General features: G+C 56.9%; 59 protein-coding genes (1 of these 59 only partly in view). 33 read left to right on the top strand and 26 right to left on the bottom strand.

All coding sequences use genetic code 11. The annotated features are described in order from the left end of the window. Together ACOVRA_RS07805 and ACOVRA_RS07800 are read left to right on the top strand one after the other, a co-directional pair. A protein-coding gene (locus ACOVRA_RS07805) for a ComF family protein (protein WP_421719791.1) crosses the window boundary here: on the top strand, window positions 1-352 show its 3' portion. The gene continues 233 nt to the left of window position 1, outside the view; 352 of the gene's 585 nt are visible here — the last part of the coding sequence; its start codon lies off the left edge, out of view; the stop codon is at window positions 350-352. After that, the gene (locus ACOVRA_RS07800; RefSeq protein ID WP_421719790.1) at window positions 345-1,244 is read left to right on the top strand and encodes a CPBP family intramembrane glutamic endopeptidase; all 900 of its coding nucleotides are present in this window, start codon (window positions 345-347) and stop codon (window positions 1,242-1,244) included. The genes ACOVRA_RS07805 and ACOVRA_RS07800 overlap by 8 nt, the downstream gene beginning before the upstream one ends. Here the strand turns inward: ACOVRA_RS07800 and ACOVRA_RS07795 are convergent. Next, complete coding sequence (locus tag ACOVRA_RS07795; protein WP_421719789.1) at window positions 1,166-2,377, bottom strand: pseudouridine synthase; 1,212 nt, start codon at window positions 2,375-2,377, stop codon at window positions 1,166-1,168. The two genes, ACOVRA_RS07800 and ACOVRA_RS07795, sit on opposite strands and share 79 nt — an antisense overlap. 195 nt (window positions 2,378-2,572) lie before the next feature. Between ACOVRA_RS07795 and ACOVRA_RS07790 the strand changes: the two genes are divergently transcribed. Then, a complete protein-coding gene (locus ACOVRA_RS07790; protein ID WP_421719788.1) occupies window positions 2,573-3,664 on the top strand; it encodes an acyltransferase family protein in 1,092 nt (363 codons plus the stop codon). A 17-nt stretch (window positions 3,665-3,681) separates the two neighbouring features. Here ACOVRA_RS07790 and ACOVRA_RS07785 read toward each other — a convergent pair whose 3' ends face one another. Next, window positions 3,682-4,824, bottom strand: a complete 1,143-nt coding sequence (locus tag ACOVRA_RS07785; RefSeq protein ID WP_421719787.1) for an RNA methyltransferase — start codon at window positions 4,822-4,824, stop codon at window positions 3,682-3,684. Between the two features lie 125 nt (window positions 4,825-4,949). On the opposite strand from ACOVRA_RS07785, the gene ACOVRA_RS07780 reads away from it, so the two are divergent. Continuing rightward, complete coding sequence (locus ACOVRA_RS07780; protein ID WP_421719786.1) at window positions 4,950-6,164, top strand: NADP-dependent isocitrate dehydrogenase; 1,215 nt, start codon at window positions 4,950-4,952, stop codon at window positions 6,162-6,164. 89 nt (window positions 6,165-6,253) lie between these two features. Here the strand turns inward: ACOVRA_RS07780 and ACOVRA_RS07775 are convergent, their stop codons facing one another. Continuing rightward, on the bottom strand, window positions 6,254-6,937 hold the full coding sequence (locus ACOVRA_RS07775; RefSeq protein WP_421719785.1) for a hypothetical protein: 684 nt from the start codon (window positions 6,935-6,937) through the stop codon (window positions 6,254-6,256). 191 nt (window positions 6,938-7,128) lie between these two features. Then, a complete protein-coding gene (locus tag ACOVRA_RS07770) occupies window positions 7,129-7,482 on the bottom strand; it encodes a DUF4345 family protein (RefSeq protein WP_421719784.1) in 354 nt (117 codons plus the stop codon). 102 nt (window positions 7,483-7,584) lie between these two features. Here ACOVRA_RS07770 and ACOVRA_RS07765 point away from each other — a divergent pair, with 102 nt between their 5' ends. Beyond that, on the top strand, window positions 7,585-7,938 hold the full coding sequence (locus ACOVRA_RS07765; protein WP_421719783.1) for a winged helix-turn-helix transcriptional regulator: 354 nt from the start codon (window positions 7,585-7,587) through the stop codon (window positions 7,936-7,938). A gap of 26 nt (window positions 7,939-7,964) precedes the next feature. Here ACOVRA_RS07765 and ACOVRA_RS07760 read toward each other — a convergent pair whose 3' ends face one another. The 4 genes from ACOVRA_RS07760 to lgt all read right to left on the bottom strand — a co-directional run bounded on the left by ACOVRA_RS07760 (window position 7,965) and on the right by lgt (window position 11,783). Then, a complete protein-coding gene (locus ACOVRA_RS07760; protein WP_085340785.1) occupies window positions 7,965-8,897 on the bottom strand; it encodes a ribose-phosphate pyrophosphokinase in 933 nt (310 codons plus the stop codon). Between the two features lie 103 nt (window positions 8,898-9,000). Further along, a complete protein-coding gene (pgeF, locus tag ACOVRA_RS07755; protein ID WP_421719782.1) occupies window positions 9,001-9,828 on the bottom strand; it encodes a peptidoglycan editing factor PgeF in 828 nt (275 codons plus the stop codon). A 6-nt stretch (window positions 9,829-9,834) separates the two neighbouring features. Then, a complete protein-coding gene (locus ACOVRA_RS07750; protein ID WP_421719781.1) occupies window positions 9,835-10,932 on the bottom strand; it encodes a class I SAM-dependent methyltransferase in 1,098 nt (365 codons plus the stop codon). 5 nt (window positions 10,933-10,937) lie between these two features. Then, window positions 10,938-11,783, bottom strand: coding sequence for a prolipoprotein diacylglyceryl transferase (gene lgt, locus ACOVRA_RS07745; RefSeq protein ID WP_421719802.1), 846 nt, complete (start codon window positions 11,781-11,783; stop codon window positions 10,938-10,940). A 236-nt stretch (window positions 11,784-12,019) separates the two neighbouring features. On the opposite strand from lgt, the gene ACOVRA_RS07740 reads away from it, so the two are divergent. From ACOVRA_RS07740 to ACOVRA_RS07725, 4 genes are all read left to right on the top strand, one after another. After that, window positions 12,020-12,322, top strand: a complete 303-nt coding sequence (locus tag ACOVRA_RS07740; protein ID WP_298229115.1) for an accessory factor UbiK family protein — start codon at window positions 12,020-12,022, stop codon at window positions 12,320-12,322. Between the two features lie 105 nt (window positions 12,323-12,427). After that, the gene (locus ACOVRA_RS07735; RefSeq protein ID WP_290806421.1) at window positions 12,428-12,937 is read left to right on the top strand and encodes a YbjN domain-containing protein; all 510 of its coding nucleotides are present in this window, start codon (window positions 12,428-12,430) and stop codon (window positions 12,935-12,937) included. 5 nt (window positions 12,938-12,942) lie between these two features. Then, window positions 12,943-13,749 carry a pyrroline-5-carboxylate reductase gene (proC, locus tag ACOVRA_RS07730; RefSeq protein WP_421719780.1) on the top strand — a complete coding sequence of 269 codons (807 nt, stop codon included), beginning with the start codon at window positions 12,943-12,945 and terminating at the stop codon, window positions 13,747-13,749. Window positions 13,750-13,781: 32 nt separating this feature from the next. Beyond that, complete coding sequence (locus ACOVRA_RS07725; RefSeq protein ID WP_421719779.1) at window positions 13,782-14,462, top strand: hypothetical protein; 681 nt, start codon at window positions 13,782-13,784, stop codon at window positions 14,460-14,462. On the opposite strand, the gene ACOVRA_RS07720 is transcribed toward ACOVRA_RS07725, so the two are convergent. From ACOVRA_RS07720 to ACOVRA_RS07710, 3 genes are read right to left on the bottom strand one after another with little or no spacing between them, the layout of a single operon-like run. After that, a complete protein-coding gene (locus ACOVRA_RS07720; RefSeq protein WP_421719778.1) occupies window positions 14,419-15,729 on the bottom strand; it encodes an ATP-binding protein in 1,311 nt (436 codons plus the stop codon). The two genes, ACOVRA_RS07725 and ACOVRA_RS07720, sit on opposite strands and share 44 nt — an antisense overlap. Before the next feature lie 27 nt (window positions 15,730-15,756). Next, window positions 15,757-16,452, bottom strand: a complete 696-nt coding sequence (locus ACOVRA_RS07715) for a response regulator (protein ID WP_421719777.1) — start codon at window positions 16,450-16,452, stop codon at window positions 15,757-15,759. After that, window positions 16,452-17,006, bottom strand: coding sequence for a MarR family winged helix-turn-helix transcriptional regulator (locus ACOVRA_RS07710; protein WP_421719776.1), 555 nt, complete (start codon window positions 17,004-17,006; stop codon window positions 16,452-16,454). Before ACOVRA_RS07710 ends, ACOVRA_RS07715 begins: the two co-directional genes overlap by 1 nt. A gap of 96 nt (window positions 17,007-17,102) precedes the next feature. Here ACOVRA_RS07710 and ACOVRA_RS07705 point away from each other — a divergent pair, with 96 nt between their 5' ends. Then, the gene (locus ACOVRA_RS07705; protein ID WP_290807511.1) at window positions 17,103-17,978 is read left to right on the top strand and encodes a branched-chain amino acid aminotransferase; all 876 of its coding nucleotides are present in this window, start codon (window positions 17,103-17,105) and stop codon (window positions 17,976-17,978) included. An 8-nt stretch (window positions 17,979-17,986) separates the two neighbouring features. Next, window positions 17,987-19,222 (top strand): serine hydrolase domain-containing protein, encoded by a 1,236-nt coding sequence (locus tag ACOVRA_RS07700; RefSeq protein ID WP_421719775.1) that lies wholly within the window; start codon window positions 17,987-17,989, stop codon window positions 19,220-19,222. Here the strand turns inward: ACOVRA_RS07700 and ACOVRA_RS07695 are convergent. Next, window positions 19,203-19,658: an NUDIX domain-containing protein gene (locus ACOVRA_RS07695; protein ID WP_421719774.1), complete on the bottom strand. Its 456-nt coding sequence runs from the start codon at window positions 19,656-19,658 to the stop codon at window positions 19,203-19,205. The two genes, ACOVRA_RS07700 and ACOVRA_RS07695, sit on opposite strands and share 20 nt — an antisense overlap. A 178-nt stretch (window positions 19,659-19,836) precedes the next feature. After that, on the bottom strand, window positions 19,837-21,738 hold the full coding sequence (locus tag ACOVRA_RS07690) for a response regulator (protein ID WP_421719773.1): 1,902 nt from the start codon (window positions 21,736-21,738) through the stop codon (window positions 19,837-19,839). Between the two features lie 177 nt (window positions 21,739-21,915). Between ACOVRA_RS07690 and ACOVRA_RS07685 the strand changes: the two genes are divergently transcribed. The 3 genes from ACOVRA_RS07685 to ACOVRA_RS07675 are packed head-to-tail and all read left to right on the top strand — an operon-like array spanning window position 21,916 to window position 24,056. Beyond that, on the top strand, window positions 21,916-22,677 hold the full coding sequence (locus tag ACOVRA_RS07685; RefSeq protein WP_421719772.1) for an SDR family oxidoreductase: 762 nt from the start codon (window positions 21,916-21,918) through the stop codon (window positions 22,675-22,677). Continuing rightward, window positions 22,674-23,159: a dihydroneopterin aldolase gene (folB, locus tag ACOVRA_RS07680; protein WP_421719771.1), complete on the top strand. Its 486-nt coding sequence runs from the start codon at window positions 22,674-22,676 to the stop codon at window positions 23,157-23,159. Before ACOVRA_RS07685 ends, folB begins: the two co-directional genes overlap by 4 nt. A gap of 39 nt (window positions 23,160-23,198) precedes the next feature. Further along, window positions 23,199-24,056, top strand: a complete 858-nt coding sequence (locus tag ACOVRA_RS07675; RefSeq protein ID WP_421719770.1) for an NAD(P)H-hydrate dehydratase — start codon at window positions 23,199-23,201, stop codon at window positions 24,054-24,056. Window positions 24,057-24,973: 917 nt separating this feature from the next. On the opposite strand, the gene ppk2 is transcribed toward ACOVRA_RS07675, so the two are convergent. After that, complete coding sequence (ppk2, locus tag ACOVRA_RS07670) at window positions 24,974-25,732, bottom strand: polyphosphate kinase 2 (RefSeq protein ID WP_298230730.1); 759 nt, start codon at window positions 25,730-25,732, stop codon at window positions 24,974-24,976. 130 nt (window positions 25,733-25,862) lie between these two features. On the opposite strand from ppk2, the gene ACOVRA_RS07665 reads away from it, so the two are divergent. From ACOVRA_RS07665 to ACOVRA_RS07655, 3 genes are all read left to right on the top strand, one after another. Then, complete coding sequence (locus ACOVRA_RS07665) at window positions 25,863-26,591, top strand: 16S rRNA (uracil(1498)-N(3))-methyltransferase (protein WP_421719769.1); 729 nt, start codon at window positions 25,863-25,865, stop codon at window positions 26,589-26,591. Between the two features lie 117 nt (window positions 26,592-26,708). Then, window positions 26,709-27,350 carry an alternative oxidase gene (locus ACOVRA_RS07660; protein WP_298230702.1) on the top strand — a complete coding sequence of 214 codons (642 nt, stop codon included), beginning with the start codon at window positions 26,709-26,711 and terminating at the stop codon, window positions 27,348-27,350. Between the two features lie 91 nt (window positions 27,351-27,441). Next, window positions 27,442-28,806 (top strand): glutamate--cysteine ligase, encoded by a 1,365-nt coding sequence (locus tag ACOVRA_RS07655; protein ID WP_421719768.1) that lies wholly within the window; start codon window positions 27,442-27,444, stop codon window positions 28,804-28,806. An 11-nt stretch (window positions 28,807-28,817) separates the two neighbouring features. On the opposite strand, the gene ACOVRA_RS07650 is transcribed toward ACOVRA_RS07655, so the two are convergent. The 3 genes from ACOVRA_RS07650 to ACOVRA_RS07640 form a co-directional block, all read right to left on the bottom strand. Then, complete coding sequence (locus ACOVRA_RS07650) at window positions 28,818-30,080, bottom strand: hypothetical protein (protein WP_421719767.1); 1,263 nt, start codon at window positions 30,078-30,080, stop codon at window positions 28,818-28,820. 83 nt (window positions 30,081-30,163) lie between these two features. Beyond that, entirely contained in the window at window positions 30,164-31,033 is an 870-nt protein-coding gene (hemF, locus tag ACOVRA_RS07645) for an oxygen-dependent coproporphyrinogen oxidase (protein ID WP_421719766.1), read from the bottom strand. A 60-nt stretch (window positions 31,034-31,093) separates the two neighbouring features. Next, entirely contained in the window at window positions 31,094-31,558 is a 465-nt protein-coding gene (locus ACOVRA_RS07640; RefSeq protein ID WP_290807491.1) for a tRNA (cytidine(34)-2'-O)-methyltransferase, read from the bottom strand. A gap of 128 nt (window positions 31,559-31,686) precedes the next feature. Here ACOVRA_RS07640 and petA point away from each other — a divergent pair, with 128 nt between their 5' ends. The 3 genes from petA to ACOVRA_RS07625 are packed head-to-tail and all read left to right on the top strand — an operon-like array spanning window position 31,687 to window position 34,398. Beyond that, on the top strand, window positions 31,687-32,259 hold the full coding sequence (gene petA / locus ACOVRA_RS07635) for a ubiquinol-cytochrome c reductase iron-sulfur subunit (protein ID WP_290807490.1): 573 nt from the start codon (window positions 31,687-31,689) through the stop codon (window positions 32,257-32,259). A 7-nt stretch (window positions 32,260-32,266) separates the two neighbouring features. Next, window positions 32,267-33,556, top strand: a complete 1,290-nt coding sequence (locus ACOVRA_RS07630; RefSeq protein WP_290807489.1) for a cytochrome b — start codon at window positions 32,267-32,269, stop codon at window positions 33,554-33,556. An 11-nt stretch (window positions 33,557-33,567) separates the two neighbouring features. Further along, window positions 33,568-34,398, top strand: coding sequence for a cytochrome c1 (locus ACOVRA_RS07625; protein WP_421719764.1), 831 nt, complete (start codon window positions 33,568-33,570; stop codon window positions 34,396-34,398). Between the two features lie 278 nt (window positions 34,399-34,676). Here the strand turns inward: ACOVRA_RS07625 and ACOVRA_RS07620 are convergent, their stop codons facing one another. Genes ACOVRA_RS07620 through ACOVRA_RS07610 form a run of 3 tightly spaced genes read right to left on the bottom strand, consistent with a single transcriptional unit; the run spans window position 34,677 to window position 36,613 of the window. Continuing rightward, window positions 34,677-35,114, bottom strand: coding sequence for a flagellar basal body protein (locus ACOVRA_RS07620; RefSeq protein WP_290807487.1), 438 nt, complete (start codon window positions 35,112-35,114; stop codon window positions 34,677-34,679). Between the two features lie 3 nt (window positions 35,115-35,117). Further along, window positions 35,118-35,459: a rod-binding protein gene (locus ACOVRA_RS07615; RefSeq protein WP_298230711.1), complete on the bottom strand. Its 342-nt coding sequence runs from the start codon at window positions 35,457-35,459 to the stop codon at window positions 35,118-35,120. 14 nt (window positions 35,460-35,473) lie between these two features. Next, a complete protein-coding gene (locus ACOVRA_RS07610; RefSeq protein WP_421719762.1) occupies window positions 35,474-36,613 on the bottom strand; it encodes a flagellar basal body P-ring protein FlgI in 1,140 nt (379 codons plus the stop codon). 202 nt (window positions 36,614-36,815) lie between these two features. Between ACOVRA_RS07610 and ACOVRA_RS07605 the strand changes: the two genes are divergently transcribed. After that, entirely contained in the window at window positions 36,816-37,235 is a 420-nt protein-coding gene (locus tag ACOVRA_RS07605; RefSeq protein ID WP_290807484.1) for a flagellar assembly protein FliX, read from the top strand. Window positions 37,236-37,430: 195 nt separating this feature from the next. Next, window positions 37,431-37,850 carry an RNA polymerase-binding protein DksA gene (gene dksA / locus ACOVRA_RS07600; RefSeq protein WP_290807523.1) on the top strand — a complete coding sequence of 140 codons (420 nt, stop codon included), beginning with the start codon at window positions 37,431-37,433 and terminating at the stop codon, window positions 37,848-37,850. A 20-nt stretch (window positions 37,851-37,870) separates the two neighbouring features. Here dksA and flgH read toward each other — a convergent pair whose 3' ends face one another. From flgH to flgF, 4 genes are read right to left on the bottom strand one after another with little or no spacing between them, the layout of a single operon-like run. Further along, a complete protein-coding gene (flgH, locus tag ACOVRA_RS07595) occupies window positions 37,871-38,614 on the bottom strand; it encodes a flagellar basal body L-ring protein FlgH (protein ID WP_421719761.1) in 744 nt (247 codons plus the stop codon). Further along, window positions 38,614-39,477 (bottom strand): flagellar basal body P-ring formation chaperone FlgA, encoded by an 864-nt coding sequence (gene flgA, locus ACOVRA_RS07590; RefSeq protein WP_421719760.1) that lies wholly within the window; start codon window positions 39,475-39,477, stop codon window positions 38,614-38,616. The genes flgH and flgA overlap by 1 nt, the downstream gene beginning before the upstream one ends. A gap of 7 nt (window positions 39,478-39,484) precedes the next feature. Then, the gene (gene flgG, locus ACOVRA_RS07585; protein WP_421719759.1) at window positions 39,485-40,273 is read right to left on the bottom strand and encodes a flagellar basal-body rod protein FlgG; all 789 of its coding nucleotides are present in this window, start codon (window positions 40,271-40,273) and stop codon (window positions 39,485-39,487) included. Between the two features lie 21 nt (window positions 40,274-40,294). Beyond that, on the bottom strand, window positions 40,295-41,032 hold the full coding sequence (gene flgF, locus ACOVRA_RS07580; RefSeq protein ID WP_421719758.1) for a flagellar basal-body rod protein FlgF: 738 nt from the start codon (window positions 41,030-41,032) through the stop codon (window positions 40,295-40,297). A gap of 321 nt (window positions 41,033-41,353) precedes the next feature. Between flgF and ACOVRA_RS07575 the strand changes: the two genes are divergently transcribed. The 5 genes from ACOVRA_RS07575 to ACOVRA_RS07555 all read left to right on the top strand — a co-directional run bounded on the left by ACOVRA_RS07575 (window position 41,354) and on the right by ACOVRA_RS07555 (window position 48,462). After that, window positions 41,354-41,998: a flagellar basal body-associated FliL family protein gene (locus ACOVRA_RS07575; protein ID WP_421719757.1), complete on the top strand. Its 645-nt coding sequence runs from the start codon at window positions 41,354-41,356 to the stop codon at window positions 41,996-41,998. Next, a complete protein-coding gene (gene fliM / locus ACOVRA_RS07570) occupies window positions 41,998-43,140 on the top strand; it encodes a flagellar motor switch protein FliM (RefSeq protein WP_421719756.1) in 1,143 nt (380 codons plus the stop codon). The genes ACOVRA_RS07575 and fliM overlap by 1 nt, the downstream gene beginning before the upstream one ends. Continuing rightward, window positions 43,137-43,571, top strand: coding sequence for a DUF6468 domain-containing protein (locus tag ACOVRA_RS07565; RefSeq protein WP_421719755.1), 435 nt, complete (start codon window positions 43,137-43,139; stop codon window positions 43,569-43,571). The genes fliM and ACOVRA_RS07565 overlap by 4 nt, the downstream gene beginning before the upstream one ends. Continuing rightward, window positions 43,568-44,554, top strand: a complete 987-nt coding sequence (locus ACOVRA_RS07560; protein ID WP_421719754.1) for a hypothetical protein — start codon at window positions 43,568-43,570, stop codon at window positions 44,552-44,554. The genes ACOVRA_RS07565 and ACOVRA_RS07560 overlap by 4 nt, the downstream gene beginning before the upstream one ends. Before the next feature lie 140 nt (window positions 44,555-44,694). Beyond that, a complete protein-coding gene (locus ACOVRA_RS07555) occupies window positions 44,695-48,462 on the top strand; it encodes a tetratricopeptide repeat protein (protein WP_421719753.1) in 3,768 nt (1,255 codons plus the stop codon). Here ACOVRA_RS07555 and fliP read toward each other — a convergent pair. Then, window positions 48,459-49,175 (bottom strand): flagellar type III secretion system pore protein FliP, encoded by a 717-nt coding sequence (fliP, locus tag ACOVRA_RS07550; RefSeq protein WP_298230722.1) that lies wholly within the window; start codon window positions 49,173-49,175, stop codon window positions 48,459-48,461. The genes ACOVRA_RS07555 and fliP overlap by 4 nt on opposite strands. Window positions 49,176-49,273: 98 nt before the next feature. Continuing rightward, the gene (locus ACOVRA_RS07545; protein WP_421719752.1) at window positions 49,274-49,600 is read right to left on the bottom strand and encodes a hypothetical protein; all 327 of its coding nucleotides are present in this window, start codon (window positions 49,598-49,600) and stop codon (window positions 49,274-49,276) included. Window positions 49,601-49,779: 179 nt separating this feature from the next. Between ACOVRA_RS07545 and ACOVRA_RS07540 the strand changes: the two genes are divergently transcribed. Genes ACOVRA_RS07540 through ACOVRA_RS07515 form a run of 6 tightly spaced genes read left to right on the top strand, consistent with a single transcriptional unit; the run spans window position 49,780 to window position 54,070 of the window. Beyond that, complete coding sequence (locus ACOVRA_RS07540; RefSeq protein ID WP_290807465.1) at window positions 49,780-50,223, top strand: flagellar biosynthesis protein FlgB; 444 nt, start codon at window positions 49,780-49,782, stop codon at window positions 50,221-50,223. A gap of 11 nt (window positions 50,224-50,234) precedes the next feature. Beyond that, window positions 50,235-50,648 (top strand): flagellar basal body rod protein FlgC, encoded by a 414-nt coding sequence (gene flgC / locus ACOVRA_RS07535; protein ID WP_298230725.1) that lies wholly within the window; start codon window positions 50,235-50,237, stop codon window positions 50,646-50,648. Window positions 50,649-50,677: 29 nt separating this feature from the next. Then, entirely contained in the window at window positions 50,678-50,986 is a 309-nt protein-coding gene (gene fliE, locus ACOVRA_RS07530) for a flagellar hook-basal body complex protein FliE (RefSeq protein ID WP_421719751.1), read from the top strand. Between the two features lie 59 nt (window positions 50,987-51,045). After that, on the top strand, window positions 51,046-51,954 hold the full coding sequence (locus ACOVRA_RS07525; RefSeq protein ID WP_421719750.1) for a class I SAM-dependent methyltransferase: 909 nt from the start codon (window positions 51,046-51,048) through the stop codon (window positions 51,952-51,954). Further along, window positions 51,951-52,700, top strand: a complete 750-nt coding sequence (locus ACOVRA_RS07520; protein ID WP_421719749.1) for a pseudouridine synthase — start codon at window positions 51,951-51,953, stop codon at window positions 52,698-52,700. Before ACOVRA_RS07525 ends, ACOVRA_RS07520 begins: the two co-directional genes overlap by 4 nt. Window positions 52,701-52,756: 56 nt before the next feature. Beyond that, entirely contained in the window at window positions 52,757-54,070 is a 1,314-nt protein-coding gene (locus tag ACOVRA_RS07515) for a serine hydrolase domain-containing protein (protein WP_421719748.1), read from the top strand. Window positions 54,071-54,495: the final 425 nt, after the last annotated feature.

Genomic DNA, 54,495 nt, shown 5'->3' with positions numbered 1-54,495 from the left:
TCAGGCTGGATGGCTGGCGGAAGCTTTAGCGCGAAGGACGGGGCGACCCTATAATCCGCTGCTTTTACGGCGAAAACGGGCGACGCCCAGCCAGAATGGCCTGTCGGCTAGCGGGCGTAAGCGCAATGTCACGGGGGCATTCCACATTGCCCAGCCCGTGGCTGGACAATCCTTTGTGTTGGTCGATGATGTGATGACGACGGGGGCAACACTTCAGGCATGTACCGCAGCTTTACTGCGCGCGGGGGCAGTGCGGGTGGATTGTGTAGCCTTGGCACGGGTGGTGCGACCTACTAAGCTTGACGTGCCGAGTGAGCCCATTGGCTCGTCGCAGGAGTCGCTTGATGTCTGATAATTCCCCGGCCAATCCCCCACAGGCTGATCCTTTTTTGCAGGTGATGCGCGGGAACAGGTCGAAGACATGGCGGACCATCGCGGGGGGGATGGGCATCTTTTTGGTTTGGCAGATCAGCCTCGCTATTTTGGTTTTGTTTTTTGAACCGCTGCGGATCATGGTTATGCTCAAGCCCAACGACCTCGGTGCTACCGAAGAAGCGGTGGGCGCATTTGCATTAATGGTCGGCGGATTTGGGCCTGCCTTCCTGACGTTGGTGCTGTGGCGCAAATATGTAGAACATATGCCAATCAGAACCTTGTTCACCGGTGCACCGCAATTTCGCTGGACCTTAGCGTTTGCCGCAGCTCTCGCCGTCGTGGCGCTCAGCTATGCCACCTCAGCAGCCTTCGGTCAGGAAAGCATGGGGCCGTTTGAGGCGCGCATGGCGCGGTTTTCAGCACAAGACTGGCTGCTGCTCGCGGGTGTCTATATCGTTGGTACCTTGGTGCAATCGACCTTTGAAGAGGTTTATGTTCGTGGCTGGCTCTTGCAACATGTGCAGCGTTTCATCGCCCATGGTTTGCTTGCTGTACTGGTGACTGCCGTCATTTTCTCCATCCTGCACATCGGTCATGCTGGTTGGGCGACTTTTGTGATCACGTTCGTTATGGGCTTATTGTTTGGCTATTCAGCTTGGCGATTGAACGGCTTGGAGGCCGCTATTGGTGGCCATATCGCCAATAACTTCATGAGTGCCCTGCTGCTCGGGACAATGGTTGGTGGCAATCCGGCGGAAATTGACCTGATGGAAGGCGTCGCCTATGGGCTTTACCTGCTGGGCTTCCTTGGCTTTGTCGAAGCGTGGGCGCGCTTTGGCCCATCGCCCGCCCGCCAAGGCGCTGTTTGAGGCTTGCCTTTACCAGCAGGCGCAGCGTCAGAAGCCTTTTTGAAGCCTACTTTGGGCTTGCCTGTCCAATCAGACTTTCCCTTCGCGGCAGGCGAACCTGCACCCGTGTGAGCTGCACGACTTTTGGCTTTGCCGGCCTCGCGACGCATTGTTTCTTCTTCAAGCAGGCTGACGCGTGTCTTTGCGGACTTCGGCGGCGGCTTCGGGCCACGGCGGCCCGTTTTGACGAGGGCAGGGGCCTCTAAATCTGGACGCGGTACACGTGCAGGCCGACTGGAAAAACGTTGCGGCAAGTCCGGCATCAAAGCGCCCAACATTTCCTTCAAAGCCGACGGGGCCACTTCTTCGACGCTGCCCGGTGGCATTTTGCCCAATTGGAACGGACCGTAGGAGACGCGGATCAGGCGGTTCACCTTCAAGCCAATGGCTTCCAGCACCCGACGGACTTCACGGTTTTTGCCTTCTCGGATTGAAACGGTGATCCAGGCATTGGCCGTCTCTGCCCGATCTAGGATTGCTTCCATTGGGCCATAGGTGATGCCATCAACCGTGATCCCATCGGCTAGTTGTGCCAGCTCTTCTTGGCTAACCCGACCAAAGGCGCGAACGCGGTAGCGTCTAAGCCAACCTGTCGAGGGCAATTCTAACGACCGTGCCAATCCGCCATCATTGGTCAGCAATAACAGGCCTTCAGAGCTTAAATCCAAGCGTCCAACCGAAATGACGCGCGGCAAATCTTCGGGCAAATGGTCAAACACGGTTTCCCGGCCTTGCGGGTCCTTGTGGGTGGTCACCAAGCCATCGGGCTTGTGATAGCGCCACAGACGTGTGGGTTCAGGGCTGTCGACGGGGCGACCATCTACGGCGATGCGGTCTTGGGCGGTGACGTTAAAGGCAGGACTTTCCAGCACCACACCATTGACGGTGATGCGACCTTCCTCGATCCAACGCTCAGCTTCACGACGCGAGCAAAGGCCTGCACGCGCTAAGGCTTTGGCGATCCGTTCGCCGGGGCGCTCAACATGTGTTTCGGTAGACGTCGATGCGGACTCGGGGTCCGCCTTGCGCAGCCAAGGTTTGGCATCTTGCGCACTTTTTTTGCGCGGGGAATCGTCGCTTGGATCAAATGTCATCGGTCATGCGCCTCGCAGCCCTCACGGGCGGCCTCGTGTTTGACGCTGTGATTGCAGGAATTGCGCCCAAAGTCGAGCGGGACGCGCAATGGCAGATGAAAACTCCGCTACGCCTTGTAAGCTGCAGTGCCCTTATCAAAGTTACAAGGTTAGTAGGTTAAGGTTCAAACTATAGATTTGTAAGTTAGGTCCAGCATGCTTTATCCAGCCGATATACGTCCACTGACCGGTTTGCGCTTTGTTGCTGCATTCTGGCTTTTGATCTATTTTTTCTGGGAACGTTTTGATCTCGGACCCCGCGACACAATCGGGATCGTCCACGCCGGCAATTATGGGGTCGACCTCTTCTTCATCCTGTCCGGTTTTGTTTTGGCCCATGTCTATGGCCCGCAAGTGGAAGCGAAGACTTTTTCGTGGCGTAGCTTTGTGTGGGCGCGCCTCGCACGGATTTATCCGCTGCATCTGATCTGCTTGGCTGCGATGATCGCCATTTGGGCGGCCGGCTCGCTGATGGGTGCGACTTTTAAGGCCTCCGCCTTTGTGGTGGAGCAGATTCCCTATCATTTGGCTTTGGTGCATGCGTGGGGCCTTGTCGCCTCTGATGGTTGGAACTTCCCGTCTTGGTCGATCTCGGCAGAGTGGTTTGCCTATCTGACCTTCCCAATCAGCTTTGGCATCGCGGCCCTTTTTGCCAAGCGGCCTTTGATCGGCATTGTCTTCATGGTGGCGGTATTTGCGGCCTTTGTCGCTTGGATGCGCCTCTACAATATCGAGCTGATGAACATGACCTGGCAGGGCGGCATTGTTCGCATTGTGCCGTCCTTTGGCATGGGGATCGCTTTATGGTTCTTGGGCCGTCAATTGACCTTGCCTAAAGGCGTTGCAGGTTTGGGCGTGGCTATCAGTACCGTGTGGGTTGTGATGGCGGCTGCTTGGGGTTGGCCTTCCTATTGGATCTGGCCGGGCCTTGCAGGACTAGTCTTCTTTTTGGCAGAGACTTCTAAAACCAACCAAACCCCGCTGTTGGCGTCCAAGACGTGGGTCTATTTGGGCGAAATTTCCTTTGCGGCCTATATGGTCCATCTGCCCGTCGATATTGCGCTTTATCAGATTGTTGAGCGCGTGATGGGCGAGCCGAAGGGCACGATTGCTTTGGTCATTGGTATTGGCGGCGTTTTGGCCAGCATCATTGCTGCGGCCATCGCCCATGCCTTGGTTGAAAAGCCTGCGCGAAACTGGCTGCGCGCCAATATCCCCAGCTTTATGGCTGGCAAACCGAAAGCCTAAGACCTCCTGACTGCATCTTAAGCTGCGAACGCCTGATAGGTCGCCGCTTTGATGCGGCCTTGGTACAGCTTCACCATCCAAGCGCCAAGTTGGCCTTCGGCGTCGCGAACGATGACGACACCATCGTCGGCATCAAACACGCTGCGCACATAGCTTGCTTGCAATGGACCTTGGCCAATTTTCGCGGTCTCTGTTTGCAGCGCAAGGCACGATGACTGATCATCCTCACGACGTGCCTTGACCCAGGCTTCCAGCTTGGCGCGCTGCGCCGCGGCATCGGTTTCAAGCGCCCGTCGACGTGGTCCGCCAGCCAGAGAGCGCAACGCGCCGCGGATCAGGCTGATTTCGTTCATCGTAAAGCGGCCGCGCACAAAGGCGTTACGCATGGTTTCCACCATCGTGCCCTTGCGGTCCTCTGGCCAGAAGAAACGCGTCTCGTCTAAGTCGGCCACCCAATGCTCGAAGAAGCTTTCAAAGGCTTCGCGCGGCGCTGTGGGCTTTTCTTCGATAGTCCAGCCGGGGGGCGGGCCGTTTGCCTCCGACCCACTCGCCCACTCATAGCAGAAGCAGGCAACCGATTGGGCAAGGTTCAAGCTGGGGAAGCGGCCATCGACGGGGAAAGTCACCAACAGGTCCGCCCCAATGATCAAATCATTGTCGAGGCCCGAACGTTCGGACCCGAACAAGATCACAGGCTTTTCGCCAGCGGCCATCGCTTCGCGCATGCGGGCAACCGCTTCACGCGGCCCAATCAGTGGCTTGTCGAGCTGGCGGGGGGTGCCCGTCGTCGCGATAACAAAGGTCTTCTCCGCCAAGGCCTCTTCGGCGGTTTCAACCACCTGTGCGCTTTCCAGCGGCCATTCTGCGCCACTGGCCAAAGCCCACGCCTTAGGGTTCGGCCAGACATCGCGCGGTTTGACAAGAATCAGCTCTGAAAAACCAAAATTGGCCATAGCGCGTGCCGTCGCGCCAATATTCTCGCCCATTTGCGGGTGGACGAGGCAAATGGCGGGTGCCGCACCCCAACCGGGCAGGGCAGCTTGTTCGGCTTTCGACAGCGGCCCGTTTGGGCCTACACCCACGGGGCGGGAGCCGTCAAAAACGGGCTTTGGCGGGGCCCACGCGGTCGGCGCGGGGGCTGGTTCTGCATCTTTGCGCATCTTGTCGCTGTCACTCTTGTTGAAGACGTCTTTTCCACGTCGCTGGAGGTGCTATAGCCCACCCAACCGATTTGCGGACATATCACTTACAGGCCGCGACGTTCGTGGACCAATAGGGGAAAAACATGGCGAAGATTAAAGTTGCTAATCCAGTTGTCGATCTTGATGGCGACGAAATGACCCGCATCATCTGGCAGATGATCAAAGACTTCCTGATCACGCCCTATCTCGACCTCGAGATTGAATATTATGACTTGTCGATCGAGAACCGCGATGCGACCGACGACCAAGTCACCATCGACGCGGCGAAGGCGATTCAGAAGCACGGCGTTGGCATCAAATGCGCCACCATCACCCCGGATGAAGCCCGCGTCGAAGAGTTCAAGCTGAAGAAGATGTGGAAATCGCCCAACGGCACCATCCGCAACATTCTGGGCGGTGTGGTCTTCCGTGAGCCCATCATCTGCACCAATGTGCCGCGTCTGGTTCCGGGCTGGACCAAGCCCATCATCATCGGCCGTCATGCTTTTGCAGACCAGTACAAGGCCACTGACTTCAAAGTTCCAGGCCCAGGCAAACTCACGATCAAATTTGTTGGCGAAGATGGCCAAGTGATTGAGCATGAAGTGTTTGATTATCCAGGCTCTGGCGTTGCTATGGCCATGTATAACCTCGACGACTCGATCCGCGACTTTGCCCACGCCAGCTTCGCCTTTGGCTTGGCGCGCAAGTATCCCGTCTATCTGTCGACCAAGAACACCATTTTGAAGGCCTATGACGGCCGCTTCAAGGACATCTTCCAAGAAGTGTTCGATGCCGATTATGCCGCCCAGTTCAAGGAATTGGGTTTGCTCTATGAGCACCGCTTGATCGACGACATGGTGGCTTCGGCTATGAAATGGTCTGGCGGCTTTGTGTGGGCCTGTAAGAATTATGACGGCGACGTTCAGTCCGATACCGTCGCTCAAGGCTTTGGCTCGCTGGGCCTCATGACGTCGGTTCTGATGACGCCAGATGGCAAAGTGCTGGAATCCGAAGCTGCCCACGGCACGGTGACCCGCCACTATCGCCAGCATCAGCGCGGCGAGCAAACCTCCACCAACTCCATCGCGTCGATCTTTGCTTGGACCCGTGGCCTCGCCCACCGTGCCAAGCTCGATGACAATGCCGAACTGATGAAGTTCGCGACCAAGATGGAAGAAGTCGTCATCGCCACGGTTGAAGACGGCTATATGACCAAGGACTTGGCGCTGTTGGTCGGTGATGAGCAATCCTGGCTCTCGACCGAAGGCTTCTTGAAGAAAGTTGCCGCGAACCTCGAAGCCGCGATGGCTGAATAAGACTCTTTAGGCTCTGCCGGCAGGCCCTTGGTCTGCCGGTGGGGGCTCCTACGATCTCAATGCAAAAGGAGAATCTGAAACACCTCATCCTATTGGACTTGGTGATCAATTTCTTCGTTCCAAAGTGATTTAAAGGTGCATGCGTCGTCGACATATTGGTTCGTCGCTGCGCATATTCCGGCGAGAATTGTTCTCAGAGAGGCTCGTATATGGCCCAAGGGTAAATGCAGGATTGGCTCATGATGTGCGACACGATTTCTCAAGTTGAGCAGATTGGAACAATGTTGGTGTGCCATCTCACTTGTTATTTTGGCATCGTTTAGAAACACCCTAAATTTTAAATTGCTGGTCCAATTGTATTGAGCCTTATAGCGACTGCTGAACTGAGATACCCAAAATCCAGCGGACAGTCCCGCAACAATCTGATCAGTGGTTATCACAGCCGGGGCCAGCTTGTCAGTTAGCCGCATCACAACTTTGTCTAGGCGTTGCCTATCTTGGCCAGCTAAGTTTCTTCGTAAGTTAGCATTAAATGGCCAAGTTGGCCCATATTTGAAAATAAGAAATTCATTCAATCTGTTTCTCAGGGCAATTTCCCAGTGTTGAAGTGAAAAATATAATGACGGTGATAACATCGAATTCCAATGATAAACTTGCAGCGCTTTTGGGATGTCTCCTCCAGTTTTTTGCAAGTACTTGTTCAGCCGTGGTCTACTAGCTGAACGAACAATTGCGGTCACATCCAAATCACCTTTGCAAAAATATTCTTGCATTTTTAGGCATCCTGTAGTGATAATTCAGCGTGCGCCTCGGGAAACGGTCACTGGGCTTAGACCCACACCCCTTGGGGACAAGAGAAAGGCGGCTCCTTGCGGGCCGCCTTTGACTTTTGGGTAGCTTTGATTTTTTTTACAACCTAAAAATGATTTTCTATGCGTGCTTTTGTTCGAACTCCGCCTTGAATTTATGGCCAGACCGACAGCCCCACTAAAAGCAGCGCTGCGATGGCGCATTCAAACCCGACAGCGATCCAGTTTTTGGCTTCATTGCCTTGGTCCAAATAGATCGAAATAACCCGGCCGATGGCTGCGCCAAGCCAACATAGGCCGACGGTCAGGAACGCGATGTCGTTCTGTGTGACGACCGGAACCAATCCCAAAAGAAAAAACGTAACGCCAAGGGTTCCGCGAAACTCTGCCCGTCCGGCTGGCGTGACGGCGGTAAGACCCGTCAGTTGTGACGCTTTTTGTGGCAAGAAGAGGCCTAAGCAGCCCATCAACATCGTGATGATCGCCCCTAAATTATTGAGTAAATCCATAGTCGTCCCCGCGTTTGAAACTCGTCCGCAAAGCTAGCCATGCCATAACCCAAATGATAGTACGCACCTTTTCGTGCCTATCGAATTTATGCAGGAGTCCGCATGGGATTGCCGCCAAACGTGCTTTCGCAACGCTGTGCCTCGCGCCGATATCTGGCGTTGGTCGCGAGTAAATGGTCGCTGCTGGTGATCAATGCCTTGGATGATGGCCCCGCGCGCAATGGTTTCCTGATGCGCATGGTCGAAGGCATTTCGCAAAAGATGCTGACCCAGACGTTACGTGACCTTGAGGCGACAGGCATTGTCAGACGCGAGGATCATCGCACCGTGCCACCACATGTCACCTATGAATTGACACCACTTGGCAAGTCTCTGCGTCAAGAGGTGCGGTCGCTGATCGCTTGGGTGGAAAGCCATATGCCCGCTTTGGGTGGGTCAGAACCAAACCAACCCTAGACGAAGGCCGTGGGGCCAACGCTGCCTCAATCAAATAGTTTGGAGACGCTTTCTTCATTGGCAATCCGGCGAATGGCTTCCCCGATGAGCGGTGCCACCGAGACGCAGCGCACTTTGCTGGACTTGGAGAATTTGTCGCCATGATCGATGGAGTTCGATACCACCAATTCCTTCAGGGCTGAGGCATCGACGCGGTCAAACGCGCCGCCCGACATCACGCCGTGGGCCACATAGGCCGAAACCGAGGCCGCGCCCTTGTCCATCATGGCGGCGGCGGCATTACACAAGGTGCCAGCCGAATCGACAATGTCGTCAAACAGAATGCAGGCGCGGCCAGAGACGTCGCCAATGATATTCATGACTTCGCTTTCACCGGCACGCTCACGGCGCTTGTCGACGATGGCAAGGTCAGCGCCGAGGCGATTGGCCAAAGCGCGAGCCCGCACCACACCGCCAACGTCAGGGGACACGATCATCAGATCATCGGTTTTGTAGTTGCGGCGAATATCTTGCTCCATCGTATTGGTGATGAAGAGATTGTCGGTCGGGATATCGAAGAAGCCTTGGATTTGGCCAGCGTGCAATTCCATGGTCAGCACGCGGTCAGCACCTGCAGTGGTCACCAGATTAGCAACCAGCTTGGCCGAAATAGGCGTGCGGCCACCTGTTTTGCGGTCCTGCCGGGCATAGCCGAAATAGGGCAGGACGGCGGTGATGCGACGGGCAGAGGCGCGGCGCAAAGCGTCCATACAGATCAGCAATTCCATCAAGTGGTCATTGGCTGGTGCGCTGGTCGACTGAATGATGAAGACGTCTTCCCCGCGCACATTTTCATCAATGGTCGCGAAAATCTCATTATCCGCAAAGCGGCGCACTTGGGCGCGCGTCAATGGAACGTCGAGATAATCGGCAATGGAGGATGCCAAGGGTTGATTGGCGTTGCCTGCAAGCAATTTCATGATGATCGATCCCCGTCCAAACGCCAATCCGCGTCAAATTTCCACGCGATTGCCTGAGCGGTCGATTAAGCAGAGAGCGCCCCGCGTGCAACCCTTTGTGATGCTATCGGACGATACGAATGGCAGACAAATTTCGTCCGTAGTCGGCTTCGCCCGCCAGATTGCGGCGGCGGTTCGAAAAGAAATGCGATTCTTCAGCGCATGTGTCCTGCGGCAGCACATCAACTGCGCCTAAACCAGCAGCCCTTAAGCGGGCCGCGCAATAGCGTTTCAGGTCAAAAAGCGAGCGATCGTCTTTGCCGGGGATAAAGAATCGCTCGTTCGCCGGATCGGCTTGGATGAAGGTCGCTACGAATTCAGGGCCAACTTCATAGCTGGCTTGGGCGATACACGGGCCGACAGCGGCCACGATGCGGGCAGGGGAGCCGCCAAGCTTTACCATCTTGGCAATGGTGGCTTCCAAGATGCCGCCAATGGCACCCTTCCACCCTGCGTGGGCGGCAGCGACGATGCGTGCGGCCGGATCAGCAAACAGGATCGGCGCGCAGTCAGCGGTCAAAACCGATGGCGCAACCGATGGACAGCGCGTCACCAAAGCGTCGACTTGCGGGCGATCGCCTTGGAATGGGCCGTCCACCATCAGTGCATCGGCACCATGGACTTGATAGGCTGACAATAGGCGGTCTGGCGAGACGCCAATATGGCTTGCAATACGGCGACGGTTCTCTGCCACATTGGCAGGATCATCGTTCGAGCCGGGTCCCGAATTCAAACTCTCATAAATGCCAGAGGATACCCCACCTACGCGGCCATAAAAGCCATGCTCAAACCCTGCCAATTGCGACAGCATGGCTGAGCGCACGGGCGCGAGCTCAAAGATCAAATCTTCCGATGGTGATGTAGGGGTAAGTGCTGAAGCGACGTCTGGCATGGTCGGTTAAAGTCCAATGGGCGGACCATGAGCGGCGTTGAGGGGAGACTCAAGGGCCACCACATGGAACAGCCCGCCCATATGCGCTTCTCCGATCAGTCTTTCCACACTGCGAGTCAGGTCAGATTCGCAGTGGGGGTTTGCGCGAATGAGGGCATCGCGGCGCGCCTCGATGCCCAGGCTTTGCAGAAACTCCCGTTGCGAGACGGGGCCAGAGGTGCCGAGGCCGCAGGTTTTGGCTAAGGAAATCAGGGCAGCGAAGTCGACATGGGCGGTAAGGTCTGCTTCGCCAACATGGTCGAGTGGATGGGTCTTTTGATGGCGGAATAGCGCTTGGAAACTGTCACCCGCTTGGCCACTCACATCGCCATAGTCGATGATCAGGGCGCGGCCACAGCCCGTGCGCAGGCGCTGGGCTAAGATTTCAACAAGGGTGGGCAGGCCCGGGGCGTGCTCGCGAACGGCACCCACGCCGTCATTTGGCATGGCACAAGCGGGCGCTTCGGCCAAAGCTGGTCCAAGGCCAAAGGTTAGTCTCCCTTCGGCGTCCACACCGACCAGCTTCTCATGCCAGCCTTGTTCGCCCCGCACAAATTGCCGGACCGGCAGGCAGTCCAGAAATTCATTGGCGACGATGAAGCCGTCGCCCTGAGGCACGGCGTCGAGATTGTCATGCCAGCGAGCAGGAATGGCACCGAGCGCGGCACGCTGCGCGTCTCGCAAGGGCGGGTTGGTTTCTACCAGATGCAGCTCAACACCATCCATGAAGCCCGGCACCTTGCGGCAGACGCGCAGCATGTCCGCCATCAGCGTACCGCGACCGGGTCCGAGTTCAATCAGGTGGAAGGGGGCGGGGCTGCCAAGGTCGAGCCAGCTTTGCGCGACCCACAGACCGATCAGTTCGCCGAAAATCTGGCTGATTTCCGGGCTGGTGGTAAAATCCCCACGTGCGCCCAAGGGCAGGCGCGTGGCATAATAGCCCGCTTGGGGGTCATAGAGGGCGTGCGCCATGAAGGCATCGATGCTGATCGGACCACAAGCTTCAATCATCTTGGCCAAGCGGGTTTCAAGCCCGGTTGGGTGTGGCCGCTCTGGCGGGGTCACAGCCTTCAGCCTACCTGTTCGGACTTGGCTTTACCGGCGCGCACGCTGGCCCAAAGGAAGAGGGCGACACCAAACGCGACCATGGGCAGGGAATAGAATTCACCGTGGGTGAAGCCCAAGATCAGCGATGCATCGGGCTCGCGGAACTGCTCACCAATCAGGCGCGCGATGCCATAGCCCGCGACAAATAGCCCTGCGGCTTGGCCCGGACGCTTCAAGATGCCAAAGCGTCTAACCGCCACTTGCAGCACGATAAACAACAAAACGCCTTCCAGAGCGGCTTGATAAAGCTGGCTGGGGTGACGAGTCAGGCCTTCAGGATCGGTGCGGAAGATAAAGCCCCAAGACACATCCGTGGCGCGACCATAAAGCTCTTGATTGATGAAATTCGCCATCCGACCGAAGAACAAGCCAATCGGTGATACGACAGCGACCGAATCGCCCAAGGAAAGCAGGGACTTCTTCCGACCGAGTGCGGTGCCAATAACGGCCAAACAGACGCCGAGGAAGCCGCCATGGAAGCTCATGCCGCCTTCCCACACCCGTAAGACCGACATCGGGTCTGCCAGCATTTCGGGGCGATAGAGCAAAACATAACCAATACGACCGCCAAATAGCACGCCCAATGTCGCATAGAACAAAAAGTCGTCGATATCTTCCTCATCCAAAGGCGACTTGAGGCCCCACAGCGCAGGCTTCTTCACCATCCCCACCATCAAGCGCCAGCCAAGGATCAGACCCGCCACATAGGCGAGCGCATACCAACGCAAGCCAAAGGGACCGAGTGCGAACCCAAAAAGGTCAAACCCGGGCAGTTGAAACACAAAGGGGGAGATGTCGGGAAATGGAATGGACATATCGATCATAGCAAGCCTTTAGCAAAGGAAAGGGGGCATATGCAAAGGCTCTCACAATCGCAGCCAGGCACAAAAACAGCAGCAAGCTAAAAGGCCTTGGAAAACGCTAAGAGAAACTTCACTGTGACGGCAAAGGCGATCTTAAACACCTTCTGTTAGGAGAACAGGTCTCGCGCAGGTGATGTAAGTTTGTCATAGCGCAACGGGAATAGACCCGCTAGAAGGTCCTTATGCAAACACGTAATCCTTTCCTCGACGAATTTTCAAAATTGGCAACCAGTGCGGCAGGGGTCGCCCAAGGTGTGGGTGAAGAGGCCCGTGCCTTCTGGCGCTCGCAAATGGAGCGCATGGTTGTGGACATGGATCTGGTGCGTCGCGACGAATTTGACGCCGTGAAAGATCTCGCCGCTGCGGCCCGTGCAGAGGCTGACAGTCTGAAAGCGCGCCTTGAAGCGTTAGAAGCTTCGATCGGAACGCCTGCGAAAGCAGCAACCAAATCGGCTTCGACAAAAAAATCGGCCAAAAGCAGCTAAAAGCTTTGGCGCACCGCTTGCAGCGCGCGCCATTCCCGCCAACCATGCCCAATAGCGGTGCGCGATTCGCGTGCCGTTTGTAAGCGAACCACCGTGGAGGTTATTATGGACCGCCAATTTACGCTTCGAGACGAAGATTTTTTCGAAGATGCGGACACCCTAGATACGGTTGAAGCCGTTCTGGCCGCAGATTCGAAAGCCTATGAGCGTTTGGACGAAGAAATCCACTTCGCCGCCTCCATGACCTATTGTGATCTGCATGGGATTTTTATTGCTCGAGAAGATGCACCTTCTTTGGCACTCAGCCTGATTTTTGATCTAAAGGCGCCCCGCATGCGTCGGGGTGATATTGCCTCCTTGCTGGCTTTGTTAAATGAAGCACTTTGGTTGGGCCATTTTGAGCTTTCTTCCGATGACAATGCCTTGTCGTGGCGGGCTGTGGTGCCTTTGATCGGCCGCGACACGCCAGAGCCTGCCGAAGTGGCGGCGATATTGGCTGCTGGCGTGGAAGCCTGCGAGCGGTTTTACCCTGCGTTTAACTTCTTGCTTTGGGCAGGCAAAACACCTGAAGAGGCCGCCCAAGCAGCTTTGTTTGAGACTGCCGGAGAGGCGTGAGTTTTATGAAAAAGCGAATTGCGCTTGTCGGCGGTGGCCGGATGGGCGGAGCCATGTTGCGCGGATGGGCCCCGATGGCCGATACGTTTGATCTGGTCGTATTTGAACCCTATCCATCGGCAGAAGTGTCTGAAATCGTCGCGACGCAAAACTGGGTATTGAACCCAGACCCAGCTGAAAGCTCGGCGTTCGACTGCGTTGTCGTGGGCATTAAGCCGCAATTGTTTCCAAGCGTGGGTGAGCAGACCATCAGGCATTTGGTGTCTGACCATACGCTGGTGCTGTCGATCATGGCGGGCATTGGTACGTCGAAGATTGCTGAAATTCTTTCAGCCAGCCAAGTCATCCGCGCTATGCCAAACACGCCGGGTCAAATCGGCAAGGGTGTTACGGCCTATTGGAATAGCCCCACGGTGCCCTCAGAAGCCGAAGCCTTGGCTGTTTCACTGTTGCGCCCACTCGGCACGGTCGAAAAGCTGCAAAGCGAGAAGCAGATGGATGCAGTGACAGCCGTGTCTGGCTCTGGCCCCGCCTATGTCTTCCTGTTGGCCGAGGCCATGGCCGCCGCTGGCGAAGGCGAAGGCTTAGAACGAGGCTTGGCAGAGCGCTTGGCTTGGCAAACGGTGATTGGGTCGGCTGCGCTGATGGAAGAAACCGGGCAGAACCCACAAGATTTGCGCCGTGCCGTGACAAGCCCTGAAGGCACAACGGCTGCTGCAACCGACGCTTTGACGGCGGGTGGCGGGATTGTCACTTTGGTGCGTCGCGCGGTTGAAGCCGCCATCCACCGCTCGCGTCAATTGGGTAAGTAGCCGAGGGGGCCTTCGGGCCCTATATTACGCCCATGACCCACCGCGACCCTTCCTTGCATGCACCGCTTTTTCAGGCTTTGGGCGAAGCTGCACTGGCCTTAAGCGCCGAAAAACCTTGGACCGAAGTCAGCTTGGTCAGCCTGTGCCAAACAGCGGGGCAGAGCTTGGCTGCCTGTGCAGAAGCCGGGGTCACGCGCCTTACAGTGGCCGAATATCTCGACCAGACGCTGGATCGTGCGATGCTAGAGGCTGTGTCGGACTTAGATGCAGATGCCCCCAGCCGCGACCAATTGTTTGACGTTGTGATGGCGCGATTTGATGCGATGGCTGACAATCGTGCGGCTTGGGTCTCCATCCTGGAAGCCGATCAAGACGAGCCCGCCGCAGCCCTTGCCCGTGCCGCCCGCCGGATACGCACTGCCGCCTGGGCCTTAGAAGCAGTGGGCATCTCCACCACAAGCCTCAAATCGACCGCCCGCGTCATGGGTCTTGCCCGCCGCTTGCGCAAAGTCGAAGCGCTTTGGCTAAAGGATGATGCTGACTTGTCAAAGACGATGGCAGGCCTCGACCAGAGCTTGCGCGAGAGTGAGGATTGGTTGGCGCGCGGCGAGAAATTCGCTGACTTTCTCAAGTCCAGTCTGCAATCAGGTGCCACGCGCCGAGCCCGTGCTAAAGCGGCAGACGCACACTCACCCGAAGACCCCCCAGCGTAGAGCGCGACAGCACTAAATTGCCGCCGTGCGAGCGGGCTGCATCATAGGCCAGCGCCAAGCCCAGTCCCACGCCTTTCCGGTTCTGATTACGGGCGGGGTCGAGCCTTGAGAAGGGTTTAAGCGCCTCTTCATAGCTTTCAGGCGCAATCCCAGGGCCATCATCATCGACATAGATATAGATCGCATCTTCGCTTTGCGAGGAGCTGAGCGCGACCGTCTGGCCAAAGGACAAGGCATTTTCAACAAGGTTCGAGAGGCAGCGCTTGAGGGCAATCGGGCGGCCAGACGTCGGCAGGCTGTCGGCAAGACCAGACCCATCGATGTCGCGGCCTGCACGGGCGACATCTTGAATGATGGCGCGCGCAATTTCGGCCAAATCCAACACTTCACGCTCTTCCGACCACTGGCCTTGAGCAAAGGCCAAATATTCTTCCAGCATGCCCTCCATCTCGACTATGTCCTTGCGGGCTTCGTCAATGTCGCTAGACGGCGGCATCATCGCCAACTGAAGCTTCAGACGCGTCAGAGGGGTCCGCAAGTCATGACTGACCCCAGCCAGCAGATTGGTGCGTTGCTCAATGTGGCGCTGGATACGACCGCGCATCTGGAGGAAGGCCAAGGTGGCGCGACGCACTTCGGCGGAGCCAGCCGGCTTTAAGCTGACATTTTCGCCCCGCCCAAACCGCTCTGCTGCATCAGCGAGCCGCTCCATCGGGCGAACCTGATTGCGAATGAAGAGGACGGAGACCGTCGCCAACAGGATGGTCGCCCCTGCCAGCCACAAGATGAAGATGCCGCCCGTGGACGCAAAAACCCGGTCGCGATAGGCCAGAAAACGCAAGACCCCGCCAGGCACTTCTACTCGGATGTCGACATAGTCTGGATAGCGCGTGGTATCGAACCAGAATTTCTGCCGCAAGGATCCGGACAAAGCGCGGCGCAACGTGCGGTCAAAGGCCGGAATCACGGCCAGGCGGTCCCGCTCTGGTAATTTGGCTTGCTTTTGAAGGGCTACCGACAGGCGCAAGTCTGCGCGCGCATAATTTGTGATGGATGCGAGATTTTCTGGCGTTGGATTGTCGGCATAAAGCTGCGTGACAAGCGCCACATCGCCAGCGGCCCCTTCACTTAAGCGACGGCTGACTTGTTCCCAATGCAAGTCAAAGAACAAATAGGTCACGACCATTTGCATGATCGCCACGGGTAAGACGATGATGAGGAGCGAGCGGGCGAAGAGCCCGCGTGGGATCAGCGCCTTTAGGTCCATCGCAGAAGGCCTTGAAGCGAAACAATCCTACGCATCATGCATCAACCGATAGCCAAGACCGCGCACGGTTTGCAGATAATGCGGCTCAGCCGGATCATCTTCCAATTTGCGCCGCAGACGGGTGACTTGCACATCGATGGAGCGCTCCACGGTGACGCCAGCTTTGCGGGCCAATTCCTCCCGCGTAATGGTAGCACCAGGCCGGGCCGCCAGTGCGGCCAACAGGTCCTTTTCTGCGTCGGTCAAACGCACCAAGACCCCATCGCGTCGAAGTTCGGCTTTGGAGGTGTTCCAAGTGGCAGAGCCCAACAAGAGCAGGTCGGCCGCAGGCGCTGGGCGGGCACGTTTGAGAATCGCGGCCACGCGCAAGGCCAATTCTTCGGGTTCAAACGGCTTGCCGAGATAATCATCAGCGCCGGCTGTCAGGCCCTCAATCCGGTGGCTAGGGTCGCCCAAAGCGGTCAAGAGGATGATTGGCGTATCGCGCTCGCCGCGAACAGATCGCGTGAGCGAGACGCCGTCTTCGCCCGGCATCATGACGTCTAAAATGACGAGATCGAACATCAACGCATCCATCAGCTTGCGTGCGCTGGCGGCATCGGAAGCTTCCGTCACCGAATAGCCAAGGCCACTGAGATAGCGCTTCAATAGGCTGCGGATGCGATCATCATCATCGACGACGAGAAGATGGGCAGGATGTTCGGCGTGGGCGCGGGGGGCCATCAGGGGGCTCTATTCGGTTTGGGGGAAGAGGTCACGCTGGCTGGCGCGTTAGCGGTCTGCGTGGCAGTCGATTCTGTCAGCGTCGAGAGGACTTTATCGCACCCCGCCACGGCTTCACTGCCGGCAAGGCGGTAAGCGGCAGCGAGGCGCGTACGCATGGCCAGAGCCAATTCGGTTGCGACTGCGGCCCCTTGCGCGGTGAGATGGACAATCTTGCGCCGCGCATCGCGCGAATCCTCTGTGCGGTTAAGCCAAGCGCGCCCCTCCAGTCCGTCCAGCGTCTTCAGCATCGCTTGTTTGCTTAAGCCCAGTTCGGCCGCAAGTTTCAGCACGGGCAGGGGGTGACCCAATAATTCGCACAGGCAACGCGCTTCGGCCCAAGAAAGATCATGCTGTTGCCGCTGTGCTTCGGTAGCGGCCTTCAACAAATCACCTGCCTTGAAAATCAAGGAAACGCCAAGGTCGAGCTCATCCTCACGCAAATAAAGACGCGGCCCGCCGGCGGCGGCGCTGCTTGATCTGGCAAAAGCATTCGGTAAGGTGTTGACAGTCATGGCTGGTCCGAGAGATTGCGTCTCATCGCATTTGGGTTCAAGCCCACCGACTGTGAAGCTTTGACAACCCTATACACTGAACTAGGCACAAGACACATGACTTTCATTCCTTATGACGATCGCGACGGCTGGATCTGGATGGACGGCGAATTTAAGCCTTGGCGCGAGGCGAAAGTACATGTTCTAACCCATGGTCTGCACTATGGCTCGTCGATCTTTGAGGGCGAGCGCGCCTATGACGGCCAAATCTTTGAAAGCCTGCGCCATACGGAGCGCTTGTTCCGCTCGGCGGAGATTTTAGGCATGAAGCCAGCCTTCACCGTCGCAGACATTGAGGCCGCGAAAGCGGAAGCCATGGCACGTAATGGCTTTGAGAATTGCTACATCCGCCCGGTCATGTGGCGCGGCAGTGAGATGATGGGTGTGTCGGCACAACAAAGCACCATCCGCGCCGCTGTCGCTGTTTGGGAATGGGGCAATTATTTTGCTGACAAGATGAGCGGTATCCGCGTCACCCATGCGAAATGGCGTCGGCCTGATCCAAAGACGGCACCCTGCGAAGCCAAGGCAGCAGGTCTTTATATGATCTGTACCGATTCCAAACATGCCGCAGAAGCGGAAGGCTATGCTGACGCCTTGATGCTCGATTGGCGCGGCCATGTGGCCGAGGCAACCGGTGCCAATATCTTCTTTATTCAGGACGGAGCCATCCATACTCCTGTGCCAGATTGCTTCCTCAATGGCATCACGCGGCAGACGGTGATCCGTCTTGCGCGGGAAAAAGGCTATGAAGTGGTTGAACGCACCATCATGCCAGAAGAATTAGGCAATTTCTCGGAATGCTTCATCACAGGCACAGCCGCCGAAGTGACGCCGGTCAAAGAGATCGCAGGCATTTACTACCAACCAGGTCGCGTGTGTGAGGACATGGTCACCACCTATGACGCTCTGGTGCGCGGCAAACTCTCATAGGAGACGTCATGAAAAAAGGTTTCTTGGCCCCAGCTTTGGGGATCGCGGCACTTGTGTTGGTTGGGGCTGGCGCATTTGCCTACAATGGCTTGGACAAAGAAACCAAAGGGGCGCTGGCGCATTTGCCGACCAATCGGGACGTGTTGTTCTGGTCTATCCCGCAACGTGATGCCGCTTTTCGTGCGATGGACCGGCTGGAATTCTTGGCTAAAAGCCATGTGGTCGAGGCTGGCCCCAAGGCCTCTGATCTTCCGGTTGGTACACCCTTAGCGATCCCAAATATCGACGCTTATATGCAGGGCCAGCGCTCTTCTGGTATCGTCATCCTCCAAGACGGCAAAGTCCGGTTTGAGAAATATGGCTTAGGTTTTGATGCCGCGGGGCGCTGGACAAGTTTCTCTGTGGCCAAATCCTACACCTCCACCTTGGTGGGGGCTGCCATTCAAGACGGCTATATCAAGAGCCTGTCTGATAAGGTTTCAACCTATATTCCAGGCCTTAAAGGCTCGGCCTATGATGATGTCACGGTGGAGCAATTGCTCACCATGTCTTCAGGCGTGTCGTGGAATGAGGATTATGAAGACCCAAATTCGGACGTGGCAAAATTCAATAATGCCAAGGCTGACGCAGGCTTAGATGCCACCACCAGCTATATGCGCAAGCTCCCCCGCGCCCATGCACCGGGTACTTTTTGGAACTATAATACGGGCGAGACGAATCTGGTCGGCATTCTGGTGAGTTCTGCCACCAAGAAGCCGCTTGCCACCTATTTGTCCGAGAAGCTCTGGAAGCCATTTGGCATGGAGCAGCAGGCAACATGGATTCTCAATAGCACGGGTCAAGAAATCGCGGGCTGTTGCTTGCAAATGGCCACGCGTGACTATGCGCGTATGGGGCTATTTGTGCTGGCAGGCGGTAAGATTGGCGACACCCAAGTTGTCCCCGCCGATTGGTTTGCCAAAGCGACCACCAAGAAGATGTATTATGGCGAGCCGGGGCGTGGCTATGGCTATCAATGGTGGACCTATGACGATGGCAGCGTCGCGGCGCAGGGCATTTTCGGGCAAGGCATTTTTATCGATCCCAAGCGCAAACTTGTGATTGCTTCTAACGCCAATTGGACACGTGCGACCGATGGGCCAGAAGGCGCAGCCCGTGACGTCTTCTACAAGCAAGTTCAAGATTTGATCGATGCAGAGGCTGCCGCAAAAGCGCCAGTCGCGGCTACCAAGTCAGCAAACTAGGGCCACCTTGGGCTTCTGCTAAACGGCGTTGGGTGCTGGCTGTCGTGCCGGGCGGCAAATCGGTGATCGAGAAAAAGCCGTGCTCGGCGATTTCATGGGCACGGTCGGTTGTCTCAATCGTCCAAGCATTGGCGCGATACAAGAGGACATGGTCGCCTTTGAAATAGGCAAAATTGGTGTGAATGGACATCAGGCGCAGGTCTTCTGGTCGAATAATCAGACCTGCCTCTTCGCGTGCTTCTTTGATGGCCGCATCCAACGCATGCTCCCCCCGTTCTACCCCGCCACCGGGCAGATGCCAGCCGGGCAAATAGGTGTGGCGCACCAAGCAGACGCGGCCTTGGTCATCAATGGCAAGGATTCGCACGCCAAGGGTTGCCCCACGGCTCAGGCGAAACCACGTATGCATCACAACTTTGCGCAAAAACTTTAGCATGCGGTCTTGTATAGGGTGACTTGGCGTCGCGCGCCAATGCCGCTAGAGAGACACGCAACGATATAAGGAGTTTCCACGATGTATGCCATTCTTGCTCTCGTTTTGGCCGTTGGTGCGATGGGTTTATTGAACCTGATTGAATTCAAGCGCCTCGACTAATCTCGTTTCGACGTCCGATTCACCCATTTTGCGCCGTGGGTTCTTCGGCTGCAGCGGCTGCGATGGGAGCTAAAGCTTCGTACAGTTCTGGGATGGAGATCGGCTTATTCAAAAAGCCGGTCATACCCGCCGCGAAGGCGGCTTCACGTGTTTCTGGACGCGCATCCGCTGTCAATGCAATGATTGGCATAGCGGGAAAATCCACAACTTGCATATCGGCTTCCAAGGCCCGAATGTGGCGCGTCGTCTGATAGCCATCCATATTGGGCATGTGTAAGTCCATCAAAATGGCGTCGAAGCGGGCCTTCTGGATCGTCTCCAGACACATGACACCGTCGGCTACAATCACACAGGAATGGCCTAATTGTTCGAGGATCACCGCGATGATCCGTTGATTAATCAGATTATCTTCTACCACGAGAATACATAAAGTGCGCATGGAACCGAGTGCGCCAATTGGCTCATCCAGATTACTCGCAACCCGCTCTAACGGCAGATAAAATTGTATCGCGCCATTGCGTGTGCCGCGCGTTGCAATCGTAACATCGCCGCCCATCGCCCGAGCAAGCTTACGGGCCAGTGGCAAGTCAATCCCGTTGCTTTGTGTGATGGGATTGTCAGGCGTCTGAATGCTGGAAAATGGCTCAAACAAGCTGCGGGCTTCGTGGCTAGAATATGGGGCTCCAACATCCTGCAGGATCACCAAGGTGCCATGGCCATTCTCGCCCGCACTGAGGCGCATCTTCATAATACCCGGTCCACTACGCTCAATCGCATGGCGCAACATGGCTTGCAGTGTTCGTAAGAAAAGTTTTTCATCACCTAGGAAATTCGCCTGTGCGGCGGGGTCAATGTCCAGTTGAAGGTCTATCCCGCGCGCCAGGGTTCGCGCTTGCATGGCGTCACACGCTGTCAAACAGGTCTTTGCGAGGGGGAAGGCGTTCGTTCGGATGTCCATTGTGCCGGAATCAATGCCGGAAAGGTCCAGCGCCGAGTCGACCAGCGACAATAATTGCTCACCAGCCAACTCCGACGCTTCCACCAAATCTGTCAATTCGGGCCGGTTTGACTGCTCTTTCAGGATGCGGGGCAAAGCCATGAGCGCATGAATGGGGGTACGAAACTCATGACTGAGACCCGAGACAAAGCGGTTCTTGGCCTCAAGACCCGCTAGGGCGGTCTTGCGCGCCTCAATCAATTCGCGCTCTTTTTGCTTCTGATCGCTGATATCGACGACGGTACCGGCAAAGCGCAGAACAAGGCCGTCGCGGTCATGAATGCTGGTTCCACTGACCGAAACCCAGCGCACTTCGCCAGTTGGCCGCATGATTCGAAATTGCGCCTGATAGGGGATGCGTTCGCCAAAGGCCTTTGCACAGGCGGCGCGCACCAACGGCCGGTCTTCCGGATAAATCAAATCTTCAAACACGGACAAATAAGTCCGTGCATCTGTTTCAGGTAGCCCCAAAATCTCGCGACAAGATGACGAGAAGAAATGTGAGCCGGCTTCGCGGTCGTGATCCCAAACGCCAATCTTTGCATGACGCATCGCAAGCGCATAACGCTCTACAATGGTTCGTGAATCGGCCATATCGTCAGCGGCGTGAAGCGGGCTATTGAACGTGATTTGCACCGCTTGCTGGCCGCGAAAGTTGATTGATCGCTCCGTCACATCCGCAAAAAACAAATCACCATCGACAGTCGAAAAATAAGAAAAGCGGCGCTCTGGGTCCTTTTGCGGCCGCACAAACGTGCCCATCAGCCCCGTCACAGCGCGATAATCAGTCAGGTCGCGGGCAGAGCCAAAGCCAAAAGCCGCAGCGGCAGCTCGATTGGCATACAAAATTTCGTCGCGACAGCGAACAAGAATACCCTGAGGGAGGTTGCTTAAGATATCATCAAGGGTTCGCAAGTAATCCATGGAAGCAACCAAATTAGGTAATCAAATTTAAGATAATAATTTACTATTTATAATCCTTAAATGTTTATCAGAAGATAATAAAGTCCATCTTGCAGCGGCCAACTGCGCCGCGGACTTTCCACAGCCTCGAAGGGCTGGCCCTTCAAGCCTCTGTGCCCTAGTTTAAGCGCCATGACGATGAACCCTAAAACCGTATTGGTGACCGGCGCTGGCCAACGTCTTGGCCTTGCCATCGCTCAAAAGCTGGCAAAGGCGGGCCACACTGTCATCCTTCACGCCAGCAATTCGATCGCCCAAGCCGAGGCTGCTGCCGAAAGCCTGCGGGCAGAGGGGGCGAAAGCCTATGCGGTGCAGGCAGACTTGCTGGTCGAAGCCGATGTCGCCAGCCTAATCACGCGGGCCAGCAGCCTAGCGGGCGCGCCCATCACGGGTCTCGTCAATAATGCCTCTATCTTTGAAGGCGATGAAGCCTCAGACTTCACGCGTGCCAGCTGGGATCGCCATTTTGACGTGCATGTGCGGGTGCCGTGCGAATTGGCCCGCAATCTGGCTGCGGCTTTGCCAGCGGGGCAGAGCGGCTCCATCGTTAATTTGATTGACCAGCGCATCTTCAAGCTCACGCCGCAATTCTTCACTTACACGCTATCGAAAGCTGCTTTGGCCACAGCAACTCACACATTGGCGCAAGCCCTGGCACCGCACGTCCGCGTTAATGGCGTCGCACCGGGGCCGACCGCGCGCAACATTCGCCAGTCTGAGGAAGATTTTCAAAAACAAGTTGATGCCACTTTGTTGGGCACGGGCAGCCCGGTCGACGATGTGGTAGAAGCGGTTTGTTTTCTGCTAAATGCCGAAGCCGTTACAGGCCAAATCATGGCCGTCGATGGCGGTCAAAGCTTGATTTGGCGCACAGCTGATGTGGATGGGATCAACGAATGAAATCTTCCGGCCCCTCTGAATTGGGCGTTGTGATGCGACAAGGCGGCATGATCCGCCGCCCGGCAAAGCCACCCGCCAAACCGTTTTCTGACCAAGCCAAGAGCGAAGAGGCTGTGTCGACCCGCGCCGTCTCGACCAAGATTTTCGTCAAAGGACTGATGGTTGAGGCCGAATGCGGCGTCTATGCGCATGAAAAGGGACGGCGGCGTCCTTTGGTGGTCGATCTGGAAGTGCAAGTCGGTACATCAGTCCGGGCAGGCAGTGATGAGCTGGCCGAGACGGTCGATTATGACAGCTTGGTTTCCCATGTCCGGACCGTGGCCGCAGGCGAGCATTTGCATCTGATTGAAACCTTTGCCGAAAAGGTTTGCGAAGCCGTCCTCACCGATGCGCGGATATTGAGTGTCCGGCTCCGCGTTGAAAAGCCCGGCGCAGTTCCCGGCGCTGCTTGCTCGGGCGTAGAGCTTGAGCGGACACGCTAGGCGATGTCTGGCGCGCCTCCCTCACAAGCGGTGGCGTCGATGACAGGGTTGGCGATCGGTGTCGACGAGGCCCGCGCCATTCCATGGCCCAACGCACATTCTCATAAGCATAGTCGTGGGAGGCTTGCCGTCATTTGCGGTGGTAGGCTGCAAACCGGTGCAGCGCGCCTAGCTGCGGCTGCTGGTCACCGCATGGGGGCAGGGTGGGTCAGCCTGATTGCAGGTCCTGAGGCCACCCAGATTCTCGCTTGTCATGAGACCGAGCGATTGATCGTGGAACGTGAGCCCGTTCAAAGCCTCTCCAGCCTGTGTGTGGGCTTTGACGCGGCAGTCTTGGGCCCGGCCTTCGGGCTGACTGATGTCCAAGCCGCCGATGTTCTGGACATGGTGCAGGGCTTTCCCAAACCCTTGGTGTTGGATGCCGATGCCTTGAGCTTGATTGCGCAAAGTGGTCGCGAGGGCGGGCTATGGCAGGCCGTGCAAGCGCGCAGCGCCCCAACCATCCTGACGCCTCACAGCGGTGAATTCACGCGTCTTGCTGGTGAATTTGAGTCTGACAAGAAGGGCGAAGCAACTTTGAAGCTTGCCCAAGCCTTAGGCGCGATCTTGGTGCATAAGGGGGCCGAGACTTGGGTTGCAGCCCCCGATGGTCGCTTAGCCGCGTCAGACTTGGCGACACCCTTTTGCGCCAGCGCAGGAACAGGCGATGTGCTGGCAGGCCTGATCGGTGGCCTGTTGGCGCAATCTATGCCCGCCTTTGAAGCCGCCTGCGCGGCGGTTTGGATCCATGCGACCGCGGCCAATCGGGTTGGCCCCGGCCTAATTGCCAGTGATTTGATTGCTGCCTTGCCCGCCGTGTTGAACGACCTTGCGCCAGAGGGTTTGAAGGCGCGGTAGCTTTAAAGCCCCTCTCCCAAAGGGAGAGGGGAGAGCGACTGCGGTTAGAGTGCAAGTGACGGATCAGTAGCGACGAACACCATGTGAAATTCGGTTCAAGTGTGGTTTTGCTTGACCGCTGGGCCCTAAAGCGATTGCATACATCCTACTTTCAAACATTTTGAGGAAGTGTAGGCGATGGAGAATTGGGAGAAAATATTATATGGCGTGCTTATCCCTGCAAGCGCTCTGTACGCTTGTTTGGCTAGCACCAATGTTGTTTCATTTGGATTGCCTGAATGGTTGGCTCTTGTACTTTATCTTATTCCGATAGCTGCTGGTGCAGTTTGCTACTTATTTTGCCTACAAGTTATTGGCCATTATTTCTATCCAGGGGCAAAAGTGAATGTAAGTCATTGTGTTGAGGTCATTAAATTTGTGTTTTTTCCGGGTACAATAGTTTTAAATACCTGTCTGGTCTATTTTGTAGTCAAAATTCTATTGGGCTACAGCGATGAAACAGATGACTTCGCGCTCGGACTGCTAAGAAATATTTGGATATTCCAGATTAGCTTTCTTTCGATATTCGCCCTCGTCAGATTGAAATTTCGAATTGGCCCATTCTCTGATTAGCGCAGCGCTTCAAATGTTGGGGCGGTACAAGTGAGTCGTTCCACGAACAGCGCAAAGATACTGTCGATCGTTTTTTCGCTTGGTAGGCCTTTGCCGGAGGCTCCGCATACGTAAAGCCCGTGTTTGAGTGCGCGCGACATCTGGGTGAAACAGGTTCTCACCCTATGGGGTCCAGATGGAAAAGTATCCGATCGCTGTCATCCCGGACGGCGTCAGTCGATCCGGGACCTCCTGCCGCAAAGTCCTTTGGGGTCCCCGCGCTCCACTTTCACTGCGGCGGGTATGACAGCGTGCCAAAGGCCCCCTCAATCCGCCAATCGCCCTTCCTTAAGCGCCTTGGCCGTGAATTTAAACAGCAGCTCGCTCGACGCCTCGGGCACTTGGCTTTCCAGTTTTGGGCAGGCGAGTTGGTGCAGGACGTGGCTGATGATGGCGAGACGGGCGTGCTTTTTGGAGTCGGCACGGACGCAATACCAAGGGGTGCGCGCGGTATGGGTGGCTTTGAGCATTTCGTCGCGCGCAGCGGTATAATCATCCCACTTTTCCTGCGCGACGGCATCGAGCGGGCTGATCTTGAGACGGGCGAGCGGATCGGTGCGGCGTTCTTCTAGGCGTCGAGCTTGTTCTTCGCGGCTGATATCCAGCCAGAGCTTGATGATATGGGTGCCCGATTCACTCAACATGGTTTCAAAGGGCACCACATCGCGCAAGAAATCGGCGTGCTCTTCGGGCGTACAAAAGCCCATGACAGGCTCAACCCCACCGCGATTATACCAAGAGCGGTTGAAGATCACGACTTCGCCGGCGGCTGGCAAATGGGCAGCATAGCGCTGAAAATGCCATTGGGTTCTTTCGCGGTCTGACGGTTTAGGAAGTGCCACAACACGGGTGGAGCGCGCACTCATATGCTCAATCATACGTTTGATCGTGCCATCCTTGCCCGCCGCATCGCGGCCTTCAAAGATGATCAACACTTTTGCGCCTGTCTCCATCAACCATTGCTGGGTGGTGACGAGCGCGACTTGCAGAGGCTCTAGCCGCTCGAGGAATTCGGCATCCGACATTTTGGACTTGGCAGTATCGCTTGCAGCTTTTGTGGACTTCTTGTCGTTGGCCATCTTGCTTCCTCCGGCATAAGCTTGAAGTGTGCGCACCACATTTCGCCCCGCGCAAGGGGGCTAGCCAAATGAGTGAATGATGAAGCCCAGCCAACGCCTCTATGTCGCCGCCGACCTTGGTCATAATCAGTCGGTCGCTTTGGATGCAGGCCAAGCCCATTATCTGGCCCATGTCCTGCGATTGCCCGCGGGCGCAGCCATCTTGTTGTTCAATGGCCGCGATGGCGAATGGTTGGCCCATTTAAGCCAAATTGGCAAAAAGGGCGCGGAAGCCCTCTGCGCCGAACAGACCCGCACCCAAACCCCGGTCTGCGATCTCGACCTGTTGTTTGCGCCGGTCAAAGGCGACCGCACCGATACGATTGTTGAGAAGGCGACAGAGCTTGGCGTCGCGCGCATCCGCCCCGTGCTGACCGAGCGCACCATCGTGCGCAAACTCAATCTCGACCGCCTGCGCAGCAGGGCAGCGGAGGCGTCTGAGCAATGCGGTACTTTGTTTGTGCCAGAGCTGTTCGACGCAGTCGCACTTATGAGCTTGCTCGATCCCAAGGCTGAAAAGCGTGTCATCCTGTTTGCCGATGAAGCCGGCGACGCCATGCCGGTGGCCGAGGCCTTAGCCGATAAGCCCGCCCGCGTCGCACTCCTGACAGGTCCTGAGGGCGGCTTTACGCCAGCCGAGCGGGAGAAATTGCGCGCCAGCCCTCTCGTTCGCGCTGTCAATTTGGGGCCACGCATTCTGCGCGCCGACACGGCCACTTTTGCGGGCCTCACCCTGATCCAAAGCGCCTGGGGCGATTGGGTTTAAGGGGCAAAGGAGGGGGGCGACATTGCGTCGCATTTTCGTTTTCAGCCCCCATCCCCATCTCTTGCTTGGACCTTGAGGCACTTATGCGCGACAGGTGCCCAAAAGTAGGAGATAGTCATGAGCACGGCGTCGGGTTATCCTTTTGAAACGGCTAATCCTTTGGAATATCATCAAGCCCCACAAGACCTCTCAGACCGGGTGGCTTTGGGCTTGACCCGCATGTTGCGCTTCTTTGCCGACCACTTCTTTGCCAAGCGCTATGGTCACCGGGCGGTGGTGCTGGAAACCGTGGCCGCTGTGCCTGGTATGGTGGCCGGGATGCTGGTGCATATGCGCAGCCTGCGCCGCATGGAAGACGATCATGGCTGGATTCAGACGTTGCTGGATGAGTCGCAAAACGAGCGCATGCATCTGATGACCTTTGTCGCCATCGCTAAACCAAACTGGCTGGAGCGCTTGTTGATCCTGCTGGCGCAAGGCGTGTTCTTCAACGCATTCTTTGTGCTCTATCTCTTCTTCCCTCGCACGGCCCACCGGATGGTTGGCTATTTCGAAGAAGAAGCGGTGATCAGCTATACCTCTTATCTGGCTGAGATTGATGCGGGTCGACTTGAAAATGTGCCAGCACCGGCCATCGCCATTGATTATTGGCAGCTAGCCCCCGATGCGCGACTGCGCGAGGTGGTGCTGGCGGTTCGGGCCGATGAAGCCAAGCACCGCGACGTCAACCATCAGTTTGCACACGCCTTGACAGCATAAAGGCGGCAAAATCCGATTGGCCTTCTTGCGCCTGTCATAAACGCGCCCTAACTCACAGCCACGTGACTGACGCGTCGTATGAGACTTTGTGATGGCTGATTCAGAAGATTTTTCCCGCCCCCTCGAGACGTTTGAGGATTTGTTGCCCTATTTCGATGCGGGGCCAAAGCCGAAATCGGATTGGAAAATCGGGACCGAGCACGAGAAGTTCGGCTTTTATAAAGACACCCACGCGCCTGTTCCTTACGCGGGCGACAATGGCGTGCGCGCGCTTCTCGACGGGATGAAGACCCTTTCGGGCTGGGATGGGATTTATGAAGGCGAGGATATCATTGGCCTGAAGCAGGGCATGGCCTCGATCACGCTGGAGCCCGGCGGTCAGTTTGAATTGTCGGGCGCGCCGCTGGAGCATTTGCACCAGACCTGCACCGAAGTTGGTGCCCATTTGGCCGACGTACGCACCGTTACCGATAAATTGGGCATTGGCTTTTTAGGGCTGGGTTTTAACCCGCTGCACAGCTTGGAAGAAATTCCGCTGATGCCCAAGGGCCGCTATAAGATCATGCGGGACTATATGCCCAAGGTCGGCCGTCTCGGTCGGCAAATGATGTTCCGCTCCTGTACCGTGCAGACCAATCTGGACTTTGGTTCAGAAGCCGACATGGTGAAGAAGTTTCGCGCTTCGCTGGCGTTGCAACCCATCGCCACCGCCTTGTTTGCCAATTCGCCTTTTGCCGAAGGTCGCACCAATGGCTTCTTGAGCTACCGCGCCCATGTGTGGAGCGATACCGACCCAGACCGCACCGGTATGCTGCCGTTTGTGTTTGAGCCGGGCATGAGCTTTGCCCGCTATGCAGAGTGGGCGCTGGATGTGCCGATGTATTTTGCCAAGCGCAATGGCGAATATCTCAATCTGGCTGGGCGTTCGTTCCGCGACTTCATGGCTGGCCGCTTGCCCGAATTGCCCGGCGAAAAGCCGACGATGAAGGATTGGGAAGACCATTTGACGACCTGCTTCCCAGAAGTGCGTTTAAAAACCTTCCTGGAGATGCGCGGCGCAGATGCGGGCCCTTGGTCGCGGCTATGCGCTTTGCCAGCTCTGTTTGTCGGCCTGCTCTATGATGATGCGGCGACAGAGGCTGCCCTCGAGCTCGTGAAGGACTGGACCGCAGAAGACCGCGAGAGTCTGCGCCGCACCGTGCCTTTCTTGGGTCTGAAATCGCCAATTCGCGGACGCAGTGCGCAAGATGTGGCGAAAGACGTGTTGACCATTGCTCGGCAAGGCTTGCGCGCTCGGGCTAAGCTGAATGCGTCGGGTGATGATGAAACGGGCTTCTTGAGCGAGCTGGACGAAATCGCGGCCAGCGGCATGACCCCGGCTCAACGCTTGCTAGAGCGCTATCATGGCGAATGGGGCGGCAATATCCACAAGGTCTATGAGACCCACGCCTATTAAGGTCTCAACGCCTAAAGCCGATAGCCCAGCCGCAGCGTGATCTTGTCGACATCAACCAAGGTGTTGATCGTGGTGCCGCGCGTATAGCGTGTCTCCAACGAGATATTGGACCCCGCTGAAGGGCGCAGGCCCGCGCCGACCGAAAAAATGCCGCCTGAAGCTTTGCGGCTGGTGATATCATAGCGGCCATTATAGCTGCTGGAGATGGTAATCACGCCAAAGCCGAAGTCCTGCTCGGCACTCAATCCCAAATTCATCCCGCCGCGAAAATAGGCGTCGAGTTCCGCGAGCTTTTGGCTGTCACCGGGATCTTGCACATCGGCATAATCGACCACAATCGAGAGGTTGCAGCGCATGGCCCAGCCCAAGGCGTCGCGGCGGGTACAAGGGCGGACGCGCGGGAAGTCGATCAGCGCATCGCCCACCCACACAGCGGCTTTGGCCGCATCATCGGTTTGAAACGCCATGGAACCAAAGCCAATGGCCCCGCCTGCCTGTTTGGGGTTGCGGAAGATAAAGCTATTGCCCAGCGTTAGATCATTGACCTCTTCGCGGCCAGATCGGGCGGCGCGGCGGTTATATTGCACAAAGGGTGTCCAGCGAAGCTCGGTGGCCTCGGATGGTTTGGCAAATAAGATCGGCTCAATGGCGAGCGCTAAGCTGGCGTTCAACAGGCGCGTATCGGCGGCCTTATCCTCTTCAAAGCCAAGGGTGGCAAAGCCGCGTTCGCGCGGCGGCTTGATAAAGTCATTCTTGCTGTCGGCAAGGATCAGACCGCGCCTGTGCGGCGCTGGTCCCTTTGCTGGCACGACGACAGCCGGGGTTGGCGGAGGCGGTGGTGAGGTGGCGATGCAGGCCAAGCTAATCCCATCAGTGTCGCCATTGAGGAAAGCAATCGCGCGTGCCCGTGCATCGGGTGCGGTTTGGCTAGCCAAAGTAAAGCGCGCCTCGCTTGGCGCAGGTGTCGACAACACAGCCATGGTCGCGGTTAACAACGCCGTCACGGCAGGGTCGGAACTATGTGCCGCAAATTGCCCTAAGCTGCGGGATTCAATCGCGCTTAACAGCTCACCATTCATGGTCAGCCCGGCTTGGCCAATCAATCGTTGGCGCAAATCAACACCGCTAAAACTTTGGCCAGCCGCTTCACAGGCCACTTTGTCATACAGACGCTCAAGCGTGGTGGGGGCAGGGGTTGCCGCTTGGGCCAAGGCAGGCACTAAGCACAAAGGAGCGGAAAGGCCCACTAGAAGGGGCAAGAGACGGCGGATCATGGCGGCGCTTTAGCCTGAAACGCTAAAGCCCGCCAAGTCTAGAACCGAAAAGCCTACAGTTTCGCCTTCAGTTGGGCAGATAATTAAGGCCACTTCACCACGGGTGGCATGGAAGACAGGATGCTCTCCACATTGCCGCCGGTCTTGAGGCCAAAGGTGGTGCCACGGTCATAGAGCAAATTATACTCCACATAGCGGCCACGTTGGATCAATTGCGCTTCACGCTCATCCTCGGTCCACGTTTCATTCATCCGGCCGCGAACGATCTCGGGATAGACCGACAAAAAGGCACGCCCGACGTCTTGGGTAAAGGCAAAATCCTTGTCCCAAGAACCCGTGTTGTGGTGGTCATAGAAAATGCCACCTATGCCGCGTGGCTCGTCGCGGTGGGGTAGGTAGAAATAGGTGTCGCACCAATCCTTGAACTTCGCATAAAAGGCGGGGTCGTGCGCATCACACGCCTGCTTCATGGCCGCGTGGAAGGTGAGGGTGTCGGGGAAATCGTCGGTCCGCTGATAGGCCATCAGAGGCGTTAAATCTGCGCCACCGCCAAACCAGCTTTCAGTTGTGGCCAACATGCGGGTGTTCATATGAACGGCTGGCACGCGCGGATTGGTCATATGCGCAATCAAGCTGATGCCGGAAGCCCAAAAGCGGGGGTCTTCAGAGGCACCTGGAATGGTTTTGGCATAATCTGCAGGGAAGGTGCCCATGACGGTGGAGACATGCACGCCGACCTTTTCAAACAAGCGGCCCTTCATGATTCCCATCACACCGCCGCCACCACCTGCTTCCTTGCGGTTCCAAGGCGTGCGGACAAACCGGCCGGGGCTGCCGGGATAAAGCGCAGGGTCTGCTTCGTCTTCGAGGGTTTCAAAGGCTTGCATGATCTGGTCTCGCAAGGATTCAAACCATGCTCTTGCCTGTGCTTTACGGTCGTCTTGCTCGCTCATACTGCCCTCGTTTTGTCGTTCTTGTACCGGGAAAGTGGTCCCGATTTCCTCCCTACAACGCTAATCCAGCGCCGCCCATCGGCCAGTTTGTCGCATGGCTTCGGTTAAGGCGATAGCTCCCGCTGTCACGACATTCAGGGATCGCAGTCCGTGTGCCATTGGAATGCGCACACAGGCGTGACAAGCAGCGATGACATCGGCTGGTGTCCCTTCTGTTTCACGCCCCAACATCAAAATATCGCTCGGTTCAAAGACGAAATCGGTCAAATGCGCGCTTCCCTCCGTCTCAATCAACACAATCCTGCTATTTCTCAGCTTAGTGGCTGCTGCAAATGCAGCAAAGCTATCATGGCGTCGCCAGTCACACTTGTCGCCATAATCGAGTGATGCGCGCTTTAAGGTCTTGTCTGATAAGGGAAAACCGCAAGGTTCGATGACATCTAGCCCTACGCCAAGGCACGCGGTAAGACGAATGGCCGCACCGAGATTTGGCGCGATATCTGGTTGAAAGAGAGCTAGGCGCACGTTATGCAATCTCATCTTTGGAGGGGGTGCCGCGAGATGCGGCGTTCCGTCGCACGTTCAAAAGGCACTATCGCCCTACTTTTAGCGGTAAACGACTTTTAGACGTGTGTGAATGCGGGAGTAGCAAGGTGTCAGCCACCAATCATGAAGTAGCCGGCGAGGCCGGAGAACCAACACGGCGTGACATGATTCATGTCGCGACTGGGGCCGTAGCAGCGGGCGGTGCCGCCATGCTGGCTTGGCCGCTCATCAATCAAATGAATCCAGCAGCCGATACGCGCGCTTTGGCATCGATTGAATTTGATGTGTCCAAAGTCGCGGAAGGTTCGCAGACCAAAATCATGTGGCGCGGCAAGCCAGTATTTGTCCGTCACCGGACCCCTGCAGAAATTGCGCAAGGCAAAAAGGACGATGGTGCGGATCTGAAAGATCCCCAAACGGACGAGCAGCGCACGATGCAATCCAATGAACAGCCCGGCAAGCCCGAGTATCTGATCATGGAAGCAAACTGCACCCATTTGGGTTGTATCCCTGTCGGCGTCGACGAGGCGGGCTACATTGGCGAATTTGGCGGTTGGTTCTGCCCTTGCCATGGCTCTCACTACGATACCGCTGGCCGCATTCGCTTAGGCCCAGCGCCGAAAAACCTCCATATTCCGCCGTACCTGTATACTGGCGGCACAGTCGTAAAGATTGGATGATACGAACATGAGTGGACCTTCAAGCTATGTGCCTAAGTCCGACCTCGAAAAGTGGTTGGATACACGGCTGCCGATCATGCGGTTTATGAATGACACGCTGGTCGATTTTCCAACCCCGAAGAACTTGAACTATTGGTACACGTTCGGCGGCATTTTGGCGGTCTGCTTGGCCAGCCAAATCATCACCGGGATCATCCTGGCGATGCATTATGTGCCGCATGTCGACATGGCCTTTAACTCGGTTGAACGCATCATGCGTGACGTCAACTACGGTTGGTTGATCCGCTTCATGCACTCCAACGGGGCCAGCATGTTCTTCTTGGCCGTCTATATCCACATCTTCCGTGGCCTCTATTACGGCTCGTACAAGGCACCACGCGAAATCCTTTGGGGTTTGGGCGTGATCATCTTCTTGTTGATGATCATCACCGCTTTCATGGGTTACGTTTTGCCTTGGGGCCAAATGTCGTTGTGGGGCGCAACCGTGATCACCAACATTGTGGGTGCGGTTCCCTTCATCGGTGACTCGATCAAGACATGGTTGCTCGGTGGCTTTGCGGTCGATAATGCGACGCTGAACCGCTTCTTCTCGCTGCACTACCTCCTGCCATTCGTCATTGCAGGCGTGGTTGTATTGCACATCTGGGCACTGCACGTGCCAGGCAACAACAACCCAACCGGTGTTGAAGTCCAGGATGTGAAGAAAGAAACCCTGCCGTTTCACCCCTATTATACCATCAAGGATGCGTTCGCGATCTGCGTCTTCTTGCTGATCTTTGCTGGCTTTGTCTTCTTTGGCCCCAACACTTTGGGTCACCCAGACAATTATATCCCAGCAAACAATCAAGTGACCCCATCGCACATCGTGCCTGAATGGTATCTCTTGCCCTTCTACGCGATCTTGCGCGCCATCACCTTCGACATCCTGATCATCGATGCCAAGTTCGGCGGCGTGATCGCGATGGGTGGTGCGATCCTGATCTTGTTCGCGCTGCCTTGGCTCGACTCGTCCAAGATCAAGTCCATGCGCTATCGCCCAGTGGCCCGTATGTGGTGGTTTGCCTTTGTGCTGAACTTCCTGATGCTGGCCGTGTGTGGTGCCATGCCGGCTGAACCACCCTGGACGGTGATCTCGTTGATCTGCACGATCTTCTACTTCGCGTATTTCTTGGTCGTCTTGCCTGTTCTGGGCGTGATTGAGAAACCCCAAACCCCACCTGCGTCGATTGCAGACTCGATCCTGCAGTCACACAAGAAGTCGGCAGGCGTATCTGCTGCAGCTGTACCGGCGGAATGAGGAACTTTGTTATGAAACCAACTTTCGCACGCCGATTCATCGCTGGGGTCTTAGGCCTTGTCTCCGTCGTAGCCTTCACCAGCAGCGCGCAAGCTGCTGGGGAAGTGAAGCACCCTCGGGCCGTTAATGGCACGTGGGAAGGCCCATTTGGTCGCTTTGACCGGGCCCAGCTGCAACGCGGCTTCCAAGTCTATAAGGAAGTCTGTTCGGGCTGCCATTCCATGAATTTGCTCCATTACCGCAACCTCGGTGATGAGCATGGCCCGTTCTACGATCCTAAATATCCAAATCCGAACGAAAATCCGGTCATCAAAGCCATTGCTGCCACGTACACCGTGAAAGCGGTTGATCCTGATGGCAATGAGGAAGAGCGTCCAGGTCTTCCTTCAGACAAGTTCGTGTCACCATTTGAAACCCGGGCTCAAGCAGCTGCGGCCAATGGTGGGGCGGTTCCGCCAGATATGTCGGCTTTGATTAAGGCCCGTCATAATGGTGGTGACTATGTCTACTCGCTCTTGAGCGGCTATGACCAAACACCGCCAAAGGACAAGAAGATTCCGGAAGGCAAGCACTATAACCCGTACATGCCCGGTGGCGTGATTGCCATGGGTCCGCCACTGGTCGATGACCAAGTGACCTATGCGGACACTGAAGGCAATAAGGGCGTGAAGCCAACCGTGGACCAAATGTCCCACGACGTGGTCGCTTTCTTGAGCTGGGCGTCTGAGCCACATCAGACCCAACGCAAGATCACAGGCTTTGGCGTGATGGCGTTCTTGTTGGTCCTAACCATCTTGTTGTGGTTCTCGTATCGCCAAGTGTGGCGCAACGTCGAGCACTGAGCTGACTAACCTCTCTAAACACAAAGGCCGCCTCTTGGGGCGGCCTTTTTGCTGTGTGGTTCAGGAAAGCCCCTCTCCCTCTGGGAGAGGGGACGGGGGTGAGGGTTTCACCCCCACGGTGTATAAGTGCGCTGTTCGAAGTTGGTAAAAGTGTCTTGCAACGCGCCCTTGCGTAAACACCCCCTCACCCCCGACCCCTCTCCCCCGTTGGGGCGAGGGGAGGCGCGCTATTCTTCAAGATCACGCCACACGGCTGGCGGCAATGGCAACCTTCGGGCTTAAGCCCGGCGGTCCAAAGCAACTGCGCTGGTGTCGCGGTAGGCTTGAGCGCCAGGGCCGTAAGCCACAGGGGTTGGTCGAGCCGCAACCGCTTCTTCCGCAATCGCGCGGACTAGGCCTTCCGCCAACGCGCGTTGACGACCCAAGGCCCGCTCATGGGCCTCCATGGCAGCCTTAAAGCGCTCTGTCTCTACCGTCAGGGTGGCTTTCAGAACGGGCGGCACGCCTTCAAGGATGGAAGGGTTTTGGGCAATCCGGCGGCTTTCCAGCGCATAGACATTGGCCAGACGCGCGGATTCTTCGTTTAAGGATTGGGCTTCCAAGAACCGGCTACCTTCAAACAAGGCCGCCTGCCTCTCTGCCAAATCGGCCAGCCGACGCGTCAAGAGGATTAATTGGTCTAGAAGATCGCTGGGGTCGTTGGCCATTAGGGTCATGATCTATACTCCCGCTGCTTGTGCACGTTCTTGGATTTTCAGCATTTCTCGTTTTACGGCAGTGGCGATGCCGATCCCGCCTTGTTCGCTGAAGCCCTTGGCATATTCCTCCGTCAAGAATGGACGAAAGGCCCGCTCTGCTGCACCACCGCCAAACATGGAGTCCGAAATATCGGTGTCTGTTTCCATCAAGGACAGCATTTGCGCCAAGGCCATACGTTCGAATTCACGCGCGGTCTTGTCCATTTCAGCGCTTGACTTCAGCGTTTTCGCGCGCGCACCCAACACTTCAACCGAGGCGGATTGCGTTTGGGCGAAGGGCATAATTGGGGCAATCGAGTCCATCTTCTTTGGGTCCCTTACATCACTTCGATGTCAGCTTGCAGCGCACCAGAGGCCTTCAGCGCCTGGAGGATTTGAATGAGGTCACGCGGGTTGACGCCTAAAGAATTGAGGCCTTCGACCAGATCGCGCAGCGGCACGCCCCCCCGAATAACTGTGAGGTCGCCCTTATCTTCTTCAACCGTCACGCTGGAGCGTGGCACGACGGTGGTTTCGCCTTGGCTCAGCGGGTTGGGCTGGCTGACCAATGGGGTCTCTTGCACTGAGACGGTCAGATTGCCTTGGGCAACGGCAACCGTGGAAACGCGCACATTATCGCCCATCACCACAATGCCAGAGGCTTCATCGACGACAATCTTGGCAACCAGATCGGGCGTCACGGTCAAGCGCTCGACCCGGCTAATCAGATTGACCATATCGCCTGGATAGCCAATCGGCTTTGAAAGAACGACCGTTGAAGGATTGTCGACTGAAGCGGCTGCGACGCCCAGATTGGTGTTGATCGCGTTTGCGATGCGGCGTGCCGTGGTAAAGTCGGGGTTGCGCAAGGCGAGGCGAAGTTCAGTCTGTCCAGCAAGGTCAAAGTGAAGCTCGCGCTCGATTAGCGCACCATTGGCAATACGCCCATTGGTGCTGACGCCGCGGCTGACGCTGGTGCCAGAATTGCCCGTCGCAGTGAAGCCACCAACCGTCAATTGACCTTGGGCAACCGCATAGACTTGGCCATCTGCGCCCATCATAGGGGTCACCAGCAAGGTCCCGCCCTCTAAGCTCTTCGCATCGCCAAAGGCTGAGACCGAGATATCAAGCCGTGTGCCTTGGGTGGCAAAGGGGGGCAGGCTGGCCGTCACCATAACAGCAGCGACATTCTTGGTTTGCAGATTCTGTTCGCGCGTATTGACGCCCATCCGCTCCAGCATGGCTTCTAAGCTTTGCTTCGTGAAGGGCGAGTTACGCAGACCATCGCCGGTTCCGGGCAGGCCAACCACAATGCCATAGCCGATCAGCTGGTTGTCGCGCACGCCTTCAATCTGCACCAAATCCTTGATGCGAGATTGGGCCAAAGCCTGCGACGGCCACGTACAGCTAAGACTGATCAGCCCCAAAAGCAGGGCGGTAGAAACAAGACGGAATACGGGCGTAAATATCTGTGTCATTGGATTTGACCATGCTAAATCCATGCCGCGAAGTGGTCTGATAAAAACGATTTAAAACAATATCTTCTGAAGCGGACTTTCGCGCACACCGATCAATGTATCGGCAAGCATTGCCTAGTGCTGGTAGCCTTCTGCCGCCCTCCCGCGAACTTTTGTCACACATTAATCAGGTCTTAACCGAGGCGGCCCATGAGTCGTGTTTATGAAAGTTAACGCGCCCACCTCTACTTCCACTGTCTCTGGGGCCCGCCGTGCCACGGGCGGTGCGGCGCCCGGCTTTGTTTTGCCTGGGCAAGTGGAAGGGGGACCCGCACAGGTCAATCGCGCGATGTCCGCAACCTCCATTGCCAATGTTGGTGCGCTTTTGGCGCTTCAAGGTGAAGATGATGTGGTCGAGCGTCGCCGTCGCGCGACCCGCCGCTCCTCAACCCTTCTCGACCAATTGGACGAGATCCGTGTTGCCATTCTGGGTGGGGGCGTTAGTCGCGAACAGGTCGCGCGCTTGTCTCAGTCTCTGCGTGAGCATCGGGACGCTGTGGATGATCCGGCCCTTAATGCGCTTTTAGATGATGTGGAACTGCGCGCTGAAGTCGAACTCGCCAAGCTCGAGCGCGCACTTTAGGGCGGTCTGGTCGTCGATTCTGAGGATTGCTCTTTGTGTTCCTGTCGGTTGCCAATTCTTTTAGCAGTTCAGGGCCTAGCCCAATGTTTCTAGCGCCTTGCGAGCCGTCTCAGGCTTCACTATAGCGCGAGGACATCGTGCGATGCCTTTATCGATCACATGCAGAATCAGGGGTACGTCATGACGACGATAGTTATGCCAAACACCGGTGTTCCTAGTGACTATGTGCCTTCCGACGACGAAGAGTTCATGAATGAACGGCAGCGTGAGTATTTCCGCAAAAAGCTGCAAGATTGGAAAGAGTCGATCCTAGCCGACTCCAAAGATACGCTGTCGCATCTGCAAACCGAAACCGCCTCCTTGCCAGATGTGGCTGACCGCGCTTCGGCTGAAACCGATAAGAGCATTGAGCTGCGAGCACGAGACCGTCAACGCAAACTGATCTCGAAAATCGAATCTGCTTTGCGCCGGATTGAAGATGGCTCTTACGGCTATTGCGATGAAACCGGTGAGCCGATCTCTTTGGGCCGCCTGATGGCTCGCCCCGTGGCGACCTTGAGCTTAGAAGCCCAAGAGCGCCATGAGCGGTCAGAACGTATTCACCGCGACGACTGAGCGGTCTCGATCAGCCCTGATTAGAAGGGGCTGATCGCTCCCAAAATTTGCTGGCCCTTTGGCGGCTGCTGATAGGCCGTGATTTGGCCTCGCCCACCGTAAGAGATACGGGCTTCAGCCATTTGTGTGTGGCGAACTTGATTGGCCGAGGTGATATCTTGCGGCCGCACAATCCCTGAGACCAAAAGCTCGCGCAATTCATTGTTGATGCGCACTTCTTGGCGACCCGCCACAACTAAATTGCCGTTTGGCAGCACTTGGGTGACAATGGCGGCAACCGTCATGTCGACCTTTTCATTGCGCGCCACTTGGCCTTGGCCGGCAAAAGCGCCATTGGAGCTGGCCCCCACCATGGTCGAAGGATCAAAGCCTTCCGGTAGAACTTTTCCAGGGATTTGCTCTAAGCCAAAGAAATTGGTCACGCCGCCATCCATGGTGGATTTGCGTGTGCGACCCGTTGAATTGTTCAATTGCGCTTGATCATTGATCTGGATCAGCACGGTCAGGATGTCGCCGATATTGGAGGCGCGGGGATCATTGAAGAATTGCCGCGAGCCTGCTTTCCATAAGGAATTGGACGAGGCTTGGCTCATTTGCTGGGCTGGCATTGGCATCACGACTTGCCGGCGCCCCGTCGCAGCATAGGCCGGGTTTTCAATCGGGGTCACTTCAGGCGGTTTCCCTGCCGTGCGCACTTCTTCGATGGTTGAGGCACAGCCTGTCAGGGTCAGGGCCGCTAAAATCATCATGCTCAACTTTTGCATCAATTGACTCCGTTCTGATTAGGTACCCGAGCCGAAAGCTGGCTTAACATCACACGGGCCGTGCCCGGACCATCGACAATGGCTTCCAGCACGCGTTTGGATTGTGGATTTAGAACTTTGACACTCGCTCCGATGGCGGCATCACCCAGCGCCTTGCCACGCACCGACAATCTTAGGCCTTCGGCTTCATAGATCAGGGTTACAGGCTCGTTGCGTCGTACGGAGGGTGTGTCCATCACATCCATGGCTCGCAACGGCGTGTTGGCGAGTAGGACGCGCTTGGCTGTCTTGCCGATCAGAGCTTCAGGATCAGCCAAAGCATCGCGTGGGGCTGTCGTGGGCGTATCGATCCAAACAACGTCTTCGGCTTGGATGGTTTCACCGCGCTGAACGGTGCGACCCAGCACGGCCAAGGCTTCTGGACGGGCAGCGGCTGCCGATGCGCTGGCTCTCTGCCGCGCTTCGGGCACTGCAGGCGTGGTCGCTGTCGGCTGGATTGGGGTTAGGGGATCTGTCCGACCGGGCCCATTGACGACGATTTGGCGGACGCCTTCTCGATTGGGCCAGTTTAAGCCCGCTGCTCGGGCGCGCGCTTGCAGGGGCGCTGCCCCAAACACAACCATCTGACCGGGGCCGGGTGAGCGCGCGATCGGCTGGTTGGCGTAGGCTCCGGCATTGTCGAACACATCGCCAAAGGTAATTTGCGCCTTGTCGGAACGCGGGTTGGCTTTCAGCGACAAGACGGGAAATGCTTGCGCGGATTGGGCAAAGCCGGGGCTGACCTGCACGACAGGGGCAGCCAATAGGCCTAAAGCAAACCAATAAGCCCAGCTTAAACGGAGGAGGGGGCGGCGCGCGTTCATCTACGCCTTACCGGAGGACTTGAGATGTGGCTTGCATCATCTCATCGCTGGCATTGATAACTTTGGAATTCATTTCATACGCGCGTTGGGCGATGATGAGGGCGGAAATCTCAAACACAGGATTGACGTTAGAGGCTTCAACATATTTCTGGTTGATCGAGCCAAGACCGGGACCGGTTGGATTGCCGATGGTGGCGGGGCCTGAGGCGGCGGTTTCCACCAACAGATTGTCACCCAAAGCTTCCAAGCCCGCTGGGTTCACAAAGCCGGCTAACGTAATCTGGCCCAAATCCTGTGGCGCGGTTTGGCCTGAGATGATGGCTTGTACTTGCCCGGAGGGCGAAATCGAGAAATCAAGCGCGCCATCAGGGATTTGAATTTCAGGCTGCAGCACATAGCCTTCCCCCGTCACGATCTGCCCGGTCGGCGAGGACGAGAAATTGCCGGCGCGGGTATAAGCGGTTCGCCCATCCGGCATCAGGATTTGGAAATAGCCCCGGCCATTGATGGCCATGTCATATTTATTGTCGGTCGGCGTCATGCTGCCTTGTTCGGCAATGCGATACACCGAACCGGTTTTCACGCCGTAACCGACCTGCACCCCGGTTGGGTCAATCGTGCCGGAATCCGAGGTGGTGGCACCTGGACGATCGAGGTTTTGATAGATTAAATCCTGAAACTCGGCGCGTTGGCGCTTAAAGCCCGTGGTGTTCATGTTCGCGATGTTGTTCGAAATGACTTCAACATTGAGCTGTTGGGCCAACATGCCGGTAGCTGCGATATTCATAGAGCGCATATGCTTGGTCCTTTAGTCAGATTAGGTTTGAACTCGGGCGAGACGTTCAATCGCTCGGCCACGCAAGTCCTCAGTTTGTTTTTGCAGGCGGGTTGCGCTCTCAAAAGCGCGGCTAATTTCCATGATGCGGGTGAGCTCTGTCACCGCGACAACATTGGAGCCCTCAATCATGCCTTGGACGACTTGGGGATCGGCTGCGGCTTGCGCCGCTTCGCCCGTAGGCCGCCAGAGATTGTCGCCGACTTTGTCGAGCGCACCGGGGCGGTCAAAGCGCGCGATGCCCAGTTGGGCTACAGTCACGCCATTTTGTTGGATGGATCCATTTTTCGCGACCAAAGGCTCGCCTTGGGTAATGTCTAAGATGATGGGCTGGCCAGTGGTGTCGAGAACGGGGCGACCGTCACCGGTTACGATGCGGCCTTGCGTGTCCATTTGGAAGCGGCCGTCACGGGTGTAGGCATTGCCTTGCGGCGTTTGGACCGTGAAATAGCCTTCGCCCGCCAAAGCGAAATCAAGCGGATTATCGGTGCGCTGCAAAGCGCCAGGCCGGAAATCCCGTGCAATCGTATAGTCGCGGACAAACTCAACCGTTTTGGGCCTTTCGGCGATGGAGGCGGGGCGGCGAATAACCGGCTCAAACAGGACCGATTCTGACTTGAAGCCAGCCGTGGAGACGTTCGCCATATTGTTTGCCGCGACATCCATTTGTCGCCGCAGGGCATTTTGAGCCGAAAGAGTGATGAGAAGTGTATTGTCCATCTCTATGTCTACCTTCTAGGTGAGCCCACGATGCGCTTTGGCACCAAATTCTCTGAGCCAGGCCCTATACCTTGCAAGAGCTGGGCCAAGAATTAATCATTAAAATTCAGTATTCTAAAATGGATGGCGGTCGACTTGGGCAGATGATGCCGTGAAAAAACCGCCATGATGGGCGATTTCGACCGGTCCCTCGGCAGTTTTTGCCGCATGGTTAAGATTTGGTGACATTTCATTAACCACGATTGGCTTAACTCACCCGGTACAGAAACGCCCATGCGTGCCCGCTGAGTCGGGGGCCGCTCAAGCCAGTGAGAGAATCTGATGGCCGGTAAGAAAGAGAAAAAGGGTGAGGCCCCTCCTGAAGGCGCAGATGGCGCCGAAGGGGAGGAGGGCACTGGTGGCAAGAAGAAGCTTGCCGGCAAGCAGCTGATCCTCTTCATCGTTCTGCCCGCGATCTTGCTTTTGGGCGGCGGCGGAGCTGCAGCCTATTTCCTTGTCTTTGCAAAGAAGCCTGCTGCTGTCGCTGACGCGAAAGGTGAAAAGGGCAAGGAAGACGAAAAGAAGAAAAAGGACGAGAAGAAGAAGGAAAAAGGCAAGGACGAAAAAGGCGGTGACAAGAAGGACGGCGAGGGCGGCATTAAGCTGGCTGAAGGTCCCAATGGCGAAGGCTTCGTCACGTTGCCAGACCTGATCGTCAACATTGCCACGGCTGACAGTCGTCCGGCCTATCTAAAGCTTCGTTTGACCTTGCAAGCCAAGGATATGGAGACGGCAGAGACGATTGAGCCGCTCCTGCCGCGCATTCTCGACCAATATACCGGCTTCCTGCGCGAGCTTCGCATGGAAGATGTTGCAGGTTCGGCCGGTTATTCGCGGTTGCAGCTCGAGCTTCTGAAGCGGGTCAATCTGGCGATTGCGCCGGCACAAGTTGATGCGGTGCTCATCGAAGAAATGTTGGTTCAATAATGGCGGATGATCTCGATCAAGATGCTATGGCGGCGGCTTGGGAAGCCGAAGCCATGGGCGATGGTGGTGGTGCCGGTGGCGGCGATGATGCGTTTGCCGCCGAATGGGAAGCCATGGTTGGCGGGGAAACCGGCAAAACCATTTCAGCCTCTGCCATTGGTGCCGAACGGGTTCTGAACCAAGACGAAATCGACTCGCTGTTGGGCTTTGACCTCGGCGATGATGATAGCGACGAGAAGAACGGCATCCGCGGGATCATCAACTCCGCGCTGGTTTCCTACGAACGTCTACCCATGTTGGAAATCGTCTTCGACCGCTTGGTGCGGTTGATGACCACCAGCTTGCGTAACTTCACCTCTGACAACGTCGAAGTCTCGCTCGACCACATCTCGTCGATCCGGTTTGGCGATTATCTGAACTCTATTCCGTTGCCGGCTATTTTGGCGGTTTTCCGCGCCGAGCAATTGGACAATTACGGTCTGATGACTGTTGATTCCAATCTGATTTACTCAATTGTGGACGTTCTTTTGGGCGGACGTCGTGGCACAACCGCGATGCGCATCGAAGGCCGCCCCTATACGACGATTGAGCGCATGCTGGTGACGCGGATGATCGAGGTCATCTTGCAAGATATGCAAGCCGCGTTTGAACCTTTGAAGCAGGTTGATTTCTCACTGGACCGGATCGAGACCAACCCGCGCTTTGCCGCGATCGCGCGTCCTGCCAACGCCGCCATCATGATCAAAATGCGGATTGACATGGAAGACCGTGGCGGACGCGTTGAACTCCTTCTTCCTTACGCAACGCTTGAGCCGATCCGTAAAATGCTCATCCAGCAATTCATGGGTGAGAAATTTGGCCGGGATAATATTTGGGAAGGCCACTTGGCTACCGAACTTTGGTCGACGGACATGCAGGTTGAAGCAGTCCTCGATGAATTGCCGGTGCCACTCGGCCGCTTGTTGAACTTGAAGGTCGGCGAAACCGTGTTCTTGAACCAACCCCCAGATGGCAGCGTGGAATTACGTTGCGGGCAGATTGCTTTAACCAAGGGGCGCATGGGCAAGATGGGCCGTGCGATTGCCTTGTCTCTGGATGGGCCTCTTACAAACTCGGCAAGACGGGAGCTGATGAAGCAATGACCGACCTTTATATCCCCATTGCGCAGATTATTTTGGCGGTTGCTATGTTGGCCGTCGCGGTTTTGTGCATCCGATTGGACCGCAAAATCACTGCCCTGCGCGAAGGTAAGGATGGCGTCGCCGCCGCCGCCGCAGAGCTGGCGCTTGCTGTTGGTCGTGCAGAAGCCTCTGTGGTGGCCTTAAGGTCGGTGTCGGAAGCAGCAGGCGAAGACCTGCAGCGCAGCATCGAGGAAGCGCGGGCGACCGCTGAGGCCTTGAAATTTCTGGTCACAACGGCGCGGGCCGTCGAGATTAAGCCGGCCCCTGCGCCAGAGCCAGCACCTGTTCGTCAAAAACGCGACCTGCGTTGGGATGAAGAAGAAGTAGAAGAAGATTTCCAGTTGACGCGGCGTGCTCGCCCGTTGGCCGAAACATGGGGTGGTTTGAGATGAAATTTAAGCTTCGGCCTTTAACGGCTTTGGCTTTAGGTTTGGGCGTGGTCGGCTTGGCACAAGTCGGCCGCGTTGCTTTTGATGCGACCAATGCCATGGCTGCAGGGGAACCTGCGAAGAAGGAAGCTGCCGCACCAGTTGATGCGGCCAAACCAGCGGGCGGGGCTGCCGCGCCCAAGGCCGGTCCACCTATGTGTTTGCCAGTCGATTTGGCCAAAGAAGCGGGCATTAGTGCTGCTGAATTCCGCTTGCTGCAGACCTTGCAAGAGCGTCGTCAAACACTCGACACGCGCGAGCGCGATATTGTCACGCGGGAGAACTTGCTCGCCAATACCGATGCCAAAATCCAAGAGCGTATGAATGCCTTGAAGGCAGTAGAAGGCAATCTTCAGAAGCTGTTGGGTCAAGTTGATGATTTGGAATCTCAACGCATCACCTCGCTCGTGCGCGTCTATGAGAAAATGAAGCCCAAGGATGCCGCCGCTGTCTGGGAAGGCTTGGACACCGAAGTCTTGTTGAAAATTGCGCAGAAAATGAAAGAGCAGCCGCTCTCGCTTATTCTGGCGAAAATGTCACCAGAACGTGCGCGCGAAGTCACCCGCCGCTTGGCCGAGATCGACGCGCCGACCTTGCCGGTCATGGCTGGCAATCCACCACCTGCACCTCAAAATGCGGCCGCCCCAGCTGCGCCTGCTGCAACGCCCCCTGCAGCTAAAGCCCCTGCCGTTAAAGCGCCGCCCGCCAAAGCACCGGGCCAACAAGCGGCATTGAATAACCAGGCCAAAGGCGGTCCTGCTCCAAAAGGTTCAGCAGCGGCCAATGCCGCCTTGGATGCAAAGGGTACAGGTCCTGCAGGGGCGGGACCAACGGCACCGCGCGCACCGACGCCAAAGGCTCCGAACAACCCATCGACCCCGCAGCCTGCGGCCAAAGCGGCAACAGGACAGGCTCCGGCTGACCCTGCACAACGTCCCAAAGCCTAATTTGACGGCAATTCAGCCTCTACCACGTCGACATAACTGGTAAGGGGAACTTAACCGGATTCAGGCATAAGCAGATTTCTCCAGAAACTGGGCCAGACGTGGCTTAGCGGCGAGAATAAGAGATCTGACTTAGAGACCAGATGGCCAAATTGCGTCGGTTACTTGCTTATGTTGTCTGTGTGGCACTTGCGTCGCCACCGATGGCCTATGGCCAAAACGCCGCGCCTGCAGGCGGTGCTGCACCCTCGGCACTGGCAGGCCTCAAAGGCGTCACGCTCTCGTCCAGTCAAGATTCAACTTACGCCCGCCTATTGATCGCTTGGCCTGCTGGTACCAATCTTTCCGCCACCGCGGTTGCCACGCCCAATAATGGCTTGGCCATGATCCGCTTGCCGCGAGCGATAGAGGCTGATCCAACGGCCTTTGCCAAAGGCGCACCTGATTTTGTGGCCTCAGCCGCACTCAGCACCGACAAGCGCACCATTCGGGTTGCCCTGCTCCAGCCAACTCGTGTGATCACCAGCCGTGTCGGCAATGTGCAAGCCTTTGACTTTGTGATGTCAAATGCCGAAGCGCCACCGCCCTTTGAAGGCGAAGCCAAGGCAATGGCCGCTGCCAATACAGCTGATAAGGCCGGCGAAGGCCCCGTCGATGAGTCTGGTCCGCCAAAGAAAATGATCAATGGGGCGGCACCGGTTGGTGCACCGAAGATTCAAGTCGATGTGTTTGAGGCCAAGGAATTCACGCGTTTGCGCCTGTCGCGTGTGGGCAATCAGTTCCCGCTGCCTGCGCATGGCTATGCGCGTCGCGGCGACCGCTTAGCGATTGCGTTACCGGGAAAATTTGCCTTTGATACCGCCGCAATCCGGAACCGTCCGCCCGCGCGGGTTGAGGATGCCGCGCGCTATAATTCCGATACAGATTCGTCCTTTCTGCTCGATGTTGCCCCAGGCAGCGTTGTTCGTCACAGCCGCGACGGCAATGCGATCCTCATCGATATTCTGCCCGAAGGGGCAAACCCCGATACGATTCAGGCATTACAAGACGAGGCTGGCGGCAAGATTGGCTCACCTGAGCCTAAGTCGGTTGCGGGCAAGCAGGGCGCTTTGAAAGATCCAAAGGCCGGTGAAACCGACGGGACGCCACCTGAAGCTAAGACCGCAGAAGCTCAAGCCAGTGAAATGGATGCTGAGGCGCTGCTGGCCCAGCGGCCAGATCCCGCACCATCTGGTCGCGTCCGCATGAGTAGCGCGATGGTCGGTAAGGAATTGCAACTGGAGTTCGATTTTGAAACCCCAGCCCCAGCGGCAGTGTATCGGCGCGGTGATTCCATCTATGTGCTGTTTGCGACAGCGGCCGATATGGATGTGGGTCGCGTGCCCAGTGGCAAGTTTGTCAGCCGAATTGAGAAAGTCCGCGGCGAGGGGGTTTCAGGCATTCGGATCGTTGCGCCGCCTGAAGTTCAAGCAACGCCAACTTCTTTTGGACCGAAGTGGAAAGTTGTTCTTTCTCCACAAAGGCAAGCGGCCGGTCGATCGATTGGTTTGGTGCGCGAACAAGCTCTAGACGGCACATCGCGGGTAAAGGCCTTGGTGCCCGATGGCGCAGCAACGGGCATGATCACCGATCCAGCCGTGGGCGACACCTTGTTGATCGGCCTCGCCTTAGGCCCCAATAGCAGCTTGGGTACGCAGCGCTCTTATTTGGAAGCCGTGCTGCCTGAAACCTTCCACGGTTTGGTGGTGGTGCCCCGGACCGATGATTTCGCCTTGCGGCGTGATGTCGATGGCTTTGTCTTGGTGCGTCCACAAGGCATGGCCTTGTCGGGCTTGGCCCCAGCAGACGAATTAGGTGCTGGTCCTGCGACCGCACCCGGCTTCATTGACTTTAAGACTTGGCGCTTGGGCCCAAAAGCCGATTTCACCAACAACCTCAATAAATTGCGCCGCAAAGCTGCGATTGAATTGGGTGACACCAATAATAAGATTAGCGCGCGCTTGGATCTGGCACGCTTCCTTGTCGCGTGGGATTTGGGCGCTGAGGCTTCAGGCGTCATCCGGCAATTGCGCTCAGATGTTCCAGCCCTTGAGCGGTCACCGGAATTGCTGGCCTTGGAAGGCATCGCCACATTGATGGGCGGGCATGGCAAGGCGGCGCTGGATTTGTTGAGTGAGCCAGAAGTAGCCGAAGATCCCGCCGCCCAACTTTGGGCGGGGCTTGCCGCCCAGGTGAGCGGCAATTCTAGCGAAGCTCGCGTCCGCTTTGAGCGCGGCAAGACAGCGCTGCAGAATTTCGAGCCTGAGTATCGTGCCCGCTTTAACATTGCCAATGGCAATGCAGCGCTTGAACTCGGCGATGGCGCTTTGGCCTCCATGACAGGGAGCAGCGCGCAACGCGAAGCCCAAGACAGCCTGACCCAATTGCAAGCTGCTCTTTTGGCTGCCCGTGCGATGGGGGCCACTGGCCGCGTCAATGAAGCCTTGGTCGCGCTGACCAAGCTCGCAACAGCCCCTGACCGCGAGATTGCGGCGCGCGCTGCCTATGAGAAGGCAAATCTCGGCGAATCGAGTGGCAAAATTCCGGCCATTGAGTCGATCAAGGCACTCGATGCCTTGCGCTACACGTGGCGCGGCGATGATTTGGAATTGGATATTCTGCGCCGCTTGGGCGGCCTTTACATTCAAGCCGGTGATATTCGCTCTGGCTTGACGACCATGGCCAGCGCATCGACCTTGCGACCAGACCTGCCTGCGGCCCGTCGCCTGCGCGATGACTTGTTCCAGCAGTTTAAATTCCTGTTCCTTGAGGGCGGTGCCGATGGCATGGACCCGATCCAAGCTCTGGCCCTGTTCTACGACTTCCGTACCTTGGCCCCCATCGGCCCAGATGGCGACCGCATGGTGCGCGGCCTTGCCGAGCGTTTGGTCGCGCTCGATCTCTTGCCACAAGCCACGCAATTGCTGCAGCACCAAGTCGATAAGCGCTTGGAAGGCTTCTCGAAATCTCAGGTCGCAACCGATCTGGCCGCACTCTATCTGATGGACCGCCGTCCTGAAGAAGCCTTGCGCGCGATCTGGAACAGCCGCGTATCCCTTCTGCCAGAGCCATTGAATGAGCAGCGCCGCCTGATTGAAGCGGCAAGCTTGGCTGAGTTGGGCCGCAAAGATCATGCGCTGGAGACCATTGAGTTTGACGACTCCCCCGATGCGGCGCGGGTACGGACTGAGATTTACATGCGCGCAGGCGACTGGCCAAATGCGGCAGCGAATGCCCGGGCATCCCTGCCGCCAGCACAGGCAGCCCTATCTCCAGAAGATGCAGGCGAGGTTTTGCGGGTTGCCGTCGCCCAAGCCATGGCGCGCGAAGATGGCTTTAATCGTGGGCTAGTCCGCACTTATGGACCAGCCATGAGCAAGAGCGCCTATGCGGAAGCCTTCAAAGTGGTGACCGACAGTGCCATCCCATCGAATGCGTCTTTGCAGTCGGCCGTAAAAATTGCCACTGGCGGTTCACCCTATGACGGTCTCATGCGTCGCTTGCGTGATCGCCTGAACCGCATTGAAGCCCCAACAGAAGCCGAGGCCGTCCAAGCCGCCCGCGCTATTGGCCCTACCGACGGCAATCCAAATGGACGTTTGAGCGCCGCTTTGCTGTCCGTCTTGCCAAAGGCGCTCCAGCCAGAGGGAATTGCAAAGGAAGCGGCACCGCTGTTGCCAGACGTGCGTCCAAGCCTGCCACCGCAACGCTCGCCAGCCGTGGCCTCCGTGCCGCCGCGTGCGCCCGCGCGTCCGGCCAATGCGGCGCCTAGAACGGCGCAAAATCAAGCAAAGGCACCTGCTAGACCTGCGGCTCGTGCTGGCGTCGACGCGCCGCGCGATCCCCCGCCTGCACCCATCGTTGGCCGCTAAGCCGGCGGGACGGCCCTAAAGCTTTGGACAAGGCTTTCAGCAACCAAGCGCCATCCGTCGACCAACACAAAGAAGATCAGCTTAAACGGCAGAGACACCACCACCGGTGGCAGCATCATCATGCCCATCGCCATCAAGAGCGAAGCGACCACCAGATCGATCACAAGAAACGGTACGAACAATAAGAAGCCAATCTCAAAGGCGCGTCGTAATTCTGAGATCATGAAAGCAGGGGTGACAACCCGCATCGGCAAAGCTTGCGCATTTTGTGGCGTTGGAATGCGGGCCAAACGAATAAAGAGCTCTAGGTCCTTTTCCCGCGTTTGCGCCAGCATGAATTGCTTCAAAGGCTCGGTCGCGCGCGGCCAAGCTTGTTCCATCGTGACTTCTTGCTTGGTCAAGGGGGCGATGCCCTCATTCCACGACCGCTCAAACGTCGGCTGCATCACAAAGGCGGTGAGGAAGAGCGCAAGTGATACCATCACAGCATTGGGGGGCGCTTGTTGCAGGCCGATGGCTGTCCGAAGCAAGGACAAGACAACCACGATCCGCACAAAGCTCGTCGTCATGATGACAACAGACGGGGCGAGCGACAAAATGGTGATCAGCGCGACCGTCTGAACCACGCGCTCGGTCAATCCGGTACCACTTCCAAGGTCAAGATTGATCGATTGCGCCATCGCCGTGGCAACCCCCAGCATAGACGCCCCCATGGCGCAGACGAAAATGATCAGCCAGCGCTTGAGAAGGCGCTTGAGCTCTGTCTTGGATTGACCTTGAGCAGGCGAGGCTTTCTGAGGGGCTTTGGATGTCATGACTGGGTGCCTGTAGCTGAAGTTACAGCGTGCGGAGCGGGACTGGTGGCTTCTGGGTAGATGGTCTTGGAGCTGATGGTGCTGGCCCCGGTGGGCGAGACCAAAACCAAATGCTCCTGATCGTCGCATCGGATGAGAATGGCACGAGTCCGTCCGGCATCTAGCCACAATTGCTCAACCAATTTCAGTCGGCCCTTGGTCAGGCTGGGCATTTGACCCTGCATCAGACCGTACCGCCGCGCCAGCCAAGCTGCCCCTAGCAACAGGCCCAGCGTAAATGCCAAGGCGGCCGTCGCCCGAACAAGGTCCAAGAAAAGTTCCATTGGTCAGCCCTCTATCCTAGATGCCATACCACCCAAGTTTCGCGCGCTTCTGCCCGCGTGATCCCGCGTCGCCCGCTCCGGTTAATCAAAGGTTAACAAGATGCCTTCATGGTTCTTAATCAGTGCTTAACCATGATCACTTCATCATTACAGGTGCGAAGAATCGCAAGGATCAGGTCATGGGCATCACCGACACGCCATTTTTTAACGTTCTGCGCGAACGTATGGGCTTTCTGAATGAACGTCAGAAGCTTTTGGCTGAGAATGTCGCCAATGCGTCTACCCCTAAATATGTACCGCGTGATCTCGATAATCGTGCCTTTGCCGATGCAATCGCACGGCAAATGCCCCAAGCGCGCAGTGGATTAGCCGGGGCTGCCCCTTTGTCACCGGTCAAAATGGCAGCAACGCGGGCAGGGCACCTCGACGGCGGGGCACCCGCTGCAGGTTCTGGCCGCGCGATTAAGACGCCTGACAGCGAAGTGACGCTGGATGGCAATGCGGTCGTCTTGGAAGAACAAATGATCAAAGTGGCCGATACGCGCATGAATTATGACGCGGCTCTGGGCCTCTATCAAAAGGGTTTGCAATTGATGCGCTTGGCATCGCGCAAGCCGCAATAGGAAGATAAGCCATGACAGATATGAATGCTGCGCTCAATGTTGCTGCTTCCGGCCTCCGCGCTCAAACGGCGCGGATGAAGGTAATTGCGGAAAACATCGCGAACGCCAATTCCACCGCGCCCAATCCCGGGGCCGACCCCTATCAGCGCAAAGTCAGCGTGTTTGGCCAAGTTCTGAACCGCGAGAATGGCACCACTGAAGTCAAGATGACCAAGGTCCAAAAGGACACGTCGGATTTTCGTCTGCGCTATGACCCGACCCACCCCGGTGCCAATGCCGAGGGCTATGTGAAACTGCCGAATGTCAACACGCTGATTGAAAGCCTCGATATGCGTGAAGCCCAGCGTGCTTATGAAGCCAACCTCAATGTCGTTGAAAGCGCGCGGGCGATGATGTCGCGCACGCTTGATCTTTTGCGCCGCTAAGCGCGCTTTTTTCAGGAGAAACCTGAGCCATGAATTCAGCCGCCCTTCTTGCCGCCAAAGCCTATGGTGCTGCCGCTGGCGGTGCTGCGCCCAGCACCGGCCCCGCCATTGCCGATACCAATTTCAATTTCTCGTCCATGTTGGCCCAACAAGTCTCCTCCACGGTCGAAGCCACAAAGGCCGCAGAAACCCAAGCCGCCCAAGCGGTGACCGGCAAAGCGGAGATGGTCGATGTGGTGACGGCTGTTGCCGCCGCTGAAGTGCAAATGGAAACCATGCTGGCCTTCCGCGATCAGGCCATCCAAGCCTATCAAGAAATCATGCGGATGCCGATCTAGCGGCTGACAACTGATCAGCAAAACTTGTGTCCGTGGCCGATCTAGCCCAGATCACGGTAATGAGCAGAATAATCATCTATGGCGATATTCCCGCAGGTCTCGTCGACGTGCCTGAAGGTAGCGCGCAGGTTTCACCCTTGCATCCCGGCGCGGTCACTTTGGATGCCTTGAAAGAAGGCTCCTATACAGGCCTCGTCATGCGGGCCCCTTCCAATACGATGGAGCGCCGCCATGAAATCGCACTTGCTTTGCGCGCCTTGGCACCTGGCGCACCCTTGACGATTTTGGCCCCAAAAGACAAAGGCGGCACCCGCCTCGCCAAGGATTTGTTGGGCTTTGGGGTGATGGTCTCAGACCAGCCCAAGCGACACCACCGCATTTGCCAAGGCAAGCGCCCAGAAGCCCTGCGAAATATTGAGGCGGCGCTGGCTGAAGGTGCCTTACGGCTCCTGCCTGAACTTGGTATTTGGGGCCAGCCGGGCCTCTTCAGTTGGGACCGGATCGATGTTGGCACGCAAGCGCTGTTGGATGTCTTGCCCGCCTTATCCGGCAAGATTGCTGACTTTGGTTGCGGGGCAGGGGTGTTGTCGCGCTTCGTGCTGCAAAGCGCGAAAGTTACCGCCCTCACGGGCTTTGAGCTCGACCGTCGCGCCATTGCTGCCGCTCATAAGGCGATTTCTGACCCGCGCTTTGCGAGCGTCTGGACCGATTTGGTCGCCGATGGGACTGGGGGCCAGAGCTTCGACACCATCGTCATGAACCCACCTTTCCATCGCGCAGGGATTGAGGATCAGACCCTCGGCATGGCCATGATTGGTCGCGCGGCAGAAGCCCTCCGCCCCGGTGGCTCCCTCTGGCTCACCGCAAACCGCCATTTGCCCTATGAGGCGATCTTGAAGGCCCGCTTTGCCAGCTTCACGCTGAAGTCTGAAGCGCAGGGCTTTAAAGTCTATCAGGCGATCCGATGAGCAAGCCTGTCCCGACCGCCCGTCTCGACCGCTTGCTGGCCAATATGGGCTATGGCTCACGGCGCGACATTGGTCTGATGACAAAGGCGGGCTGGATAAGTCTCGATGGGCAGGCCGTGCAGGATGAAGCGGCCCGGGTGCGGTTAGAAGCCGACTTGCCCGCAAGGCTTTTGATCCGCGGCAAAAAGCTCGATCCTTTACCCGGCATGGTCATCATGGTGCACAAGCCTTTGGGCGTGACTTGCTCGCGCAAAGAGGCAGGCACTTTGATCTATGACCTGCTGCCAGATCGATGGCGCGCGCGAGACCCGGCCTTATCGACTGTCGGGCGGCTCGATAAGGAAACCTCCGGCCTCATCCTGATGACCGATGATGGCGACCTGTTACACAAAATCATCTCGCCCAAGCACCATGTCCCCAAGCGCTATGTCGTTACTTTGGATCGGCCGTTGAACGGGACTGAAGCGGCCACCTTCGCCGCTGGTGGCCTGATGCTAGACGGAGAGACCAAGCCTCTGTTGCCGGCAGAGCTGGACGTGACGGGGGAGCGTTCGGCCATTTTGACGCTGCATGAAGGCCGCTATCATCAAGTTCGCCGCATGTTTGCCGCCATCGGCAATCATGTCACCGCCCTTCACCGGGATCAGATTGGCGCATTGACCCTGCCTGAAGATCTAATGGCTGGCAGCTTACGCGTGATGACCGACAGCGATGTCGCAAAAGTGTTTGCTGTTCTGGCCAAGTAAGGTCACGATCCAGAAACAAAAAGCAAAAAACAAAAAGCAAAATAGGGAGGCCCGCCATGAATAAGAAACTTCTAAAGTCGCTAAGCCTAATGCTCGTACTAACAGCCGGTCTAAGTGCCGGGACGGCTAATGCCCAAGCGCCAACAACGCCACCGGCCCCGCAGCCCCGTCTGGATTGGCAGAAGTCGGGCTATAATGTTGGCTTTCCGGCCCCAGCCGATAAGCGCATCACGCGCGACAATGCACTTGCCTATCCTTACACGGGCTGGAGCTATCAGCATGTGCGAGAGCTGTTTCCAACCCGCGGCGTGGCGCGCGGTGGGCAAGTCAGCCCGCTGCCCAGCCAACCTGTATCGCTCGACGGCCTGACGTTTGTGGCCCCAGATGGCAAGACCATCAACTGGTCGCAGTTTGAAGCTGAAACCCATACTGATGCCATGCTGGTGCTGCACAAGGGCAAGATCGTCTATGAGCGCTATGCCAATGGCATGACACCGGAAAGCCAGCATTTGCTCTTCTCGGTCAGCAAATCCTTTGTCGGCCTGATGGCAGAACTATTGATCCATGACGGCAAATTGGACGAGACCGCCAAAGTCGTCACCTATGTGCCAGAACTGATTGGCTCAGCCTGGGAAACGGCGACCGTGCGCGACCTGATGGATATGCGCGACGGGGTCAGCTTTGACGAAAATTACGCCAATCCAAACGCGGAGATTCATCGCTACGCTTTGGCGTGGGGCTGGGGCCCTGCCAATATTCCGGCACCAAAAGGCGTATATGAGGCCCTGCCGACGCTAAAGACCCGCTTTGCAGAATCCGGCGGTCCATTTCGCTACCGTTCTGCCGCCACCGACGCGCTTGGCTGGGTCCTTGTGCGGGCGAGCGGGCAGAGCCTAGCAGGCCTTGTCTCAGAACGGGTTTGGAAGAAGTTGGGGGTGGAGCATGACGCGACCTGGGCCATTGATCCTGCCGGTCAAGAAATCGCGGCTGCGGGTCTCAATGTCACGGCCCGAGACCTTGCGCGCTTGGGCGAAATGCTGCGCCAAGATGGCCGCTTCAACGGCCAACAAATCATTCCCGCCGCCGTGGTGAAAAAGATCAAGGCAGGCGGCGATAATGCAGCATTCCGGGCTTCAAATCCCATCCCCGCGCGCCTCAACTGGTCCTATCACAGCCAATTCTGGATCAGCCACGATGCCAATCAAAGCTTCAATCTGTTCGGCGTAGCGGGCCAACGCGTCTATATCGACCCCACAAACCAAATCGTCATCGTGCGCTTCGGCAGCCACCCCGTGCTGTCCAACCTCTTCACCGCCGCAATCCATGATGCCGCCTTCGGGGCCTTGACGGCGAAACTCACGGCGCGGTGAAGGGGAAAGCCCATACTCACTGAGGTCCCCGCCCTTCGCTGACGCTTCGGCGGGGATAAAGGACCGCGCAACAAAAGTTGCGCTTGTCAACGCGGCGGCAGGCGCAACTTTTGTTGCGCGGTCCTTTTGGTGATCCTTCTGTCTCGCCAAAATCTGTCCAGATGGAAACACCCCTTCAGTCCCTTCGGGACACATCGGCGTAAACGGGGAAGCGGCGTGTCCCAACTGCTGCCGCTCTCCCCTCTCCCTCTGGGAGAGGGGCGGGGGTGAGGGCTTAGGTGCACAATAATTTAGTTATTCCGGTCCAATCTAAGCCCCTAAGCAAAATAAGCTTTTACGCCCGTAAGCCCTCACCCCTTTCCCCTCTCCCAGCAGGAGAGGGGAGCGCATAGATAAAAACTTATCCCCCACCCATCAAACCCCGC

The sequence above is a fragment of the Aquidulcibacter sp. genome, assembly GCF_049239865.1.
In the GTDB taxonomy this organism is placed as follows: domain Bacteria; phylum Pseudomonadota; class Alphaproteobacteria; order Caulobacterales; family Aquidulcibacteraceae; genus Aquidulcibacter.
The sequence above is the reverse complement of the archived record's forward strand: the minus strand, read 5'-3'. Positions and strand labels throughout refer to the sequence as shown.

Bases quoted from the DNA above. Each gene is read 5' to 3' on its own strand.
- ACOVRA_RS07520 (WP_421719749.1), top strand. From the start codon at position 51,951: ATGAGCAAGCCTGTCCCGACCGCCCGTCTCGACCGCTTGCTGGCCAAT.
- flgF (WP_421719758.1), bottom strand. From the start codon at position 41,032: ATGGACAATACACTTCTCATCACTCTTTCGGCTCAAAATGCCCTGCGG.
- ACOVRA_RS07705 (WP_290807511.1), top strand. From the start codon at position 17,103: ATGACTTTCATTCCTTATGACGATCGCGACGGCTGGATCTGGATGGAC.
- ACOVRA_RS07615 (WP_298230711.1), bottom strand. From the start codon at position 35,459: ATGGACTCGATTGCCCCAATTATGCCCTTCGCCCAAACGCAATCCGCC.
- ACOVRA_RS07790 (WP_421719788.1), top strand. From the start codon at position 2,573: ATGCTTTATCCAGCCGATATACGTCCACTGACCGGTTTGCGCTTTGTT.
- fliP (WP_298230722.1), bottom strand. From the start codon at position 49,175: ATGGGGGCGTCTATGCTGGGGGTTGCCACGGCGATGGCGCAATCGATC.
- ACOVRA_RS07780 (WP_421719786.1), top strand. From the start codon at position 4,950: ATGGCGAAGATTAAAGTTGCTAATCCAGTTGTCGATCTTGATGGCGAC.
- flgC (WP_298230725.1), top strand. From the start codon at position 50,235: ATGACAGATATGAATGCTGCGCTCAATGTTGCTGCTTCCGGCCTCCGC.
- ppk2 (WP_298230730.1), bottom strand. From the start codon at position 25,732: ATGTCGGATGCCGAATTCCTCGAGCGGCTAGAGCCTCTGCAAGTCGCG.
- ACOVRA_RS07700 (WP_421719775.1), top strand. From the start codon at position 17,987: ATGAAAAAAGGTTTCTTGGCCCCAGCTTTGGGGATCGCGGCACTTGTG.
- hemF (WP_421719766.1), bottom strand. From the start codon at position 31,033: ATGAGCGAGCAAGACGACCGTAAAGCACAGGCAAGAGCATGGTTTGAA.
- ACOVRA_RS07620 (WP_290807487.1), bottom strand. From the start codon at position 35,114: ATGACCCTAATGGCCAACGACCCCAGCGATCTTCTAGACCAATTAATC.
- flgH (WP_421719761.1), bottom strand. From the start codon at position 38,614: ATGCAAAAGTTGAGCATGATGATTTTAGCGGCCCTGACCCTGACAGGC.
- ACOVRA_RS07660 (WP_298230702.1), top strand. From the start codon at position 26,709: ATGAGCACGGCGTCGGGTTATCCTTTTGAAACGGCTAATCCTTTGGAA.
- ACOVRA_RS07625 (WP_421719764.1), top strand. From the start codon at position 33,568: ATGAAACCAACTTTCGCACGCCGATTCATCGCTGGGGTCTTAGGCCTT.
- ACOVRA_RS07525 (WP_421719750.1), top strand. From the start codon at position 51,046: ATGAGCAGAATAATCATCTATGGCGATATTCCCGCAGGTCTCGTCGAC.
- ACOVRA_RS07630 (WP_290807489.1), top strand. From the start codon at position 32,267: ATGAGTGGACCTTCAAGCTATGTGCCTAAGTCCGACCTCGAAAAGTGG.
- ACOVRA_RS07650 (WP_421719767.1), bottom strand. From the start codon at position 30,080: ATGATCCGCCGTCTCTTGCCCCTTCTAGTGGGCCTTTCCGCTCCTTTG.
- ACOVRA_RS07710 (WP_421719776.1), bottom strand. From the start codon at position 17,006: ATGACTGTCAACACCTTACCGAATGCTTTTGCCAGATCAAGCAGCGCC.
- ACOVRA_RS07515 (WP_421719748.1), top strand. From the start codon at position 52,757: ATGAATAAGAAACTTCTAAAGTCGCTAAGCCTAATGCTCGTACTAACA.
- ACOVRA_RS07690 (WP_421719773.1), bottom strand. From the start codon at position 21,738: ATGGATTACTTGCGAACCCTTGATGATATCTTAAGCAACCTCCCTCAG.
- fliE (WP_421719751.1), top strand. From the start codon at position 50,678: ATGAATTCAGCCGCCCTTCTTGCCGCCAAAGCCTATGGTGCTGCCGCT.
- dksA (WP_290807523.1), top strand. From the start codon at position 37,431: ATGCCAAACACCGGTGTTCCTAGTGACTATGTGCCTTCCGACGACGAA.
- ACOVRA_RS07725 (WP_421719779.1), top strand. From the start codon at position 13,782: ATGACCCACCGCGACCCTTCCTTGCATGCACCGCTTTTTCAGGCTTTG.
- pgeF (WP_421719782.1), bottom strand. From the start codon at position 9,828: ATGCCAGACGTCGCTTCAGCACTTACCCCTACATCACCATCGGAAGAT.
- ACOVRA_RS07540 (WP_290807465.1), top strand. From the start codon at position 49,780: ATGGGCATCACCGACACGCCATTTTTTAACGTTCTGCGCGAACGTATG.
- ACOVRA_RS07800 (WP_421719790.1), top strand. From the start codon at position 345: ATGTCTGATAATTCCCCGGCCAATCCCCCACAGGCTGATCCTTTTTTG.
- ACOVRA_RS07740 (WP_298229115.1), top strand. From the start codon at position 12,020: ATGCAAACACGTAATCCTTTCCTCGACGAATTTTCAAAATTGGCAACC.
- ACOVRA_RS07785 (WP_421719787.1), bottom strand. From the start codon at position 4,824: ATGCGCAAAGATGCAGAACCAGCCCCCGCGCCGACCGCGTGGGCCCCG.
- ACOVRA_RS07610 (WP_421719762.1), bottom strand. From the start codon at position 36,613: ATGACACAGATATTTACGCCCGTATTCCGTCTTGTTTCTACCGCCCTG.
- ACOVRA_RS07665 (WP_421719769.1), top strand. From the start codon at position 25,863: ATGATGAAGCCCAGCCAACGCCTCTATGTCGCCGCCGACCTTGGTCAT.
- ACOVRA_RS07720 (WP_421719778.1), bottom strand. From the start codon at position 15,729: ATGGACCTAAAGGCGCTGATCCCACGCGGGCTCTTCGCCCGCTCGCTC.
- flgG (WP_421719759.1), bottom strand. From the start codon at position 40,273: ATGCGCTCTATGAATATCGCAGCTACCGGCATGTTGGCCCAACAGCTC.
- folB (WP_421719771.1), top strand. From the start codon at position 22,674: ATGAAATCTTCCGGCCCCTCTGAATTGGGCGTTGTGATGCGACAAGGC.
- ACOVRA_RS07795 (WP_421719789.1), bottom strand. From the start codon at position 2,377: ATGACATTTGATCCAAGCGACGATTCCCCGCGCAAAAAAAGTGCGCAA.
- ACOVRA_RS07770 (WP_421719784.1), bottom strand. From the start codon at position 7,482: ATGGATTTACTCAATAATTTAGGGGCGATCATCACGATGTTGATGGGC.
- ACOVRA_RS07685 (WP_421719772.1), top strand. From the start codon at position 21,916: ATGAACCCTAAAACCGTATTGGTGACCGGCGCTGGCCAACGTCTTGGC.
- ACOVRA_RS07760 (WP_085340785.1), bottom strand. From the start codon at position 8,897: ATGAAATTGCTTGCAGGCAACGCCAATCAACCCTTGGCATCCTCCATT.
- ACOVRA_RS07655 (WP_421719768.1), top strand. From the start codon at position 27,442: ATGGCTGATTCAGAAGATTTTTCCCGCCCCCTCGAGACGTTTGAGGAT.
- ACOVRA_RS07560 (WP_421719754.1), top strand. From the start codon at position 43,568: ATGAAATTTAAGCTTCGGCCTTTAACGGCTTTGGCTTTAGGTTTGGGC.
- ACOVRA_RS07715 (WP_421719777.1), bottom strand. From the start codon at position 16,452: ATGGCCCCCCGCGCCCACGCCGAACATCCTGCCCATCTTCTCGTCGTC.
- ACOVRA_RS07775 (WP_421719785.1), bottom strand. From the start codon at position 6,937: ATGCAAGAATATTTTTGCAAAGGTGATTTGGATGTGACCGCAATTGTT.
- flgA (WP_421719760.1), bottom strand. From the start codon at position 39,477: ATGAACGCGCGCCGCCCCCTCCTCCGTTTAAGCTGGGCTTATTGGTTT.
- ACOVRA_RS07575 (WP_421719757.1), top strand. From the start codon at position 41,354: ATGGCCGGTAAGAAAGAGAAAAAGGGTGAGGCCCCTCCTGAAGGCGCA.
- ACOVRA_RS07765 (WP_421719783.1), top strand. From the start codon at position 7,585: ATGGGATTGCCGCCAAACGTGCTTTCGCAACGCTGTGCCTCGCGCCGA.
- ACOVRA_RS07565 (WP_421719755.1), top strand. From the start codon at position 43,137: ATGACCGACCTTTATATCCCCATTGCGCAGATTATTTTGGCGGTTGCT.
- proC (WP_421719780.1), top strand. From the start codon at position 12,943: ATGAAAAAGCGAATTGCGCTTGTCGGCGGTGGCCGGATGGGCGGAGCC.
- ACOVRA_RS07555 (WP_421719753.1), top strand. From the start codon at position 44,695: ATGGCCAAATTGCGTCGGTTACTTGCTTATGTTGTCTGTGTGGCACTT.
- ACOVRA_RS07735 (WP_290806421.1), top strand. From the start codon at position 12,428: ATGGACCGCCAATTTACGCTTCGAGACGAAGATTTTTTCGAAGATGCG.
- fliM (WP_421719756.1), top strand. From the start codon at position 41,998: ATGGCGGATGATCTCGATCAAGATGCTATGGCGGCGGCTTGGGAAGCC.
- ACOVRA_RS07545 (WP_421719752.1), bottom strand. From the start codon at position 49,600: ATGGAACTTTTCTTGGACCTTGTTCGGGCGACGGCCGCCTTGGCATTT.
- ACOVRA_RS07675 (WP_421719770.1), top strand. From the start codon at position 23,199: ATGACAGGGTTGGCGATCGGTGTCGACGAGGCCCGCGCCATTCCATGG.
- ACOVRA_RS07695 (WP_421719774.1), bottom strand. From the start codon at position 19,658: ATGCTAAAGTTTTTGCGCAAAGTTGTGATGCATACGTGGTTTCGCCTG.
- ACOVRA_RS07605 (WP_290807484.1), top strand. From the start codon at position 36,816: ATGAAAGTTAACGCGCCCACCTCTACTTCCACTGTCTCTGGGGCCCGC.